At 41.0% G+C, this 57,671-nt stretch carries 42 protein-coding genes and 1 tRNA gene (2 of these 43 only partly in view); 26 read left to right on the forward strand and 17 right to left on the reverse strand.

Annotated features, from left to right (window positions below):
- The 4 genes from BFS30_RS08590 to BFS30_RS08605 form a co-directional block, all read left to right on the forward strand.
- A protein-coding gene (locus tag BFS30_RS08590) for a calcium-binding protein (protein ID WP_069378903.1) crosses the window boundary here: on the forward strand, window positions 1-151 show its 3' portion. 1,163 nt of this gene lie to the left of the window's left edge; the window shows 151 of its 1,314 coding nt (coding positions 1,164-1,314); its start codon lies off the left edge, out of view; the stop codon is at window positions 149-151.
- A gap of 432 nt (window positions 152-583) precedes the next feature.
- Window positions 584-4,012, forward strand: a complete 3,429-nt coding sequence (locus tag BFS30_RS08595) for a hypothetical protein (RefSeq protein WP_069378904.1) — start codon at window positions 584-586, stop codon at window positions 4,010-4,012.
- Between the two features lie 12 nt (window positions 4,013-4,024).
- Complete coding sequence (locus tag BFS30_RS08600) at window positions 4,025-7,453, forward strand: DUF6443 domain-containing protein (RefSeq protein ID WP_069378905.1); 3,429 nt, start codon at window positions 4,025-4,027, stop codon at window positions 7,451-7,453.
- Window positions 7,454-7,455: 2 nt separating this feature from the next.
- A complete protein-coding gene (locus BFS30_RS08605) occupies window positions 7,456-7,887 on the forward strand; it encodes a hypothetical protein (protein ID WP_069378906.1) in 432 nt (143 codons plus the stop codon).
- A 75-nt stretch (window positions 7,888-7,962) separates the two neighbouring features.
- Here BFS30_RS08605 and BFS30_RS08610 read toward each other — a convergent pair whose 3' ends face one another.
- The 9 genes from BFS30_RS08610 to BFS30_RS08650 all read right to left on the reverse strand — a co-directional run bounded on the left by BFS30_RS08610 (window position 7,963) and on the right by BFS30_RS08650 (window position 14,567).
- The gene (locus tag BFS30_RS08610; protein ID WP_069378907.1) at window positions 7,963-8,169 is read right to left on the reverse strand and encodes a hypothetical protein; all 207 of its coding nucleotides are present in this window, start codon (window positions 8,167-8,169) and stop codon (window positions 7,963-7,965) included.
- Entirely contained in the window at window positions 8,156-9,238 is a 1,083-nt protein-coding gene (locus BFS30_RS08615; protein ID WP_069378908.1) for an Ldh family oxidoreductase, read from the reverse strand. Before BFS30_RS08615 ends, BFS30_RS08610 begins: the two co-directional genes overlap by 14 nt.
- Window positions 9,238-10,830: a bacillithiol biosynthesis cysteine-adding enzyme BshC gene (gene bshC / locus BFS30_RS08620; protein ID WP_069378909.1), complete on the reverse strand. Its 1,593-nt coding sequence runs from the start codon at window positions 10,828-10,830 to the stop codon at window positions 9,238-9,240. The genes BFS30_RS08615 and bshC overlap by 1 nt, the downstream gene beginning before the upstream one ends.
- Before the next feature lie 46 nt (window positions 10,831-10,876).
- A complete protein-coding gene (rimO, locus tag BFS30_RS08625; RefSeq protein WP_069378910.1) occupies window positions 10,877-12,211 on the reverse strand; it encodes a 30S ribosomal protein S12 methylthiotransferase RimO in 1,335 nt (444 codons plus the stop codon).
- Between the two features lie 39 nt (window positions 12,212-12,250).
- Window positions 12,251-13,213, reverse strand: a complete 963-nt coding sequence (gene ftsY / locus BFS30_RS08630; RefSeq protein ID WP_069378911.1) for a signal recognition particle-docking protein FtsY — start codon at window positions 13,211-13,213, stop codon at window positions 12,251-12,253.
- Window positions 13,214-13,285: 72 nt separating this feature from the next.
- Window positions 13,286-13,447: a DUF4295 domain-containing protein gene (locus BFS30_RS08635; RefSeq protein WP_069378912.1), complete on the reverse strand. Its 162-nt coding sequence runs from the start codon at window positions 13,445-13,447 to the stop codon at window positions 13,286-13,288.
- Window positions 13,448-13,485: 38 nt separating this feature from the next.
- Window positions 13,486-13,668: a 50S ribosomal protein L33 gene (gene rpmG / locus BFS30_RS08640; RefSeq protein ID WP_008242799.1), complete on the reverse strand. Its 183-nt coding sequence runs from the start codon at window positions 13,666-13,668 to the stop codon at window positions 13,486-13,488.
- Window positions 13,669-13,708: 40 nt separating this feature from the next.
- The gene (gene rpmB / locus BFS30_RS08645; RefSeq protein WP_039866682.1) at window positions 13,709-13,942 is read right to left on the reverse strand and encodes a 50S ribosomal protein L28; all 234 of its coding nucleotides are present in this window, start codon (window positions 13,940-13,942) and stop codon (window positions 13,709-13,711) included.
- Between the two features lie 187 nt (window positions 13,943-14,129).
- Complete coding sequence (locus BFS30_RS08650; protein ID WP_069378913.1) at window positions 14,130-14,567, reverse strand: hypothetical protein; 438 nt, start codon at window positions 14,565-14,567, stop codon at window positions 14,130-14,132.
- 150 nt (window positions 14,568-14,717) lie between these two features.
- Here BFS30_RS08650 and acs point away from each other — a divergent pair, with 150 nt between their 5' ends.
- Window positions 14,718-16,610, forward strand: coding sequence for an acetate--CoA ligase (gene acs / locus BFS30_RS08655; protein ID WP_069378914.1), 1,893 nt, complete (start codon window positions 14,718-14,720; stop codon window positions 16,608-16,610).
- Window positions 16,611-16,663: 53 nt separating this feature from the next.
- Here acs and BFS30_RS08660 read toward each other — a convergent pair whose 3' ends face one another.
- A complete protein-coding gene (locus tag BFS30_RS08660; RefSeq protein ID WP_157262891.1) occupies window positions 16,664-17,353 on the reverse strand; it encodes a hypothetical protein in 690 nt (229 codons plus the stop codon).
- Between the two features lie 152 nt (window positions 17,354-17,505).
- Between BFS30_RS08660 and BFS30_RS08665 the strand changes: the two genes are divergently transcribed.
- Complete coding sequence (locus BFS30_RS08665; RefSeq protein WP_069378916.1) at window positions 17,506-17,691, forward strand: CsbD family protein; 186 nt, start codon at window positions 17,506-17,508, stop codon at window positions 17,689-17,691.
- Window positions 17,692-17,789: 98 nt separating this feature from the next.
- On the opposite strand, the gene BFS30_RS08670 is transcribed toward BFS30_RS08665, so the two are convergent.
- Window positions 17,790-20,723 (reverse strand): M16 family metallopeptidase, encoded by a 2,934-nt coding sequence (locus BFS30_RS08670; RefSeq protein WP_069382356.1) that lies wholly within the window; start codon window positions 20,721-20,723, stop codon window positions 17,790-17,792.
- An 82-nt stretch (window positions 20,724-20,805) separates the two neighbouring features.
- On the opposite strand from BFS30_RS08670, the gene surE reads away from it, so the two are divergent.
- From surE to BFS30_RS08695, 5 genes are all read left to right on the forward strand, one after another.
- The gene (gene surE / locus BFS30_RS08675; protein WP_069378917.1) at window positions 20,806-21,588 is read left to right on the forward strand and encodes a 5'/3'-nucleotidase SurE; all 783 of its coding nucleotides are present in this window, start codon (window positions 20,806-20,808) and stop codon (window positions 21,586-21,588) included.
- Window positions 21,578-21,844 carry a stationary phase survival protein SurE gene (locus BFS30_RS08680; RefSeq protein ID WP_069378918.1) on the forward strand — a complete coding sequence of 89 codons (267 nt, stop codon included), beginning with the start codon at window positions 21,578-21,580 and terminating at the stop codon, window positions 21,842-21,844. Before surE ends, BFS30_RS08680 begins: the two co-directional genes overlap by 11 nt.
- 19 nt (window positions 21,845-21,863) lie before the next feature.
- Window positions 21,864-22,997: a lipid-A-disaccharide synthase gene (gene lpxB, locus BFS30_RS08685; RefSeq protein ID WP_069378919.1), complete on the forward strand. Its 1,134-nt coding sequence runs from the start codon at window positions 21,864-21,866 to the stop codon at window positions 22,995-22,997.
- A gap of 493 nt (window positions 22,998-23,490) precedes the next feature.
- Entirely contained in the window at window positions 23,491-26,685 is a 3,195-nt protein-coding gene (locus tag BFS30_RS08690) for a SusC/RagA family TonB-linked outer membrane protein (RefSeq protein WP_069378920.1), read from the forward strand.
- A gap of 33 nt (window positions 26,686-26,718) precedes the next feature.
- On the forward strand, window positions 26,719-28,254 hold the full coding sequence (locus BFS30_RS08695; RefSeq protein WP_069378921.1) for a RagB/SusD family nutrient uptake outer membrane protein: 1,536 nt from the start codon (window positions 26,719-26,721) through the stop codon (window positions 28,252-28,254).
- 63 nt (window positions 28,255-28,317) lie between these two features.
- Here BFS30_RS08695 and BFS30_RS08700 read toward each other — a convergent pair whose 3' ends face one another.
- From BFS30_RS08700 to BFS30_RS08710, 3 genes are read right to left on the reverse strand one after another with little or no spacing between them, the layout of a single operon-like run.
- Entirely contained in the window at window positions 28,318-29,733 is a 1,416-nt protein-coding gene (locus tag BFS30_RS08700; protein WP_069378922.1) for an amidohydrolase family protein, read from the reverse strand.
- A 6-nt stretch (window positions 29,734-29,739) separates the two neighbouring features.
- Entirely contained in the window at window positions 29,740-30,426 is a 687-nt protein-coding gene (locus BFS30_RS08705; protein WP_069378923.1) for an ankyrin repeat domain-containing protein, read from the reverse strand.
- Window positions 30,427-30,484: 58 nt separating this feature from the next.
- Window positions 30,485-31,327, reverse strand: a complete 843-nt coding sequence (locus BFS30_RS08710; protein ID WP_069378924.1) for a helix-turn-helix domain-containing protein — start codon at window positions 31,325-31,327, stop codon at window positions 30,485-30,487.
- Window positions 31,328-31,649: 322 nt separating this feature from the next.
- Between BFS30_RS08710 and BFS30_RS08715 the strand changes: the two genes are divergently transcribed.
- The 14 genes from BFS30_RS08715 to BFS30_RS08780 all read left to right on the forward strand — a co-directional run bounded on the left by BFS30_RS08715 (window position 31,650) and on the right by BFS30_RS08780 (window position 54,458).
- Complete coding sequence (locus tag BFS30_RS08715) at window positions 31,650-32,471, forward strand: DUF6266 family protein (RefSeq protein ID WP_069378925.1); 822 nt, start codon at window positions 31,650-31,652, stop codon at window positions 32,469-32,471.
- Window positions 32,472-32,671: 200 nt separating this feature from the next.
- Window positions 32,672-33,586 (forward strand): FecR family protein, encoded by a 915-nt coding sequence (locus BFS30_RS08720; protein ID WP_167353135.1) that lies wholly within the window; start codon window positions 32,672-32,674, stop codon window positions 33,584-33,586.
- Between the two features lie 244 nt (window positions 33,587-33,830).
- Complete coding sequence (locus tag BFS30_RS08725) at window positions 33,831-37,268, forward strand: TonB-dependent receptor (RefSeq protein WP_157262892.1); 3,438 nt, start codon at window positions 33,831-33,833, stop codon at window positions 37,266-37,268.
- Window positions 37,269-37,270: 2 nt separating this feature from the next.
- Window positions 37,271-39,076, forward strand: coding sequence for a DUF4397 domain-containing protein (locus BFS30_RS08730; protein WP_069378928.1), 1,806 nt, complete (start codon window positions 37,271-37,273; stop codon window positions 39,074-39,076).
- A gap of 67 nt (window positions 39,077-39,143) precedes the next feature.
- The gene (locus tag BFS30_RS08735) at window positions 39,144-40,343 is read left to right on the forward strand and encodes a hypothetical protein (protein WP_069378929.1); all 1,200 of its coding nucleotides are present in this window, start codon (window positions 39,144-39,146) and stop codon (window positions 40,341-40,343) included.
- Window positions 40,344-40,351: 8 nt separating this feature from the next.
- Entirely contained in the window at window positions 40,352-41,395 is a 1,044-nt protein-coding gene (locus BFS30_RS08740) for a fasciclin domain-containing protein (protein ID WP_083251996.1), read from the forward strand.
- A gap of 21 nt (window positions 41,396-41,416) precedes the next feature.
- Window positions 41,417-42,649: a fasciclin domain-containing protein gene (locus tag BFS30_RS08745; RefSeq protein ID WP_069378931.1), complete on the forward strand. Its 1,233-nt coding sequence runs from the start codon at window positions 41,417-41,419 to the stop codon at window positions 42,647-42,649.
- A gap of 20 nt (window positions 42,650-42,669) precedes the next feature.
- Window positions 42,670-43,659: a fasciclin domain-containing protein gene (locus BFS30_RS08750; protein ID WP_069378932.1), complete on the forward strand. Its 990-nt coding sequence runs from the start codon at window positions 42,670-42,672 to the stop codon at window positions 43,657-43,659.
- A complete protein-coding gene (locus BFS30_RS08755) occupies window positions 43,659-45,905 on the forward strand; it encodes an IPT/TIG domain-containing protein (RefSeq protein ID WP_069378933.1) in 2,247 nt (748 codons plus the stop codon). Before BFS30_RS08750 ends, BFS30_RS08755 begins: the two co-directional genes overlap by 1 nt.
- A gap of 108 nt (window positions 45,906-46,013) precedes the next feature.
- The gene (locus tag BFS30_RS08760; RefSeq protein ID WP_069378934.1) at window positions 46,014-49,391 is read left to right on the forward strand and encodes a SusC/RagA family TonB-linked outer membrane protein; all 3,378 of its coding nucleotides are present in this window, start codon (window positions 46,014-46,016) and stop codon (window positions 49,389-49,391) included.
- Window positions 49,392-49,401: 10 nt separating this feature from the next.
- Entirely contained in the window at window positions 49,402-50,877 is a 1,476-nt protein-coding gene (locus tag BFS30_RS08765) for a RagB/SusD family nutrient uptake outer membrane protein (RefSeq protein ID WP_069378935.1), read from the forward strand.
- A gap of 14 nt (window positions 50,878-50,891) precedes the next feature.
- The gene (locus tag BFS30_RS08770; protein ID WP_069378936.1) at window positions 50,892-51,752 is read left to right on the forward strand and encodes a zinc-binding metallopeptidase; all 861 of its coding nucleotides are present in this window, start codon (window positions 50,892-50,894) and stop codon (window positions 51,750-51,752) included.
- 27 nt (window positions 51,753-51,779) lie between these two features.
- On the forward strand, window positions 51,780-53,084 hold the full coding sequence (locus BFS30_RS08775; RefSeq protein ID WP_069378937.1) for a DUF4302 domain-containing protein: 1,305 nt from the start codon (window positions 51,780-51,782) through the stop codon (window positions 53,082-53,084).
- Window positions 53,085-53,123: 39 nt separating this feature from the next.
- Entirely contained in the window at window positions 53,124-54,458 is a 1,335-nt protein-coding gene (locus BFS30_RS08780) for a DUF4302 domain-containing protein (RefSeq protein ID WP_069378938.1), read from the forward strand.
- A 33-nt stretch (window positions 54,459-54,491) separates the two neighbouring features.
- On the opposite strand, the gene BFS30_RS08785 is transcribed toward BFS30_RS08780, so the two are convergent.
- Window positions 54,492-55,079, reverse strand: a complete 588-nt coding sequence (locus tag BFS30_RS08785) for an RNA polymerase sigma factor (RefSeq protein WP_069378939.1) — start codon at window positions 55,077-55,079, stop codon at window positions 54,492-54,494.
- Between the two features lie 285 nt (window positions 55,080-55,364).
- Between BFS30_RS08785 and BFS30_RS08790 the strand changes: the two genes are divergently transcribed.
- A tRNA-Ala gene (locus tag BFS30_RS08790) sits at window positions 55,365-55,438 on the forward strand.
- A 144-nt stretch (window positions 55,439-55,582) separates the two neighbouring features.
- Here the strand turns inward: BFS30_RS08790 and BFS30_RS08795 are convergent.
- Both BFS30_RS08795 and BFS30_RS08800 read right to left on the reverse strand, forming a co-directional pair.
- Window positions 55,583-56,656: a hypothetical protein gene (locus tag BFS30_RS08795; protein ID WP_069378940.1), complete on the reverse strand. Its 1,074-nt coding sequence runs from the start codon at window positions 56,654-56,656 to the stop codon at window positions 55,583-55,585.
- Window positions 56,657-56,663: 7 nt separating this feature from the next.
- Window positions 56,664-57,671, reverse strand: the 3' portion of a protein-coding gene (locus BFS30_RS08800; RefSeq protein WP_069378941.1) for an HSP90 family protein. 777 nt of this gene lie beyond the right edge of the window; the window shows 1,008 of its 1,785 coding nt (coding positions 778-1,785); the start codon falls outside the window, past its right edge; it ends in the stop codon at window positions 56,664-56,666.

A 57,671-nucleotide genomic window follows, 5' to 3' on the forward strand; every position in this document is an offset into this window, starting at 1 on the left:
TAGAAAAGAAAATCCTAACAATCCCAATAACCCACCTAAGATGGTGTTCTCTGCAAAAGATATGAAGTCTACTGATGAAATGATGACCTTGGTGATGGTATTTCTGCCTTTTAAGGAAGGTGATGAGACCCTCTTTCTTGATGATAAATAGCCAGGGTAATTATTAAACTTGTATATCCAATTTGGATGAAAATGTATTTGGCTGATCTTTAATATCAATATAAAAATCTTATTTAATAAAATTTACTTTAAACCAGGTGTTTTATGAGAATGCCTGGTTTTTTTATGCCTAATTTTCTGATGTTTTGAGTAGGTGTGAACAAGCAGTTTTACAGACGATAATCTATGCTAATTTGTCTCAATAATTTGATTTTTAAAACAATAAAAATTAATATTTGACAATGTTTTATTTTATTTGATATGCTGATTTTCAATTTATTATATTAGATCATCTAAAATCTTCTAGGATGTGCTCAATTAATTGTTCAACCTTATTCAATATCAAGAAAAGCCCAGTCTTTTTGATTTTAAAGCTACACCTCCATTCTCACAGCCTCTTTCAGCTATTAATGTAATCTCAAATATGAAAAGAACCTACTTCTTCTTAATGGTCTTTATTGCTTACACCTCTTGTTGTCTGGGACAGACATCCCAAACCAATAAAGATTTAAAAAATGTGATCACCCCTTCTCCGAATGCTTCCGCGCTTGGGCAGTATGGAAATACTGAAATCGGATTATATACCGGTATTCCAAGTATCAATATTCCGCTTTATGAGGTTAAAGAAAAGGACATTAGCGTTCCAATAGGGTTAAATTATAATGCAGGTGGCATAAAAGTAACAGAATATGCTTCATCGAGTGGTTTGGGCTGGACCTTAAGTGCCGGAGGGGTGATTAACCGTTCTATGTATGGCCGTCCAGATGAACTCAGAAACTTCTCCGTTCCTGTACCGACACAACCTACCCCCCAGGAATTACTGTCCATCGCAAGAGATGATATAGATTATCAGCCGGATGTTTTTTATTTCAACTTTATGGGTAAATCCGGAAGATTCTACCTTGGACTGAATGATAAGATTACCATAGTTCCTTACCAAAAACTGAAAATTGCGCTCTTCAGGCCAATTGGATCCAGCAATATCATTGGATTTAAAGTGACTACAGAAGATGGAACAATTTATGAATTCAATGACTACGAGACCACTAAAAGCAGAGGCTACCAACTTAGCGGAGAAACTGATCCTGATGTGCCTGGACCTGGAACAGCTCCCGCTTCCATCAATAGTTGGTATTTGAGCAAAATAACATCTACTAATGGGGCAGTAGTGACATTAACCTATGAAAGTTATAGTCTGCAGTATGATATGCCGAGTTCCGACCAACGTTACGTCATCCTAAATCCACAACAAGCTTCCGTCTATCCTCCCAATATACTGGATGAAAACGTTCGTAATATTAGCAGATCTTTTACTGAAAATAAACGTTTAAAATTAATTTCATTTTCTAATGGACAAGTAGAATTCAGCTACGACAAAGACCGGAGGGATTTAATTGGAGATAAAATGTTGACTGGTGTCAGGATTAAATCTACGGCTGGACTACTTAGAAAAGAATATAAACTGAACCATAAGTATATGGCGAATGGTCTCTTGGTAGACTTGAATGCTGTTGAAAGCGGTTTAGAAGATAATTTCTTAAATGGGGCCAACTATTTAACTAAAAACAGGAGACTAATCCTGGACCAGGTTCAGGAGCTTGGTGCTACAGGTAGCATCAGTAAGACTTATGGTTTAACTTATGAAACCGGACTTCCCGCCAGAGACTCCAGGTCCAGAGATCATTGGGGATACTACAATAACTATACTTTTAATCAGCAGTATTACCTGGATTATGAATTATCAGGTCCTCCTAATATTTTCGCCAATTATATCATCAAAGGAAAAGGACCATTACTCAGTGCCTGTAAGGCTGGAACCCTCAAAAAAATAACTTATCCAACCGGTGGTAGTACGGAGTTTGATTATGAGTTAAACAGGGTAGCTGATTCCGGTATCATTCCTCCAACAGAAGTTCCTCAGAGCCATTCGATGAATATTGATTATTCAAACTACTCTACATTACTCTATAGTTCTTATATCGAAGGTGGTGTAAAGAGGTATTATAAAGATTTTAACATTACCAAAGAGGGGACTGCAAATGTCAATATCCAGATCACGGGTTATCAGTATCAGGAAATCAATCGCAATTCCATGAGCTTTGAAATTTATAATGCCTCGAATACGGTTGTAGTTTCCATGTTTGACATTGATGGTAATGGACAGAAAACTGTAAACCCGGTTAACGGAACGGTCGCCTATAACTATACTGTCGCTTTACCTTCCGGTGATTACAGATTAGTTTTTAAACCCATAGCGACCTTTATTGACAACAATACTTATTACAATACCTTTCACGAAATGCCTGCCGCAATAGTATCCGGCTGGTCAAATATTTTACCTGCCCAACCAGGACCAGGCTTTAGAGATGTTGGCGGATTAAGGGTGAAATCTGTGAAAGATTTTGATCCCATTAGCAATCAATACACTCAAAAAAATTACGAGTACCTGTTGCCTGATGGGAAAACATCGGGAGAACTGGTTTCAAATGTTACTCATACTTATGGTTATGCCGAAAGAAAACGTTTTGTGCACGATGATATTGAAGGAATAGTGGACTATGTCTATGCTGTATTAAATAGTGATACTAATTATCCCTTAAGCACCACCCAGGGAAGCTATGTAGGCTATTCAACGGTTACTGTTACCAGTGTAGATCCGGTAAGTCAGGTTACCAACGGAAAAAGTATTTTCAAATATACTTCTCCATCAAGTTATCCGGATTATTTTGGAGCTTTAACCGGACCGGTAAATGCTTTCCCTTATCCTCCTGCAGATAGCAGAGATTGGCAAAGGGGGTTGTTATTAGAACAAACAGACTTTGGCTTTGCGAATAATAGTTTTTATCCGGTAAAAAAGGTGAATAATGATTATTATCCAACAGTCTTTATGGATAATGTTGCTGGATTAACAGTTAAATATGTCCTGAGGGTATTTGCAAACGCGGGATTTGAACTAACGGAGAACCTGTATCAATATTCTGTTTATAATTTCAAATCCGGTTATCAACCATTAAAAACAACAGTTGAAAAGAACTTTTTCAATAACGATTCTACCAGTGTAATGACCAGTTATAATTATACGTCTGCTCCCGTTCATCTTTTCCCAACAGAAATTACCACGACCGGAAGTAACGAAGAGTTGTTGACTAAAATCAAATACGCTGCAGATTTTGCCAATGTTACGGCCAGTGATGCTTTATCCGCCGGCATAAAAAACCTTGGCCAGAAAAACATCTTGTCTGCTGAGATAGAGAAATCGGTGTTCAGGAAATCAGGGACAAGTACGTTGAATCTGGTTTCATCGGATTTTACAGGCTATAAACCAAGTCAAACCTTACCAGATACGGTCTATACCATTGAAAATGTTGCTCCCCTGAGTAATTTCGCTCCTGCCCTGATACAGTCGGGTGCAGTAAAGAAAGATCCCAGATATGTTCCGGTAATTTCCATGATCAGATATGATTTAAAAGGAAATCTGCTTCAGCAAAAAAAGATCAACGGAATTTCACATAGTTATCTCTGGTCTTATAATGGGTCTTTTCCTATTGCGGAAATCAAAAACGCGGATTATAGCGCCATTGAAACAGCGTTGGGAGCTCCCGCTATTCTTACTTTTACGAACTCAACACCAAGCCAGACCCAGATCGGTACTTTTCTTAACCCTTTAAAGACAGCATTGCCCAATGCAGAGATTACGCAGTACAGTTACGACCCCTTAGCAGGACTTACCAGCAGCACTGATGCGAAAGGAATGGTTACCTATTATGAGTATGATACTTTTATGCGATTGAAAACCATTAAGGATCACAACGGACATATCATTAAGAATTACCAGTATTATTATAAACCTTAAGCGCTCTCAATCATGAAAAATATATTAAAATTTCAGATACCTTATTTACATATCCTTATTGGTAGTACAGCGTTGTTATGGACAAAACCGGTCATATGTCAGACACCAAGCAATAATCAGAACTACATCATGGAAGCTACGGTCAGGGTTTCAGGAAAGACCACAGATAGTCAGCTAACTGGATTACCTGTAGGACAAGTGAACCGGACCTTCCAATATGTTGATGGTTTGGGCAGAGCGTTACAGACAGTACAATGGAATGCCAGCCCTGGGTTCAGGGATTTAGTGACCCCGATTGCATATGATGCTTTTGGTCGAGAGGATAAAAAATATTTACCTTACTCGGCTGGAGTAGCCCAAAGTAACGGAAGTTATAAACCAACCGGACTTGCAGAGCAAAACTCATTCTATACCAATCCAGGTACCACTTCAGGCTGGGTTGCTCCAGGAGTAACGACGATTCCGAACAATACCGCCTTTTCCAAAACGGTATTTGAGGCTTCTACTCTAAACCGGGTTTTGGAGCAAGGTGCTCCCGGAGCAATATGGCAACCTGCAGCTACCCGAACGGCAGCAGGAGGAAGAACAGCAGTAATAAATTATGGAACCAATATTAGTAATGAGGTAAAACTATGGACAGTGACCCCAACTGGTGGCGCAAGTACAGCAGCAGCTTACTTACCCGGAAAACTATATAAGACCGTTAGCAAAGATGAAAACTGGCTTAGTGGAAAAACAGGTACAGTTGAAGAATTCAAGGATCTTGAAGGACGGGTGGTATTGAAACGAATCTGGGAAACGGAAACGGTTTCTCTGTCTACTTACTATGTGTATGATGATTTAGGAAACTTGCGTTATGTGATCCCTCCAGCGGTTATTGTAACTTCATTTACGGAAGCAGGAACGGATGTTCCTTTTAACCAGTATATCTATGCTTATCATTATGATGGCAGAAAAAGACTGATTGAAAAGAAACTTCCGGGAAAAGGATGGGAATATCTCCTGTATAACAAAATAGATCAATTGGTAGGAACTCAGGATGCTTTGCAAAGAGCGAAGGCGCCACAGGAATGGACCGTAACAAAATACGATGCACTTGGAAGAATTGTATTGACCGGTATCTATGTTCATCCTTCTAGTACTGCAAATACACCTTACCGGGATGCATTACAGACGATACTCAATGCAGCAACTCAAACTCCTTTATGGGAAGGAAAGCTGATTACTGCTGCACCACATGGCTATACGAGTGTAAGCTGGCCACAAACCGGTATTGCCACAACACTTACGGTCAATTATTACGATGATTATAGTATATACGGTTTAACAGTTGCGCCATATAACCTTTTTGCTTCCTATAGCAACATGACCAAAACATTGCTAACCGCAAGTAAGGTAAACGTACTTGGAACGAGCCATATGCTATGGAAAGTGAATTATTATAATAATAAAGCACAAGTAGTGAGAAGTATCCAGCAACATTATAAAGGAGGAACAGCAGCGTTAACAGTTAACAATTATGATGACATCACCAAAACTTATTATTTCTCTGGTGAGGACAGCACCAGTGTCCGTAAGCATTATGTAAACGGAGTAGAACAGCTTTATGTAGCAAACCGGTTTACTTATGATCATGTGGGCAGGCCAAAGGACACTTACCAGAAAACCGGAGATAATGCGGCAACAACGAATGCGGAGATTTTGTTGAGCAGAAATAATTATAATGAAGTCGGGCAGTTAACAAGTAAAAGCTTGCATAGTACAAACTTGACCACTCCATCTTTTTTCCAGACCATTACTTATGCTTATAACTCAAGAGGCTGGTTAAAGAGCCAGAGTTCACCTTTGTTCACTCAGAACCTAAAATATGAAGAGGTGATTGCAGGGGTAACTTCTCAATATAACGGCAATATCAGTCGTCAGGAATGGGGAGCAGGAAAATACTATAACTATGTCTATGATAGGTTAAATCGGTTGAAATCCGGATTGAGCAGTGATAATAACCATGAAAAGTCAATTATTTATGATGTGATGGGAAACATTCAGGGCATGCAGCGCTATAGCGCAAATGTGTTAACTGATCAGCTGAAATACAATTACACTGGAAACAGGTTAACATCTGTTGGGGACACCAGCACGAACTCCTCAGCAGTTTTTCAACTTCCGGGAACCACTACTTACGCATATGATGCCAACGGTAATATGGTTTCCAGAGCGAATGCAACCAGTACCGCGAACAATATTGCTGCGATCACTTATAATTTTCTAAACCTTCCTGCAACCATGACTGCAGGAACCAATGCGATTACTTATACTTACGATGCGACTGGTGCGAAACTGGGAAAAGCTGTTGGCGCGACTATATTAAATGAATATATTAGTGGTATCCAATATGAGCAGGGGATACTGAAATACCTTCAGACTGCTGAAGGACGCGTAGTGAGAAATAGCCCTACGAATTACAGTTACGAATATACCCTGGAAGACCATTTAGGTAATGGTCGATTGTACTTTGATATTAATGCTGGCGTTGCAAGGAAAATTCAGGAAACGGATTATTATCCTTTTGGGCTGGACATACAGAGGAGCTTGATTGGAACAGAGAATAAATACCAATATAACGGAAAGGAAAAGCAAGATCAGGAGAAAATGTACGATTATGGGGCCAGGTTCTATGATCCGGTAATAGGCCGCTGGAATGTAATAGATCCGCTTGCTGAGCAGATGAGAAGGTATTCTCCATACACTTTCGTGTATAATAATCCATTACGTTTTGTTGATCCTGATGGGATGAAAGGTGATGATTGGGTTAAGTACGAGCTTGATGGTAAATCTTATGCAAAGTGGGATGATAATGTAACTGATCAGGCATCAGCAGAGAAGCTTTATGGAAAAGGATCTTTGTATGCAGGTAAAGAGGGAACTGCCACAACTGCATCTGGGTATAAGATTAACTTAAATTCGGATAAGAGCTGGAGCTATGATCTTCCTCAATTGGATGCCGGGCCAGAAGGACCGTCAATTGCCGAGGCTGTTAGAGGTAATATGGCAACTCTTAATGTGGCAGAAGGCGTCGCAACCGGAACGGCATTATTCGCTGCAGGAACACTTGGGGCAACAGAAAGTGCAACATCATATTTACTTGGGCAAGGTGCAAGAAAAGCTGATCTTTTAGGCAAATTAGCAGAGTATAGCTTTTCTACAGGAAGAGCCACCGCTACAACGCTTACTGAGCAATTGTCTATGGCGGAGATAACATCTAATCCTACCTTGGGAACTGTTTTGAGAAGTGTGGGGCCTATGAAGGATACGAGATGGTTTGGTTGGAGTAAATTGCAATATAGTCATGAAGCACTAGATGGATCTAAAACAACTATTCATTATGTTGGTAAATTTGTTGGTGACGTATTAAAGGCTGTTGATGACTTTAAATTTAAATAGAAATGAAAGTAAAATGTTTATATAAAACTGGGTTTGATTTACGTCCCTACGAGAACAAACAATTGTTAAATGAGCAATTTGGACGTTTTGGTGCAAGTGGCAATTCCATATATGGAGGAATAACTATAGGACAGGAATATTTAGTAATGGGGATTGTTGTTTTTGAAAACTATCAGGGCTACTTAGTTGATGAAGGATTGATTTCTGTATGTCCTTGCCAACTATTTGAAGTTACTGATGAGAAGGTAAGCGCTAATTGGCATATTCGAACGATTGAGAAAGATGAGGATATTTATCCTTATATACAAATGGTGATTGGCTACCCAGAGTTCTGTTCTGATAAGATGGCCTACGATAAGTTAATCGTGGAAAAAGAAGAGGAAGCACAGCGAATTTATTTCAGACGGAAAATCGAATTGGAGCAAGATCTGTAATATATTTCACTAGCTTAAGTGTTTGCTACCTGTTAGCATTTAAATTAGCCCGGAGCTTATCCGGGCTTTGTTGTTTTATTGAAAAGCTTGTTTAGTCTTAAAGTTCTGTATGTATGTATCAATGACGTTGAACAGGATGCTTTTGGTCTCGGCATCCATTTTCTGAATGTCGTTAATGCGATCTACGATTTCTTTATCATAAGAGGCATTTTCTCCTTCTCCGATCAGAAAGTCCGTGGTAACATAATCTAAATAACCTGCATCGCCTTTACAATCCTTCAATCCCCAACTTTGCCGCGAGTTCATTCAGGTCATTCACCACCACATCAATTAACGGAATGCCCTGAACTTTGCGTTCCTGTTCAAAAGCATACTCCGGTTCACCGGGAATGATCACTTTTTTATCCGGATCAACAGTCTTTGCCGATTTAAAACGTTCAATCCAGTTGTCTAAATGATTTTTAAAATCCTCCGCAGGACGGAAACCATCAATTCGCATTGCGCCAAAGAAATGACCGATACCTTCCCCAACCGGGTTTGCCGAAGGCTCCAGAAAGGCCACAAAAGGAGGTACCCAGGGTCCATAATTGGCACCTGAAAGCACCGCTGATAAAATGTCAACCGTAGCACTTAAACCATATCCTTTATGACTTCCATGATCTTTGTCGCTACCAAGAGGTAGGAGTGAACCCCCATCTTTTAGTTGATGCGCACTTGTAGAAGAATTTCCATCTTTATCCTGTACCCAGCCCTCAGGAATGGGCATGTTTGCTCGCTGAGCAATTTCCAGTTTCCCATTTGCAGCTGCTGCGGTGGCCATATCCACAACTAAGGGAGGATATTTTCCGGCAGGAAAAGCATAGCACATCGGGTTAGTCCCCAATAGTCTTTCATTGGCATAAGTAGGGGCCACAAGCGGACTGGCATTGGTCATGCTGATTCCGATCATATCCTGTTCTACAGCCATTAATGCATGGTATCCTGCAATCCCAAAATGATTGGAATTTTTTACTGAAACCCACCCGCTACCATAAATTTTAGCCTTCTCAATGGCCACTTTCATGGCAAAAGGCGCAACCACTAATCCCAATCCTGCATCACCATCTACCGTAGCTGTAGTTGCCGTTTCATACACTACTTTAACATTGGGTGTGGCATTGATCCGTTCCTTCTCCCATAGCCTCACATAGCCACTCAAACGGGCAACCCCATGAGAATCGATTCCCCTCAGGTCAGATTTTAATAAGACATCTGCTGCCAGCTGTGCATCAACCTCAGGACATCCCATTTTCAGGAATACGTTTTCTGTAAAATGACGTATTTTTTGTTCGGTAAAGGTGTGGAAAATCATTATGATGAAGCAAAAAGGACCGTAAACTGATGGTCTAAAGGTTTGAAATTAAGAATCAGAGAATTGATAAAGTCATCTCCATAGAGTACATACATAGGGGCGATGTTTAACACACGCTCCTGCAAGACTCCGGTAGGGAACAACTTTTCTTTTAAATTGTCAATCTGGGTTAATGAGGTATCATGCTTGCGCTTTTCTGCCCTTAGCATTTTTTTCTCCAGATTGGTAATGAGTTTTAAGGCCCTTGTTTTAGCCGCATCGGCAGATTGAGAAAGTGTTTTGTCGATCTTGTAAGCATTGAGCTTAATCTGATCAAATACTGCCCTGATGGCACGCTCTTCATCGTCCAGCGACAACTGTAAGGTCACATGTGCTTTAATCCAGTCGTTTTTAAGCGTCAACGGATCTTTAAAAAGATTGGTATGATTGATTCCCAGAATCTGCATCCTTACTTCACTGCGTTTATCAATAACCAATGCAGAGTTGCGAAGTAACAATACCGGGAAATCTATTTTATAATAATCAAAATTTGCTTTCAGTTGTAGCCAATAGGTAACTTCAGCACCTCCACCAATATAGGCCAGGTTGGGTAGGATCACCTCCTGATATACCGGTCTCATCACCACATTCGGACTAAATCTTTCCGGGAAATTAAGGATTTCCTGTTGCAGCTCGGCTTCCGTAAAACGGATGTCCGTGTTCATCACCTTATAAACCTGATCTTCCTCTACAATCCGTTCCCGAAGCTGGTCGGTCATATAAAAGAAATTGATCTCTCTCGGATTGACCTGGGTTTTATAGCCTTTTTCTTCCAATGCCGCATTGCTGGCCGAAATGTGCTGAAAACTATGTTGTCCGGTAATATCTGCTTCAATAATATCTGCAAATTGTTTCTTAAGCTCATGTTCGTCTGCATCTACGCAAACTAAACCGTACTTCCCGAATAGCCCATCTACCAGTTCACGTGTGGCATCAGAAAGTTTATCATGGCTGGTATACGCATGTTCTACCATTTCAGATAGCTTTAAGCCATTTTCACTGATCCCCAGATAACCTTTATAGGCAATGAGTACCTCTGTGATGTCTTTTGTACTTAACCTTCCTGTAGCGCCTGCTGCCTTCTTGTTCCAGGTCAGCATTCTGTCCTCAATTTTCACATGATTGATTTCTTCAAAATCATGATCTTCCGTAGCCATCCAATAAACAGGTACAAAATTATACTGCGGAAATTGCAGCTTCAATTCTTTTGCAAGATTGATAGCCGTAATGATCTTATAAATGAAATAAAGGGGGCCTGTAAATATATTGAGCTGATGACCGGTAGTAATGGTAAAGGTCCGGTCATCAGCCAGAAGGTTAATGTTTTGGGCAACTAAAGCTGATGGCTTCATGCCTGAATATTGCTTTTGCAGGATCTGGGTCAGTGTAGACCGGTTTCCTTTAAAGCTGCGGTTAGCGATGGCTTTTGCAAAGCCTTCGAAGTCCGGTGTATACTTATAAAAAGTACTTAACTGATCCTTCCCACTGATGTAATCCAGTACAGCGGAGGAGAAGGCATTTGTTTCCTGGTAAGAGATGTATTTGGCCTGCATTGCCACGAATTTAAGTTAATAAACCAGAACTCCTCACATCGCACTTTTATTTTACAATTTGTCCATATAGATCGAAGTCCTCCGCTCTGTCAATCTTCACGTTAACAAAGCTTCCATTGGCTGCGTAACCTGTCGCAGCATCAATTAAAACCTCATTATCAACCTCCGGAGAGTCAAATTCTGTACGTCCGATAAAGAAATCACCCTCTTTTCTATCCACCAGAACTTTATAGGTTTTTCCTACTTTTTCCTGATTGATATCAAATGAAATTCCCTGTTGTAATTCCATAATGGCATCCACACGTTCCTGTTTTACTTCTTCAGGTACGTCATCCACCAGGTTATGGGCATGGGTTTTTTCCTCATGAGAATAAGTGAAACATCCCAGTCTGTCGAACCTGGTCTCTTCTACCCAGCTCAGCATTTCTTCAAAATCCTGTTCTGTTTCGCCCGGATACCCACAAATTAAAGTGGTACGCATAGCGATATTAGGCACTTTATCTCTGATCTGGTTAACGATATCTATAGTTTTTTGTTTCGTAATCCCGCGACGCATAGATTTCAACATGTTATCCGTAATATGCTGTAATGGCATATCCAGATATTTACAGATGTTCTCACGCTCATTCATGGCATCCAGAATTTCCATAGGGAAACCTGAAGGGTAAGCATATTGTAACCTGATCCATTCAATTCCGGCAACATCAGAAAGGCGTCTTAACAACTCGTCCAGATTACGTTTTCCGTAAATATCCAGACCGTAATAAGTCAGATCCTGAGCAATCAGAATCAGTTCTTTTGTTCCGTTAGCAGCAAGAATTTTTGCTTCATTCACCAACTCCTGCATATCGCGGGAAACGTGTTTTCCACGCATTAAAGGAATGGCACAGAAAGAGCAGGGACGGTTACAGCCCTCTGCAATTTTGAAATATGCGAAATGAGAAGGAGTGGTCAGTAACCTTTCTCCAATCAGCTCGTGTTTGTAATTCGCACCTAAGGAATGTAGAATGTTATTTAAATCGTTGGTGCCGAAAAAAGCATCTACATTGGTAATCTCTGATTCCAACTCGGGTTTGTACCTTTCAGACAAACATCCGGTAACAATTACCTTTCCTATTTTTCCAGCTTCTTTAAGCTCACTGTATTGCAGGATGGTATCGATAGATTCCTGTTTTGCATTGTCGATAAAACCGCAGGTATTGATGACTACAATATCGTCCTTACCCATTTTATCAGATTCATGAACCACATCCATGCTATTGCCGCGAAGCTGCCCCATTAAAACTTCTGAATCATAAAGGTTTTTGGAACAACCCAAAGTAATGACATTGATTTTAGGTTTTTTAACAGGGATAATCTTAGATACGGTTTTTGTATTCATGTGTGTTTTTTATCTTGAAGCAGATCAGTTAAATGATGTTTAATTAAATAAACTGTCTACAAAAGCTTTTTTGTCAAATAGTTGCAGGTCGTTTACGCCTTCGCCAACGCCTATGTATTTTACCGGAATTTTAAACTGATCGGAAATTCCGATCACAACACCACCTTTGGCAGTGCCATCCAGTTTGGTAATGGCCAATGCATTTACATCGGTTGCCTCTGTAAATTGCTTGCATTGTTCAAAGGCATTCTGCCCGGTTGAACCGTCCAATACCAGAAGTATTTCATGTGGGGCATTCGGAATTACCTTTTCCATCACATTTTTTATCTTGCCCAATTCATTCATCAGGCCTATCTTATTGTGCAGACGTCCCGCAGTATCGATGATCACAACATCCTCACCATTTGCTACCGCTGATTGCAAAGTGTCAAATGCTACGGAAGCAGGGTCAGAACCCATAGCCTGTGCCACTACACGTACACCAACACGCTCGCCCCAGAGTTTAATCTGTTCTACAGCCGCCGCTCTGAATGTATCTGCCGCACCCAAAACTACCTTCAGGTTTTCTGCTTTAAGTTTATGTGCCAGCTTGCCAATGGTGGTCGTTTTACCTACCCCATTTACCCCAACAACCATAATGACATAAGGCTTATGCTGTCCGTATTCAAATTTACGGAAGTCATTGCTGTTGTTCTCCGATAATAGCAGTTGAATCTCATCCCGCAGCAGGTGGTTCAGCTCGGAAGTCGATAGGTACTTGTCCTTAGCTACACGGTTTTGTATACGATCTATAATTTTTAAGGTAGTACTTACCCCAACATCAGAAGTAACCAAAACTTCTTCCAGATTATCCAGTACATCATCATCTACAGTCGACTTACCGGCAACTGCCTTGGTGATCTTGCTGAAAAAGCCTTCTTTAGTTTTCTCTAATCCCTTGTCTAGAGCTTCCTGCGCTTCCGGAGCGGTTTCCTTTTTCTTGAAAAAATCGAATAAACCCATACGAATGTATAACTAAACAAAAAAAGCCCTCCCATTTAAAAGGGACGGCTTTAATATAATTAAATATTAAAATTATTTTTTAGATGCAGAAATAGCATCTTGAACGTGATCGTTGTGAACAATAACTTCTTTGAAAGAATAAGCACCAGATTTAGGTGATTTAGTCATTGTAATAACTTTTGAATATTCTTTTCCTTTTCCCGTTTTAAGGGTTGCAACTACCTTTTTTGCCATGATCTAAATAGATTGTATTTAGTTAAATACTAAATGTATTACTTAATTTCTTTATGTACAGTTACCTTTTTCAAAACTGGATTGAATTTTTTCAATTCTAATCTCTCAGTAGTGTTTTTACGGTTTTTAGTAGAGATATATCTAGACATACCAGGCATGCCACTAGTTTTATGCTCCGTACACTCTAGAATAACTTGTACTCTGTTACCTTTTTTTGCCATTTTATTAATCTTAAGGTCGATTCACATCAACCATTGTTATTTACAAATATCCTTTTTTCATGAAGCGGTTGATCGCCTCAGTAATACCAATTTTATTGATGGTTTTGATAGCTGAAGTAGAAACTTTCAGTGTTATCCAACGATCCTCATCAGGAATATAAAATTTCTGAAGTTGTAAGTTGGGATAAAACTTACGCTTAGTTTTAACGTTTGAGTGAGAAACATTAAAACCTGTCATTGCCATTTTTCCGGTTAAATCACAAACTCTAGACATGCCTTTAAATATAGTGTGTTAATTGTTCTTTCTTAATTTTTTAAGAGTGTGCAAATATCAATAAAATATTTGTAATCATCAAGTAGGTTTCTAAAATTTTTTCAATTTATTTACAGCACGTTGTGAACTGTAGCTTAGATTCCCGTTGAATATGCTCCTGGGCCGCAATATACAACATTTTCCCGGATTAAACGATCACAGCCTCTTCCAGATCGCCTAAAAGGTTCTCGAATTGAAGTACGTAACGCCTGGCGTCATTAATATAATGTACGAGTTCCGGCTGTTCTTCCTTTCCAATCTGTTGTAGCCAGAGCTGCCTGTGTTCCTGTAAATGATATAAAGTAGGGGTTACCCCGTAAGCCTTATGCAGGGTTTTTAACTGCGGATGTTGTACCTCATGAAGTTCCAGATCGGAAATCCCCGGAAGTGCAATAGACTTCATCATAGATACGATAGTCATCGGAAGCAGCACCTCGTAAATTTCCTGAAGCAAGGCCCGGAGGTGCTGATGCTGAGCTTTATGGGTGTCCAGATTCCATTTTAAAGAATCGGTACGGTAATGCTGATTGGCCAGCTCTGCCCGTCTGAGGGTTTCTGAAATCTGGTCGAATAGTTGTTTACTCATAGGTCGCTGCTTGGAGGTAATTAATAGACAATCCAACGTGGTATTTGGTTTAAAAAGAAAACGTTAATGCTGCTAAAACCTGTGATTAAAATTTTGTTAGCTTTCTAATAAAGTTATATTTGAGTTTTAGTTGATGAAATAAACCAAATCATGCAAATTAATTCTTTTGAAGAGTATCAGGAAACTTACAAATTGAGCGTTGACCAGCCCGAACAGTTCTGGGCCGGTATAGCAGACAAATTTTTGTGGAGAAAAAAATGGGACAAAGTATTGTCCTGGAACTTCTCCGAACCAACCATTAAATGGTTTGAAGGGGCAAAGTTAAATATTACCGAAAACTGCCTTGACAGACACCTTGCAGAAAATGGAGATAAACCGGCCATTATCTGGGAACCAAATGATCCTCAAAAGGATAGTATTACCCTAAGCTATAAAATATTACATGAGCAAGTGTGCCGCTTTGCAAATGTTCTGAAAAAAAACGGCGTTAAAAAAGGAGATAGGGTATGTATATATATGCCCATGGTGCCTGAACTTGCAGTTGCTGTTCTTGCCTGTGCAAGGATCGGAGCAGTCCATTCTGTAGTTTTTGGTGGTTTCTCTGCCAAATCTATTGCCGACAGGATCAATGATGCCGAATGTAAGGTAGTGATCACTGCCGATGGTGCCTTCAGAGGAAACAAACAAATTCAGTTGAAAGAAGTGATTGACGATGCCCTGATCGGTTGCCCGACCGTGGAACGTGTGATCGTGTTAACGCATACCCGTACACCGGTATCCATGCTGAAAGGCCGTGATATCTGGTGGGAGGATGAAATAAAACTGGTAGATACCAATTGCCCGGCCGAAGAAATGGATGCCGAAGACTTGTTATTTATATTATATACCTCCGGCTCTACCGGGAAACCTAAAGGAGTAGTACATACCATTGGCGGGTATATGGTCTATGCCGGATATACTTTCTCCAACGTATTTAACTACCAGAAAGACGAAGTGTTTTTCTGTACTGCTGATATCGGCTGGATCACAGGTCATTCTTATATCGTATATGGTCCGCTTTCTCAGGGAGCAACGACCCTGATGTTCGAAGGAATTCCAACCTATCCGGATGCTTCCAGAATGTGGCAGGTGGTAGAAAAACATAAAGTAAACATATTATATACTGCACCAACAGCGATCCGTTCCTTAATGAGCTTTGGACTGGAGCCGCTGAATGGCATCGACATGAGTTCTCTTCGTGTCCTTGGATCGGTAGGTGAACCGATTAATGAAGAAGCATGGCACTGGTTTGATGAAAACATCGGAAAAAGCAAATGCCCGATCGTAGACACCTGGTGGCAAACAGAAACTGGTGGAATTATGATTTCCCCGATTGCCTATGTAACCCCAACAAAGCCTAGTTTTGCTACTTTACCATTGCCAGGTATCCAACCGATCCTAGTAGATGAAAACGGAAATGAGATCGAAGGAAACAACGTAAGCGGAAACCTTTGTATTAAATTTCCATGGCCTGGAATGTTGCGCACCACTTATGGAGATCATGAGCGTTGTAAACTGACCTATTTCTCTACTTATGAAAACCTTTATTTCACTGGTGATGGTTGTCTGAGAGACGAGGATGGTTATTATAGAATTACAGGTAGGGTAGATGATGTCATCAACGTATCTGGTCACCGTATCGGTACTGCTGAAGTGGAAAATGCGATTAATATGCATGCCGGAGTGGTGGAAAGTGCGGTCGTTGGCTTCCCCCATGAAGTAAAAGGTCAGGGAATTTATGCTTTTGTGATCTTCCCGAACCACCATGAAGATGCTGACCTGACGCGTAAGGATATCCTTCAAACCGTAACCCGTGTAATTGGTGCGATTGCAAAACCTGATAAGATTCTTTTTGTAAGCGGATTGCCCAAAACACGTTCTGGTAAAATTATGAGACGGATCCTAAGGAAAATTGCCGAAGGAGATACTTCCAACCTTGGAGACATTACTACCTTGCTGGATCCGGCAGTAGTAGAAGAAATCATTGAAAAATCTCAGAAGTAAGATTTTTAATAGATTAAAGAAGCCCGCTGTTGAATAAACAGCGGGCTTCCTTTTTATTGTGTAGAAGAAACACTGAAATTTACCTTTTCAGGGCTCTTATTGAAATGACCCTGGTACCAATCCTTTAATAACTGTGTCTTAAATTTCTGTTCGCTATTCACTCCTCTGATTAGTGTTTTAGCCGCAGCGGTCCCGTCCACACCATTTCTTGCTTCATAAAGCACATAATCAATCAAAGTATGGTCTTGTGCTTTTGGACCTTTAAAAGCCAGCATTTTTCCATCTTTTCCGATGATAAAAGGAACCATTGTCGATTCTTTTAAGGCAGCAAAGAACTTTTTAGAAGCTTCATTCCGAACAAGGAAATAACTATTTTGACCAGTGTTCTTTTGATCATCAGCAGTCCATGCTGCCTGATCTGTCCCAATATAGAAGTCTGCAAATACCACATCTGAATATTTGGCAAAGCGTTTTTTTAATGCAATATAGTCTTCGTTCTTTTCTCCCGGCGGGCGATTTGATTTATTTGCCCATACATAGAAATAAACTGTCTTTCCTGCATATAAGCTGGCAAAACTATGTTTCTTCCCTTCCTGGTCTGCTAGCTGGAATGAAGAGACATTCATTTCTGTATGGTTATTGTATCCTTTCACAACAGTTTTAACGAGGCCTTTAATCACCATGGTGCAGGAACTTTGGAACAGCGAAAGTAAAATAAGGGAGGCGTAAAATATTTTTTTCATATCAGTTTGTGTTGTTTTATAAGTTGGAAATCAGGAAATCCCTTATCATACTAGATGAAAAGAACTGGCCAAAGGTTACATGAAATCAAACAAAAATTTTCCAAAGCTGTTATTATGGTATCTATTTATTGTTAACATTAAAAAAACGGATCATGGATAAGTTAGAATTAAAAGGAAAATGGAATGAGATCAAGGGTAAAGTAAAACAAGCTTATGCGGATCTTACAGATGATGATTTGAAATATGAAGAGGGGAAAGATGAGGAGTTGTATGGAAAGTTACAACAGAAAACAGGAAAGACCCGTGATGAACTGGTCACCTGGATCAAATCATTGTAACAATTGATCATAAAAAAAGCCCTTGCTGTAAATTTGCAGCAAGGGCTTTTCCTTTGATACTTTTAATAAAGGTCGGGACCAGCCCGGAAAATCAGTTCTTAATAACCAAATATCTGTTCTAATGTCAATTTGTTAACCGTTCCAAATTTCTGCATATCCTCTAATTTTACCTTTTTCTCTGAAGCAACAATGCAATAATTATAAGGCTTATTGGCTACATTATTGGTATGGAAAGCTTTGATATCTGTAAAAGTTAAGGGTTTCAGTTCATTGTATTCATCAATTCTGCCATCATGATCTATTCCCAGTTTTTTATTGGCAAAATAACTGGCAATGATGCCATCTTTACTGATCCTGTCCGTTTCAATTACATTCATTGCATTGTATTTGGAGGCTTCAAATGATTTAGCCGACTCTGGCAGATCAGTCAACAACTCGTTCATCCCTTTTACCGCATCATTCATCTTGTCGGCCTGGCTGCCAACATAAGCTACCATTGCGTATTGTTTGTCTGCTCTGTCTGGAGCCGAATACACTGCAAAAGTAGAGTAAGCCAATGCCTTAGATTCCCTGATGGTCTGGAAAACAATGGAGCCCATACCACCGCCAAAATAGCTATTGAACAGGTTCACTTTGCCTGCAAGATCGGCTTCATACTTACCGGCGTTTCTTACCCACCGGATCTCTGACTGCACCATATCGTAATCTGCAAAATAAACCTGATTGGTTGTATTATTGGTATAAACGAATTTTTTTACCGGAGGCTCAGGCGTAAAGGTTGCCGGAAGTTTATGCAGCTTCGTGATGTTCGCTGTAAATTCAGCTAAATCCTGCGGCCCATAATAAGTGATGGTATGTTCAAAGTTATTCACATTATGCAGAATAGCCAGTAAATCTGCAGAGGTAATGTTATTGACCTCATTATTCGTTAAAGTATAATTGGAAGGATTGCTGGCTCCATATTGTGCATAACTCATTAATCCGTTCAGGATCATTGCTTTATTTAGTTTGTTGTTTTCTCTGGATTTCAGTATTCTGCTTTTCAGTCCGGTCAAAGCTTCTTCATTGGGCTTACAATTGGCTAAAATGTGCTCTACCAGGGTAACAGCCTTATCGAAGTTTTCCTGTAATCCGCTGATATTGATAGTTGCTACTTCATTACTTACCGAGAAAGTATAGTTACAGGCAATGTTATAAAATTCCTTGCTGATTTCTTCCGCACTATATTTATCTGTAGCCAGGAATGCAAGGTACTGAGCAGCATAAGGCATTAGTTTATTATTCCATGCACCCATCTCAAAACGGTAAGTTAACCGGAAAATGCTGTTTTCTTTGTTTTGCACTTCAATTACGTCAGCGATTCCTGCTTTACCAAAAGAAAGGTCTTTCTGGTAGTCCAGGAACTTAGGCGCAATCTCTGTGGAAGGCATGGCCAATAAATTCTTTGCAAAAGGAGAGGTTTCGGTAGCATTGGTCTTTACCGGGGTAATGGCCGGTTTCTCTACTTTTGCAATGCTTTTGTCTTCGCCTTTATGCTTATAAGTGATGACATAATTGTCTTTAAAAAACTGATTGGCAAAGTCTGTTACCTGCTTTTTAGTCAGCTTTGCCATGGCATCTTGTCCGCCTAAAGACTTATCCCATTTAGTGGCGCGATTCAGAATAAATTCATTGGTAATCGTCTCCACGCGAAAATCATTGTTATCGAAAGATTGCAATAAACTTAATTTTTGATTGGCAACTGTAGCTTTGATCAGGCTTTCATCAAATTCTCCTTTTTTCAGAATATTGATCTGGTCCAGCAGCAGTTGTTTGGCTTGTTCTAAAGTCTGCCCTTGTTTAGGCTGAGCGTTCAATGTAAAGACGCCATAATCTTTCATTTGCTGATAACCTGCACCTGCACGAAGCACGCTTTGCTGTTTGTTCAGGTTGATGTCAATCAAACCGGCTTTCCCATTTGCAAGGATGCTGGAGATCAGATCCAGTAGTAAACTTTGATTGCTGTTCTCTGCATATCCTCTGTAAGATAGGCGAACGCTTTCTGCACTTGGACCATAGATGTCCAGTTTTTGGATTTTTGTCAGAGGTTTTTCCGGAGCAGGCTGATACAGTTCCACTGGTTTATTCTGCATGAAAGAGAAAGACTGATCTACTTTTTTAATCATTTCATCCGGATTGAAATCTCCCGCCATAGCCAGTGCCATGTTGTTCGGGACATAATATTTGTTGTAATATTTTCTGATTTCTACCAAAGAAGGATTTTTGAGGTGCTCTATTGTTCCAATGGTGGTCTGCTGGCCATAATTATGGGTAGGGAATAACAATTCTGCCGTTTTCTCTTCTACCTTCCAGGCATCCTCATCCAGTCCGCGGTTTTTCTCCTCATAAACAGCTTCCAGTTCAGTATGAAAAATACGGAAAATAGGATTGTGGAAACGTTCTGCCTGTAAAGCAAGAAACTTATCTGTCGCATTGGAAGGAAAATCTTCATTATAAACCGTTTCTTCATACCAGGTATGTGCATTGGTGGATTGGCCACCAATCGCTTTCATCATTTTATCATATTCATTAGCAATAGAATAATTCGATGCTTCACCGGAAGTCTGGTCAATCTGAGCATAGATGGCTTTACGCTTTATAGGATCGGTAGTCTTATTGTATTGCTCATAAAGACCGTCAATTTTATCTAATAAAGGTTTTTCTTTCGCAAAATCCAAAGTCCCGAATTTATCCGTTCCTTTAAAAAGAAGGTGCTCCAGGTAATGTGCCAGCCCCGTGGCAGTACGTGGATCTGTATTACTGCCAGCTCTGACACTCATGCGGTATTCAATCTTTGGTTCTTTTGCATTTGCTGATAAAATAACCGTTAATCCATTCTTTAAAGTATAAAAACGGGATTTTGTAGGGTCATTGGTGACGTATTTATACGTATAACCACCGGAGCTTGCCGTTTTCCATTGAAAACCGGATTGAGCCATTATGCTCGTTCCTGTAATCAGAAAACAGGCGAGCAGTAATAATTTCTTCTTCATGTTTAATAAGTTATAACTCAAATATAATCGGGAATGTGCATTATTCCTGAACATTCTCTCGAAATCTTGTATTTTTACAGACATGACGAAACAAAATTCTAAACCTAATATTTTAGTGGTAAACGATGATGGAATCACGGCACCTGGAATCAAAAATCTGATTGATGTGATGAAAGAGCTTGGCCATGTTGTTGTCGTAGCACCTGATGGCCCGCAGTCGGGAATGGGGCATGCCATTACCATCGGAAAACCATTGCGTTTTGATCGCGTTGATCTTTACGAGGGTGTAGAAATGTACAAATGTTCCGGTACTCCGGTAGATTGTGTGAAACTGGCTGTAAATAAGATTTTCAAAGGTAAGAAACCTGATTTATGTGTTTCAGGAATTAACCATGGACTGAATAACTCTATCAATGTGATTTACTCAGGAACGATGTCTGCAGCTGTTGAGGGAGCAATCGAAGGAATTCCTTCCATAGGATTCTCTCTGGATGATTTTTCTGAAGGTGCAGATTTCAGCCATTGCAAAAAGTTTATTAAATCTATCTCTGAAGAAGTATTGAAGCATGGTCTGCCGCAGGCAACCTTATTGAATGTCAACTTCCCGAGAGGAGCGGAGCTGAAAGGTATCAAAATATGCAGACAGGCAAATGCGAAATGGGCAGAAGAGTTTGATGAGCGTAAAGATCCTTATGAGCGGCCCTACTACTGGTTAACAGGTGTATTTCAAAACAATGATAAAGGAGAAGATACGGATGTATGGGCCCTGGAAAATGGTTTTGTATCTGTTGTTCCGGTACAGTTTGACCTCACTGCACACCATGCTATCCCAATTTTAAACTCCTGGACATTTGATGTTAAATAAGGTTAAAGATTCGGTATTTTTAGGTCTGGGGATCGGAATTTTGGTCCCCGGTATCCTTGGAAGTATTGCCTGGTTCCTCATGCACCGTTATGCTTTCCTGGCGAAAGCAGACTTATTGCTGATTGCCTGTATTGCTGCCAATGCCGGATTATTGCATTACTTCTTTAAACTGAATAAGGAAAACCTGGGAAGAGGAATTATTAGTGCTACTTTTTTATGGGCATTTGTGTTCTTTTTCTATAAAATCAATCAATAACGAATCTTAATATATACTGATGAAATACTATCTAGTAGCGGGAGAAGCTTCCGGAGATCTGCATGGCGCTAATTTAATGAAGGCCATTAAAGCGGAAGACGAGTCTGCGAGCTTTCGCTATTATGGTGGTGATAAAATGCAGGCTGAAGGTGGAGAACTCCGTAAGCATTATGCAGAAATGGCTTTCATGGGTTTCACCGAAGTGTTGCTTAACCTGCGCACCATTTTTCGAAACCTGAAAGCATGTAAAGAAGATATTCTGGTTGCTCATCCCGATGTACTGATTTTGATCGATTTTCCTGGATTTAACCTCAAAATTGCCGAGTTCGCAAAGGAACAGGGGATTAAAGTGTGTTATTATATTTCTCCCAAAGTATGGGCATGGAACCAGAAAAGGGTGCTCAGAATAAAAAGGATTGTCGACAAGCTATTTTGTATCCTGCCTTTCGAAGTCGATTTTTATAAGAGTTGGGGAATGGAGGTAGATTATGTGGGAAACCCTTTGCTGGATGAGATCGCACAATTTGTCCCGGATCTGGAATTCAGAAACAGATATAAACTGGATAAAGATATTATTGCCTTATTGCCGGGTAGCAGGAAACAGGAGATTGAACGCCTGTTACCGGATATGTTAAGTGTCACTGCTGCTTTCCCCGGGCAGCAATTCGTGGTCGCGGCAGCACCAAGTTTTGAGGAAGCTTATTACCGTCAGTTTATCCATTCCACAAATGTAACCCTTGTTTTCGGACAGACTTATCAGTTGTTACAGGTTGCGAAGGCTGCGGTTGTGGCTTCGGGTACAGCTACCCTGGAAACTGCTTTATTTCATGTTCCACAGGTAGTGGTTTACCGTGGGGGAGCAATCTCTGTGGCCATTGCCAGGATGCTGGTCAAAATAAAGTTCATCTCGCTGGTCAACCTGATCATGGACCGAAAGGTGGTTACAGAATTGATTCAGGAAGATTGTAATGCCTCACAGATTACCGCAGAGCTGAAAAACCTTCTGGAAGGAGAGGGACGCAAAAAAATGTTAGCGGATTATGCCGAACTATCTGGTAAAATGGGAAGCGCAGGCGCTTCAGAAAGAACAGCAAAACTGATCATTAATTTTCTTAAAGGCTTTAAATCCAATAAAAGCCCGAATCACATTTAGTTTGAGATATTTATTTGAAATTTAGGATTTATTCTTTATCATTGATTTAGTAAAACGTATTAGTTTCGAGCCTGATCATTTACTGCAACCATTAACTAACCTAAATTTAACCAAATATGAATGTCTTTAATTTTCTGATGAATTATCACATAGCTATTTTATAAAACGTATTAGCGTTTAATTTTCAATGATTTAGGTCCTCTGCTGTGCAAAGGAACGACAGAACTATGAGCACATGGATTCTGCTAAAACACTTTTTTTAAAGATTGATAAAACGTATTACCCCATATCGATAGCCAACCAGAGTATTCACCCTAACTAAAGCCTATGACCAGATAAGCCAACCCAGCAAAGATACTAAATTGTTAAAACGGTTTAGTGTTATCCAATATTGATTTCCGCTTCAGCATCCTCAATCAAGAACCATTGATGCTGCGGTAGATTGGCATGCTTAAATGCCCAAAAATTAGTTTACTAACCTAAATACAACAAAATGAAAATTAAACACTTAGTTCTGGCAGGGCTCCCTATGCTCTGTCTAACGGGAATCCAGGCTTACGCCACGACATCAGAGCGGAATATTCCCGGTGTTAATTCCCATGCTTCTTTTTTCTTTCAGGGGGGATCACAAAAAATAATTGTTACAGGAACAGTCCTGGATGAAAAATCACAGCCAGTACCGGGTGTGGGAATAAAAGCACTAAAAACAAATAAATCAACAGTAACAGATGCAGCGGGTAGATTCAGTATAGAAGTAGAAAGTGCTGCTGAACAGCTTTCTTTCAGTTATATCGGTTATACCACACAAACACGTGCTGCAGGATCAGGAACCACTCCTTTGAGCATTAAGCTTGTCCCTGCAGAAGGGGTAAACCTGGATGATGTAGTCGTGGTAGGTTACGGAACAAGAAAAAAATCTGATGTAACCGGAGCAGTAGGATCTGTAAAAGAAGAACAACTTAAGGAGCGCCCGGCAGCTTCTTTAAACCAAGCCTTATCGGGACGTATCTCAGGGGTACAGGTGAATTCCAACTCTGGTCGCCCGGGTGGTCAGACCAATATCAGAATCCGCGGTTTCAGTTCCATCAAAACCACCAATAACCCTTTGTATGTAATTGATGGGGTAATCCTGCCTGTTGGGTCACAAACGCAAAACAGTAATGCGATTGATTTCTTAAACCCAGGTGATATTGCTTCGGTGGAGGTGCTCAAAGATGCCTCTTCTGTAGCCATCTATGGTGCAAGGGGGGCAAACGGGGTAATCCTCGTAACCACCAAAAAAGGTTCCAGCACTGGTGGCAAGATCAGCTATGATGTTGATTTTAGCGTACCTACAATCGGGCCAAAAAGAGTGGAAATGCTCAACGCAAAGGAATTTATTGAGGTAGAAAACCTGGCTTTTGAAAATGCTAAAATCTACGATCCTGAAGGATTTGCTTCTGGAAAGTATGTAGATCCAAGAATCAAAAGAAAAACGTTGCCTTTATTGTTCGATTCTAATGGAAATCCTTTATATGATACAGACTGGTTCAAAGAGGCCACTCAGAATAAGCTTTCTCAAAATCATCAGCTGGGCTTTACCGGTGGTAATACAGAAACTACTTATGGTTTATTCTTAAACTACAGAGATGACAACGGACTATTAAAAAATTCTTATCTGAAACGTTATTCCGGAAGGTTCACCATGGACAGCCAGATTAAAAAATGGATGAAGGTAGGAGGAAGTTTAAGCTATACCAATCAATCCGAAAATCTGGTAGATATTGGTACGGGAGGATTAAACTCGGTAAGGATGATCACAGAGAGTTTTCCTTTTTTACCGGTCAAATATCCTGATGGAACCTGGGCAGATAATCAGAATTATCCCGGTGCAGAGGGAGGATCAAACCCTGTTCATATCCTGACAGATCGTAAATACATCTTACAAACACAGAATACACTGGGAAATGCATATGCGAATATTAATCTTGCTGAAGGCTTAGAATTCCGTAGTGTTTTGGGCGCAAACATTGTTACCCGCGGGCGTTCTGAATACAATGGACGTGGCTTGTATGGAATCTCTTTTGACCAGAAAGGATCCGCTACTTTAGACAATAACAGAGAAACCTATTGGTCATTTGAGAATTATCTGACTTATAACAAACGTTTTGGCGAAGACCATGCCATCACCGGATTATTGGGTTTGTCCTGGCAGGAAACAAATATCTTTGGTTTTGCGGTAGGAGGTGAAAACTTCTCTACAGATTACCTGCAGTATAACAACTTTGGAGCAGCGAGTAAGCCACTTCCAGGAAGTTCAAGAGCAGAACGCTTTGGATTTAACTCTTATTTTGGGCGTTTAAATTATAGCTTTAAAGATAAATACCTGTTTACAGCTACAGGTCGTATGGATGGTTCATCCAAATTCGGATCAAATAATAAATATTCTTTCTTCCCATCAGCTGCAGTAGCGTGGAAAGTTTCAGAAGAAGATTTTATCAAAGGAAGTCCGGTTATTTCTAACCTGAAGCTACGTGCGAGTTATGGTTTAACCGGTAACTCCGAAATTCCGAGTTATTCTTCTTTAGGCGTATTGGGAACTGGTTTTGCCGGCATCTTTAACAATACCCGTTTTGGTGGTGTAGGAACCAACCGTCTTGCTAATCCAAACCTGAAGTGGGAAAAAACAGGGCAATCCGATATCGGTGTGGAATTGGGATTATTCAATAACCGAATCAATATTGAAGCGGATGTATACTACCGTAAAACTACCGATATGCTGTTAGATGCGCCAGTACCACTTACCAGTGGATATAGCTTCATCACCAGAAATATTGGAAGTATGGAAAACAAAGGTTTGGAATTCGCCATTAATACGGTTAATATCAGCACAGAAGATTTTACCTGGAATACCGCATTTAATATTTCCATGAATAGAAATAAAGTGCTTTCCCTTGCTACTCCTGCAGATATTTTTGGCGTTGGAAATCCTGGATTCACCAATGAAACCGGAATCATCCGTGTTGGTGAAGCAGTAGGTTCATTCTGGGGATTAACCCGTTTAGGCACCTGGAGTGAAAGTGAACGGGCTGAAGCTGCAAAATACAACTACAGAGGAAAAACGATATTACCGGGAGACGTTAAATATCTGGATGTGAACGGTGACTATCAGATTAATGATGCGGATCGTATGATTATCGGTAATGGAAGTCCGAAAGCATGGGGATCATTCTCAAATACTTTTAAGTATAAAAACGTGGACCTGACGGTCGAAATTCAATATTCGGCAGGTAATGATGTACTCAATATGACCAAACACTCTGCCGAAGATCGTGTTGGTTTGGCTAATAGTTACAGCTCCGTGCTAAACGCATGGACGCCTCAAAACCAGAATACCCCTATTGCGGCAATCCGTGATACCAGAGCAGGTTATGTAACCAACGTGGATACCCGTTGGGTAGAAGATGGTTCATTCATTCGTGGAAGGAATTTGTTATTGGGATACAATTTCCCTGAAAGCGTTACCAAGAAATTAAAATTAAACAGACTGAGAATTTATACCAGTGTGCAAAATTTCTTCCTGGCGACCAAATTCTCTGGAAATGACCCGGAGGTAACTACTTATTCCAATGCATTTGCACAAGGTCAGACCTTCTTCGATTATCCTAAGCCAACAACATATATGGTCGGCTTAAATGTTGGTTTATAGTTTTGACAGTTGTCTATTTTAATTAAATATATCATGAAATTAAATATAAAATACACAGGTAAAATCCTTCTTATTGCGCTGGTCGTACTTGGAACAGGATGTAAAAAATTCCTTGAGGAAAATGATCCATCAAATTTAACTCCCGAAACTTATTATACCATTCCTGAACATGGAGAGGCTGGTATTGCTGCGGCTTATGCCCAAACCCGCTTTATCGGAAATGGAGCTGGTATTTTTGTGGCCAATTTCTCCATGCTGGAGATGGTTACCGGAACGGCAAGAACAGAAACCGGACAGAATTCGGATCTGAACAACCTCGTAGGCTTGTCTTTTAATGGAGAAAACTTATTGGTGAGAAACTGGTGGGCAGGTTTATACAATGTAATCGCGCAAACCAATCTGGTGATTGAGAAAGTTCCGGGAATCAACCCGATGGATGCAACCAGGAAAGCACAAATCCTTGGTGAAGCCAGGTTCCTTCGTGCATGGGCTTATTTTTACCTGGTGAGATTGTATGGAGATGTACCACTAATTACCGTTCCTCAGACGGCTACGTCGACCGACTTTTATCCAACAAGAGCTGCAACAGAGGCTGTTTATAAGCAAATTACCGACGACTTAGCTGCCGCAGAAGCTGCCGGACTTCCATGGCAGGATGCCAGTGGAAGAGCGAGTAAGGGAGCAGTGAAATCATTGCTGTCTAAAGTGTACCTGACTATGGCTGGTCAGCCATTAAACAAAGGCGCAGCTTATTATAAACTTGCCGCAGATAAATCACGCGAAGTCATTACTGAAGGCGGTTTCAACCTGTTTCCTTCCTATGCTGATCTGCATAGTTTGAGTCAGGAGAACAAAGGAGAGCATATTTTTCAGATTCAGTACCTGGCTTCCGTTACAGGAAATCCAATGCAGCAATTGTTACTACCTAACTTTAAAGACGTTTCTGCTTATAGTGATGAAATGGGAAGTACTGTTCCAACGACTCAATTTTATCAGTCCTATGAAGCGGGTGATTTAAGGGCCAAGGACAGAGAAGGCTTCTTCTACACTTCCTATTATACCGGTGGTGATGGCGCATTGAAACAATTAAATGCCCCCTACATTTTTAAACATTTTGATATCGTAGCAAATGGAACATCTGGTACCAAAGGGACGACACAAAGTGACCTGAACTGGCCACAAATCCGTTATGCTGACGTGCTGTTAATTTATGCGGAAGCTCAGAACCGTGCAGATGGTGCGCCAAATGCAGCGGCATATGATGCCCTGAACAAAATCAGAAAACGTGCTTTATTGCCAGAGCTTTCAGGTCTGGGACAAACACAGTTTGAAGAGGCGGTTTGGCGCGAGCGCTGGCATGAACTATGTTATGAAGGCATCACCTGGTTCGATATGGTGCGCTTAAGAAAAGTGTACAATGAAACCACCAATGGCTTCGATAATTTTGTTGGACATGCATTCCCAGCTAGTCCTTCAACCAAACTGGCAGATAAACACCTGCTTTTCCCATTACCGAGTGTAGAGATTAAAAACAATCCAAACCTCAGACCTCAGAATCCGGGGTATTAATTGTTTGAAATAAAAAAGCCTGCCGGAAAATTTTCCGGCAGGCTTTTTTATTGGCCATAAATCTTAATTATTTTTCTTTTTAACACCTTCCAGCATCTGGTCCAGGGTAGCCCGGTCCAGCACTTCTCCTTTAGCGATTACTGCGTATATTTTTTGTGTGGCACTGATGTTTTTCAGCGGATTTTCGTTCAGCAACAGCAGGTCTGCCTTTTTACCTCTGGTAATGCTTCCATAAGCAGTCTTATTCAGAAAAGCAGGAGAATTGATCACTGATGCCTGTAGTGCCTGAAGCGGGGTTAATCCATATTTTACCAATAGCTCCAGCTCCTGATGTAAACCGATTCCGGGATAGGCATACGAGTTTAAGTAACCGGCATCTGTTCCTGCCATTATTTTTACACCTGCCTTTTGTAACAGGGGAAGGGTCTTTACCGTTTTTTCAAATAGCTGATGCCTGAATTCAATTGCTTCAGCGTCGTCTTGTTCTACCCTTTTTACCCGCCCTTCATACGTCTTTTGTAAGCCTTTTCCAATATATTGCAGATAAGCATCGTTTTTATGGTTGTCTTTTTCGAAATAAGCCAGAATGTAATTCAACGATAAGGTAGGCGTAATATACATACCGTGTTTAGCCATATTTCTATAGGTAGACAATGCTGCGGTTTCATCAAAAGTATCCATCACCTTTTGATTAAAAGCCTTGCCTTTTAACGTACCGGCTGCAACTGCTGCGGAGATTTCTTTTTCCACTTTAGATCCGGCTTTAAGTGCATAGCCAAGATGTTCAACAGAGCTTAAACCCGCCGCTGCAATTTGTTCCATAGTCAGTGAGCTGGGAATGTGTGCGGAAACCTGGTAACCACGTTGACGGGCCATCCTGATGCTCTCTAAAAATAGATCAGGAGCAAGCGTATTGTCGGTGATTTTCACAAAATCAACTTTCATCTTTTTAAGGGAATCCAGTGCCAGTCCGATTTCCCTGGTGTTACCAACCTCTATATCGCCTTTCCAGACTGATTTGTAACCTTCCAGCTTCGGACCAGAGCTAAGAATCGTTGGCCCCTGAAGTTTTCCTGCTGCGATCTCCTCTCTCCATTGCAGTACGCTTGGGCTGATATCTGCTGCGGCATCCCGTACAGTAGTGATTCCATAAGCAAGGTATAACGGCAAGAGGTTTTTATTCTCATCGATGAGCTCTTCGCCTCCGCCAAAGTGCATGTGCATATCCCAAAGTCCGGGGATCACATATTTACCGGAAGCATCCAACGTTTTTAGCGCAGCATATTTAGTCAGCTGGCTTTCAGGGAAAACGGATATGATGGTTCCGCCTTTTATGGCGATTGCTTGTTTAGGAATTATCTTCCCGGTTTTTATATCAATAATTGTAGCCGATTTAATCAAAAGATCTGCCGCTTGCTTTTGTGCAAAAGAAGATTGGGTGAAGAAGAAACCGAGGATCAGAAATAATATTTTTTTCATGATTAGTTATTTTTTTGAAGACGCATTTTCTAATAGCGTGATGATTTCTTTAAAGTTTTGCCGACGTGCATGGGCTAGAGCAGTAACGCCATCCTTATCCGCAATATTGACGTCGCAACCAGCCTCGATCAGCATTTTTATGATTTGTACCTGTTTGCTGTTGCCATCGCTTAAAATCACCGCTTCGAGCAGTGCGGTCCAACCCAGGCGGTTCACATGGTTAATGGGATAAGCTTTGTCTTTCAAGAGTTCTGCAACTACCTCAACATGGCCTTTTTCACAAGCAGGAATAAGTGCGGTGCCATTATACCTGTTAAAAATTTTATAATCTGCACCTGCTTTTAAGCAAAGCCTCACGATATCCAGGTAACCCGAGGCTCCGGCATATAAGAAAGGGCTATTCAATATTTTATCCTGAGCGTTTACACTGGCGCCGGCATTAATCAATAACTTCACCATGGGCAGGTTATTTAAATAGGTAGCAGCCATAAGAGGCGTTTCTCCTTTTTCGTTTCTTACTTCCAGATTCTTCTGACTGGAAATCCATTGTTCAAGTTTGTTTGTGTTTTTTGCTGCGATGATATCGAAGACTCCGGTATTCGTAGGTTCCATGGTTTTTTCTTGTGAACATGCGGTAAAAGTGCATAAGCTGGAGATCAGCAAAGCAACTAAATAGGTAATTCGGTAATTCATATGCAAATGTATATTTCCCCAAAATACCGGAGTAGGACTGTTTAGTACATCAAGGGTACTAATTATTCATTTTTCGGAATTCCTGAGGACTGCTGCTGGTATATTTCCTGAAAAAACGGGAAAAGTAAGAGGTATCGTTAAAGCCAAGGGTATAGGCAATTTCTTTGATGTCGAGTTTCGTAAATGTCAGCATTCTTTTGGCTTCCAATAGAATTCTCTCTCTGATATAATCCCCGGCGGTAATTCCGGATTTTTTCCTGCAAACCTGATTCAGGTAGTTTGCAGTTACACTCATTTCATTGGCGTAAAATGAAACTTCACTGTGGCTGGTATAATGTGTTTCCAAAAGGCCTAGAAAATTATTGATAATGCGATGATCAGGAGCAAATTCCTGTACCTCAAAATTTTCACTATACCATCTTTTGATTAATAAGAGGACCAGTTGTAAACGGGACTGAAGGATATCAATATACAAGTCTTCGGAATCAACCACTTCCTGCTCCATCTTTTCAAGCTCCTGGACCAGGTTTTCGTACTGGGTATCGTTCAGTGGCAGAAAAGGAGAGGCTGATAAATTAAAATAAGGGAAACGCTGACTCCCAGGTAATAAGAATTTCAAAGAAAACATCAATTGATAGCCTGATGTATCTTTTGAAAGTTCCCACTGATGGGCTTGCCCCGGAGCAAGAAAGAATATCATTTTATCCTTTACCTTATGTGCTTTAAAATCTATGGTATGTATGCCGCTTCCTTTTTCAATGAGTAAGATCATATAAAAATCATGCTTATGGGCATGAGGAATAGAAGGCATATTGATCGGCTGATGACGGACGATTTTAAAATCTTCTTTTGTATAGGGAAGATTGAATATTTGTTCAATACCGACAGTTGGTAGCAGCATTTTTAGGTTTCGCAGGGGTTATTATCTAATTAAAGATAATAAATAATTGTATTTGTCTGGTACTCTCATTTTGGAAGAGCTTATAACAAGGCTCCACTTGCGGCTATATTGCTGCTTTTTTGAAGGCAGGTTGGGAGGGCCCAGGAGGGCCTGATAGTCCTGTTAACCTATATTGTTGTCAGATGAAAATTTAATGTAAATCGCAGGCAACTGGCCACTTGTTATAGGGTATTTATTAGTTTTAACAAAACTTATTAGCTATATTGATGTTGTTATTAATAAAGCTGTTAACTTTTATTGTTAAATATTTAATCTATTCAATATGGCAAAAGCATCAAATGGCCCTTTGGGGGCCTTAAACGGAAAATTACGAAACCTGGTTTTTTACATGCTCAACGGGCAACCTGTTGTTCGTACCATTGGCGATCCGGGTAAACCCAGCAGAAATCAACTGGCCAACCGTCAGGCAATGTCGGTGACGATGGGACTGGTAAGCAGCATCACTGATTTTACCAGTGTCAGTTTTGAACTGGAAGCAAAAGGAACAGTCAGAAATGCCCACAATCTGGCCACCTCTTATATCAAAAAGCAGGCTTTAAAAGGGGAATATCCCAATATTTCGGTTGATTATAGTAAGGTGATCCTGAGCAATGGCAGCCTGCCTGGTGCTGCTGATCTGAAAATAGAAAAGAAAGAAAAAGGCGTGTTGCTGAGCTGGGATACTACAGGTAGCGATGATGATATCGTAATGATTTTGCTTTGTCATCCTTTACAAAAAAGGGCCACTTCCTGTATCAATGCAGGTCGCAGAGATGCGGGATCCTATTTTATCGGCTTGCGTGAAGATTACCTGGAGGAACCAATAGAAGCTTATATCTGTTTTCGGGCAGCGGATGGTAAGGCCATCTCCAACAGTGCTTATGTTGGCAACCTGAATGGAGAGATCGAGAGTCCGGAGGAGCGCGCGCAAAATAAGAAGTATCAGCTGATTAAACAGCGCTTTGATGTGGTAGAGTCCGATTATTTACAGCAATTGAAGGATAATTGGGGACAACGGGTAGATAGCAAAGCGTTCCGGAATCTGGAAAAGGAATATGAAGTGCTAAAGAACAAACTGGAGCATCTTCCGGGGAAACCAGGTTGATCTGTTAAAATATTTTTTCATCATCGATAGTACTACCTCCTTAAATATGTGTTTAGGTTATTATACTACTGAACATTTAAGGAAAAATGGAGAAGTCTATCAACAAAACCGGGTTACTACAATTTTTGCAGGGGAACTGTTCAAATAAGGAATCGATTAGGATCAATCAATTCTTAAGGACTTCTGATGGGCAAAATTTAATGAATGAACTGTTAAACGAACGTTTGGAGTTGGCAGCCAGTGAAGAGGTTGATCAGGGAAGACTTTCCAAATGGAAAGAGGAATGGAGTTTGAAATTTCAAGCGGAATCTGAAAACCCTGCGGCAGAAAATGAAACACGCCATGCAGAGGGAAAAAAAACACGGCTAAATGTATTTTTGCGTTATGCTGCTGTCTTTACAGCCTTGATTTTGGGCATTGGAATTTACAGTATTTCAATTAGAAAGAATAAATCTGCTCAGCCCGACGCTCTGGAGTTGGTGCAAAGAAATCCGTTGGGTCGTCATTCCAGCTTTAGCCTGGCGGATGGAACGAAAGTTTATCTCGGTCCAGGCAGTGCGCTATCTTATTCTGCAGATTTCTCCGGAAACAAAAGAGAAGTGATCTTAAAAGGTGAAGCCTATTTTGAAGTAACAAAGAATAGGGAAAAGCCATTCATGATATATACTGAAAATTTAAGAACTCAGGTATTGGGTACAACCTTTAAGGTCAGCTCCTTTCAGGGAAGTCCGATTCTGGTTTCGGTAACCAGTGGTAAAGTAAGGGTAGACCGGCTTGCTGATGGTGAAGCTCAGGAATTAGCAGTTTTGAATCCTGGCGAACAAGTATCCTATAACCAGCATTCCGGAGCACAAAAATCCAGTTTCAATATTGAAAATGTAAAAAACTGGAAGCAGGGGCAACTGATTTTTGATGGTACACCACTTTTGGAACTCACCAACCAAATCAGCAGGTGGTATAATGTATCTATAAACATCAGCTCGGAATCATTAAAGCAAATTCCTATCACAGTAACTCTTGACGGAAATATGCCTGTATATCAATTCCTGGACGGATTAAGTGCTTCGTTTGGATTCAACTATAAAATAAAGGACCAGGTCATTACCATCTATTAACATAAAACCTAAAAGCTATGTAAAAATTCTACACTAAACACAAAAATCGCCCTCCATCTAAGGAGAACGATTTCAAATAGGTCAATAACCAAAAGATTTGGACGTCACATTGGTTATTTAATTAACAGATTCTTTCGGAAATCCGAGAGTAACCTTCTAATTCTATAAAAGTATGCAAAAAGGATTTATTCCTTATCCATCCGTAAGTTTTTTTTTAATTAAAAATGATAGAATCAAGTTTCTAATGAGATTTTCATTTGTTTTAGCGGTGACGACATTAATATTTGTAAGTCTCTTGTCTGCCAGCGAAGGGCATAGTCAGGGCTTAGACCAGGCGATCAGACTTTCTATTAAAAATGCAAGCGTAAAAGAAAGCATACTTGCAATTGAAAAAGAAAGTGGTATCCGCTTTTTAATGAGAGATGACCTCATTAAAGGTTATGAAAAGAAGTTGAATATCTCTTCTCCGAAAATTACCGTCAGACATGCTTTGGAAGAAGTATTATCGGGTACGCCACTTACCTATGTAGAGCTTAATGGCTTTGTATCGGTGGTGACCAGATCGGCTCAGTTCCAGATTACAGGTAAGGTAATTGATGATAAGACGAAAGAATCATTAATTGGGGTATCTGTAAGAATTAAGGGCGCACAGGCTTCTACATTTACCGATAATCAGGGGAACTTTTCTTTGAAAATTCCGGGATATGGGGTAACCCTTCAATTTCAATCTATAGGTTATCAATCGGCAGAACTGCGTGTCGATGATGCCAGATCTGTGCAAAATGTAGGTTTAAAGATTCTGAGTACTGCTCTAAAGGAAGTAACGGTACATGCAAGGAGAAAAGCCAATACAGAAGCTGCAGTGTTGGATGAAAGGAGACTGTCAGGTGTTGTTCAGGACGCTATTTCTGCTCAGCAGATAGAAAGAACAGCAAGTATCACCACTACACAGGCTTTACAGCGTGTGACAGGGGTAACCGTGACCGATGAGAAATTTGTGGCAATCAGGGGACTAGGTGAACGAAGTGTCATCGCACAGCTGAATGGCGTGCGATTGGCATCTTCGGATCCCGACCGCACCTCTATTCCATTGGACCTTGTACCGGCATCATTACTGGATAACATTACGGTATATAAAACCGTAACTCCGGATAAGCCGGCCGATGCAGCATCCGGAATTATCGAATTAAAGACCAAGTCTATTCCTGAGTCCCAGACATTTGAGGTGGTTGCACAATCAGGATACAATTCCAATGTCGGATACAGAGGGAACTACAATAGTTTCTACAACAGTGACATGGGAATCCTTGGAACAAAAATAAACGATAAAAATCTAAGGCCTGATTTCCTGGCACTTTCAGAAAAATATCCTGACGGATTGGGCTCGATCCAGAAAATGATTGCCAATACCAATTATAGTGTAGAAACCCAAAAAGAAGTTAACCGCATTAATTCCATTATGCAGAGCTTCGATCCCGCTTTAAAAACGGGATATAAAAAAGCACCCTTGAATCAATTGTACTCCATGACTTATGGCAATAATTTTAAGGTTTTTAAAAATCATAAAATCGGATTAATACTCGGGGGAAATTATTACCGGCGGATTACCGATACTTATCAGGGAGATTTAACCCAATACAGCATTTATCAGGGCGTGATTACTGGCAATAAGGACGTGTATAGTTTTCGGAATATTCCCAATTATGTGACTCCAAACGGTTTGTATATGGGTAAATATCAGACCTATAAGGAGAATACAGGTGCTGAAATTTTAAACTACGGGGTGCTTGGAGGATTGGCTTACCGCTTCAACGAGCGTCATGAAATCAGTGCTCAATATATGGGGAGTTGGGGTGGCGAAAGTACCGCGACAAATTTAGCGGGTGGATATCAATATTCAGGACTACCGGGAACGGTGTCCAGCGACATCTATTCGATTAAACAATCTTACCGGACCTTAAATATCTTCAACATCCAGGGAGAGCATAAAATTACTAAAGGAGCAAATGCACCACAGCTAAGCTACAATATCGCTTCTTCAAATTCCAGTCAGAATGAACCGGATTATCGTTTTGTAACCCTTGCCAATTATACACCAACTGGTGGTGGCTGGTACATGAGGCCCCAGATTGGGGAGACAAGTATCGGCGGTATAAAAACTTATTCCAAACATTTATATGCACTTAGCTCCGGATATGTAAATGGATTTGGTGCCTATGGGATTATCCAGGCAGAGCCTAACGGACGGAGGTGGCGTAAACTGGAGGAAAAGAATTACAATTATAAAGCTGATTTAAGCATTCCGTTTAACCTCTTCGGACAAAAACAGGAATTTAAAACAGGGGTCAATTACCTCTTCCGGGAAAGAAGCTTTACAGAGAACCATTTGTTGCTGCCGGGTTCAAATTTCACCAAATATGGGGCATTGCCGCTGTATGATGTGGAAGGCGACCTGGACCGTTTGGTGAGCAATGAGGTGATCGGCGTTCATGCTCCCTTGTCTGGACAAGGGGAGGGGATGATGCCGCTTGGAGGCTTTTTATACAACAGCCAGAAATCGCCGAACAATTATAAAGGATACTATGAAACAAATGCGGTATATACCATGCTCGATGTCCGCCTTTCGGAAAAGATCAGACTTGCAGGGGGAGTCCGTTTTGAAATGACCAGTATAGGATCGGTGGTTGATACCTCGAATGTATTTCTGGATCCTGCATTGTCTGCACCTACAGCAGAAGGATCAAAAATTCCGCTGATCCTGGTGGAGCCAAACTCTGTTCACAACGTGAACTATAAACCTTATTATTCCCTGAATCTGAACTATTCACTTCATAAAAACATGAATTTCAGGGCGGCTTTTAACACGACTTTAGCAAGGCCGGAACTGAGAGAAATTACCAATGTTTTTGAATTTGATGCCTTTCAAATGGGACTGGTTATCGGAAATCCAAAGCTGGTAAATCAGCATACGAAAAACCTGGATTTTAGATGGGAATGGTTTCCCAATTCAGGCGAAGTACTGGCTTTCTCCGTATTTGGGAAACAAATCGAGAACCAACTGGTCAGGGTATTCAATTTAAAAACAGATGGGCTGGCGGCTACTTATCCTGAGTTTCCTACAATACAATATCAGAATGATGAGAATACCGGTAAAGTCTGGGGAATAGAGATGGAGATTGTCAAAGACCTGGAGAGAATCTGGTATCCATTGAAAAATTTCTTTGTGGGTTCCAATATGATGCTGGCACGAAGTCTCATCAACAAATCTACAGCGCGTTATAATGCCGGTAAATCTTTAGACAGGCATACGCCCAAAAACAGCCCTTTATTTGAACAAGCGCCTTATTCTATCAATTCCTGGTTAAACTATACCAATAAAAAAACAGGTACCGATCTGACCACTTCTTTCAACATGGTAGGAGAAAGGCTGGTGCAGATTAACCTGACAGGAGAACCGGATTTATACACCCGTCCGGTACCGATGCTGGATTTTGTATTCAGTCAGCGGTTAGCAAAGAAGATTCTCTTTAAGGGCTATGCAAAAAATATCCTGAATCCAAATATCCAGACTGTTTATGCCAATCCGGGAACCGGGGGAAAATGGTACGGCAATGAATACCTGAACCGCAGTTTTAAAAGAGGAATGGAAGTAATGCTTGGTTTTACCTATAATCTATTTTAATCATGTTTCGAGAAGTATACAACAAAGTCAGCAATCAGCATCCTCCAAAATGGTTTTATATAGCTGTGATCAGCTTATTGCTGTCTTACTCCTGTAAGAAAGAAAAGATTAATTTTCAAAGGGATACGGCTATAGAACGCATCACTGAAAATTTATCGGGAACAAGAATTATTGATTTATTTGGCTATGATCATGTGATTGCTAATGGCGACAGCTTAACCAATTTCGTGATCCCGATTCATCCCAGTGATCCTGCTTACAAGGAAAATCACTATAAATTTCCCGGCACCAAATATTTCCCTCAGGATGGCCGTATGGGAAACAGCTGGTGGAGTGTCGAAAATGTAGATGCAAAAGTTGGGGCCATATGGCAGGTTCCTGCCGCTTTGTTTGGCAGTGACCATACCCTGAACCTGACGCTGCAGAATCTTGATTACGGAGGTAATCCCTATGAAATGGCAAACTTCTCTATCGGCCTGGAGAATAATAAGCCTATGGATTATTATGTAGTCAATAGCGCCGTAATGGGAGGAAAGGCGGACTACCTGATGACAGACCGCGATGAAACGGAGCCTAAAAAGGGCTATTTTAAGATTCGTGTAATTAACCTGTCCTTCAAACTTGGGCCGCGTGCTAATTTTAACGGACCATTTGAAGAACATTATGGGAAAATTTCACTGGCCTATGCGGATGGTCGTCCGGTGAGCAATGCCACCAGTAATATTGATCCGCTGAAAAAGGTTTCCGACTATGTGGAAATCCCATATGGGACCTATCAGTTTAAAGTGCTAAACGAAAAAGGAAGAGAAATCGCAGGAGCAACGGGCCATACGCCCAATAGAATTATTGATCCACCGAGCTCATCCATGCCCCGCAGTATTTTCGATCCTTCGTACATTGTCTACGCCCCGATACAAACTTATCAGCCTGGCGGGGTGTATACCATCGTGGTCAATCCATTTGGTTGTGAATTTTTCAAAAATGAACTGAATTATACCGATTTTAAATATCAAAATTCCTTCAAAATTATCATTGATAAAAAACCAGAGGTCAACCAATCTTTCGCCCGGGTACAGGCGGTAAATGCTTTGCCGGAACAAACGGTCAGTTTCCGCCTGAATGGCCAGACACTTACTGAAAACTTAAAGTATGCGGCAGCAAGCGCTTATCAGACAAAATCAACAGGTAAAAATCAAATTGAAGCGGTAGATCAGACTGGAAAAGTGCTGGCACAAATGGAACGAACGCTTGATCCGGGAATGAATTATACCGTATGGCTTTATCCGACACCCGAGGGGCCGGCTAAAATAGTCGTTACCAATAACGATCTGAGTGGAGTCCTTCATGCCGGGACTGCTGAAGAAGATGCTTCGTATGATTACCGGTATTTTGCCATGCCATTCAGTAAACGCTTCCTGAACCTTTGTCCCGATGTTCCTTATCTGACAATAACGGCAAAAAACGGGCAGGTTTTAGGCGATAAAAAAGACAATCCCGCGGTCTATAACCTCCGACCGGGGCAGGCACCTGAGCGCTTTCCTTATACTTGGGGAGACTGGTCAAGCAGGGAATATGAAATTCTTGCTTACCGGTCTACCCCTCAGGTAACGCCGGGAGTATGGGCGAGTGACATCAAAATCCTGACCAATGAAAACTTCATTGCCCGGAAAGAATTGTACACTTCGGGTTCCAAGACCATCCCCTTTCATGAACCGGGCATCTATAGCGTTGCCCTGATCGGAAGAACGGGGAATCAGGTTCCGGAGGCATTTAAAGCAAAAATGATCGTGGTTAAGCATAACCTCTGACAAGAAACCACGAACCTGGGAGGACCATTAACCAAGGCCCGATATCAACGAACCTAAACCACAACTGATGAAAAAAATAAGAGTAAATTATCTGATCATTTTATTGTTTTGCCTAAGTGCTTGTGGCAAGATCGAATACACTAAAATGGAATCCCCGGCTTATCTCAGGGTATTCAATAATTTTACCTACAACCTGACGGTAGAAAATAAAAATGAGCAATTTCCGATTTTCACCATGCTCATTGAGCCTAAATTTGATGGGAGCGGGACGGTCACAGGCGCGGAAGTTATCGGAGATTTTCTGGACAAAAGAGACTACTATGCTCCACCTTATCCTTCCCATATCGGGAATAGTACTTCTGTGTTTAACCCGGAGTATCCGGGAAAAGAAAATGTACTTGTAGGCCCGATACTGAATGGATTTGATTTAAGCAGCTGGGCACAGGTGCCTTCAGGAAAAAGAAGGGTGATGTTTGTTTACCGCCCCAAAAGTGAAGTCCCCTTTTTGCAATTGCCTAAGCAGTTGAGGAGCAAGGTGCTGGTTGATACCGTTTTGAACCTGGAGAAAGGAGAAGTCTTTACCCTGCACCTGCTACAGAAAGATTTTAATACCCGTGAGAATGGGATGATTCTGAGGCAGGAGCAATTTCATAAAATACCTTTATCAGATTCCCTGGTTTACGTCAATATCTATAACATGAGTTCCAAAGGATTCTGGAATGCAAACGCAGGGTTTAAAGATAAATTTGAGCGGATGGGGATGTTGAATTTCGGGATTAAAGATGTGATGAACGTCTATTATTCGCTGGTAAATTATGACCAGGGACAAGGGCAATGGTTTGACCGGGCGGTCAATGGACATAATAAAGCTTTTATGGGCACCATCCACCGGGATACCGAGTCCAGTAAGGTGCATCCTTATTTTAGTTTTCCGGTCTTCGCGGATGCAGGAAGCAATAACATCTCCACTAAAATCTGGCAGCGCTTCTTTTTCCTGCCTCCGGGAAACTCTTTGGAGAACTACCTGCACTACGAGCTTTATAATGACAATGAAGGGAGTTTTGCGATCGTCAATTGCTTTGAAAACGGGCTGGTAAGGCCATTTGCGGACTGGGGAGGCGCAGCAATGTTACCCAATCTATTGGTAAATGTGCACTCAGGAACCCATAACCCACAGACGTTTGGAACAGTAAATACCTTGGAAATCGTAAATGGAAAAGTTTTCTTAACCACAATACAGCGAAAATATGCACCCCCTGTATATTAAAACACGAAATGATGATGAAACAATATAGCTTAAAATTTATGGTTTTTCTGCTCCTGGTGTTGAACCTGGCCTGTAAACATGAAAGGGTAGTCCTTTTTGCACCCAATCTTAACTTAAGGCCCGCAGGAGAATTTATCAACAACAATTATGAGTTCAAACTATTTAATGCTGCCCTGAAAATCACTGGATTATCGGAAATACTTAACGGTCAGGGGCCATTCACCGTTTTTGCACCAAGCGATCTGGCATTTAACAATATGGGCATCAGGACGCCCGCTGATTTTCAGAAAATGAACCTGGACAGCCTGCGGGATGTGATGAAATATCATATCGTTACGCAAAGAATGAGCAGTATGGATGTGGCTAAGAAAACAGTAGACAATCCGTTCAACACGCTGTTAGGCCATCCGGTCTTATTAAGCCTTGGCAACGATACCGATTATGATTTTTATATCAATGGTTCCAGGATCACCAGAAAAGACATTGACCTCGCTAATGGGATATTAAACACAGTGGATAAGGTGATTAAATACCAGCCTGTTACGGTTAAAAAGTACCTGGAGAGCCAGGAGAGATACGGTATTTTCGTTGCCGCCTTAAAAAAATTCGGTTTGCTGGATCAGTTGGATACGGAAGGACCATGGACGGTACTTGCCCTACCGAACTCCGCATTTGAGCAGCAGAACATCAGTAAAGAAGACATTGAAAAATTAAATCCGGCTTCTTTTAAAAAGCGGCTTTTTGGCACTTACATTTTCAAGCTTCAATTTTTCCGTTCCGATCTGCTCATTTTAACGAAAAGCGGAGGTTCAGGAGAATATGATCCTTCCGGTGCTGCTGTGCGTGTTCCGATACCGGGAGATGAAGAATATAGTCATGGGATGGCAGGCTATAACCTGTTTGTCATTAAAACGGACTATGGGAATTATCCGATTGTCAGGGAAACCACAACAGGGCCCGCCGACAGGATTGATTTATTATTTAAGAATGGGATTATACATGAAGCCGGAGAGCTGGTCATCTATCCCGAAGAGGCATTAATCAGACCCTAAACACGATTTAAAACATTTAATATGAAACTACATTTACTGGTAATTTCAATGATGGTGCTGCTTTTATCTTCCTGTTCAAAAAAGGAATTTATGCCGGCACCAGAGGGGGAGAATATCCCGTATCATGAAACTAAAAAGACAATTCAGGAGAACCTCGAAAGTTCTGCCTATACCTGTTTTTATACGGCATGGAGAAAAAGCAATATGGATAAAATCCTGAAAACCTTAAATCCTAAGATCGCCGTTACTGTTTTTGTTCCGGACAATAAAGCATTTGAAGCTTTGGGATACAATATTGCGACCATTAACAGGACACCGGCCGCTGTTTTAGATAGCTTATTGCTGTTCCATACGGCTAAAAATCAGGTGTTACCGGAAACGCTGGATCCACAATCGGCAAATTACCTCTTCATGAGCTTGCTGGAAAATAAAAATTACATTGAACGGTATGGGATGATGAATGGGGAATTTCGTTATTACCTCTATCGCCATTACTTTAATATAGAAAATAATAAAGTGCTGGTTAACGGTAAAGTATCTGGCAATGCCGCAGACATCATGATCGGGACCAATGGTACACTGATTCCGATCGATAAAGTGCTGAACAGACCCGTCAAGGACATCAGGCAGACGCTCCAGGAAGATGGAAGATTCGGTTTGTACCTGAGTATTCTGGAGCATGATGACCAGTTTTATACCGAAATCTCGGGTTTTCCGGGCAATCAGCTAGACCGGTTTTTTAATAAAGAACCTTATGTCAGCTTTTCTTCTGTTTTTGCACCCACGGATGAAGCTTTTCATAAGGCAGGGATACATTCGCTGGCTGATGTTCAAAAATTAAACAGCCGGAGTGTTCCCTACATCCTGGAGGATTATTTTACAGTATCTAATTATTTGCCTGTGGATTCCATATTAAACAACCATTTCTGGCAATACAATGGGATATACGTACAAAATATGGACCTATCCTATAACAGCAGATACATTTCGCCGGAACCGAATCCGATTTGCTTCTTTTCAAATGACCTTAAAAATGAAATTCTTGGTTCTTATGTCACCTTGTATAATAGTGAGCGTTCCCGTGTGATTCATTTAAATAACCTGGATTTTATCAGGAACGGGACTACCCTTAAGGTCAGGGTTAAGGGCTCAGATGCAGAACCGGCCACTGTGATCGCCTCTGATATCCAAACTTTTAATGGAACCATTCATGTAGTAGACCGCCTGTTGCTTCCTAAAGGGTTTAAAATTTAACCTGTTTTATTCAAGATCTCATGATTAAAAGAAAAGAATTATTTGCGATTTTACTGACAGGAATCTGTTTGCAATCTTGTATAAAAGAAGCTGATTTTATCAGCCCGGTAGATTACAATACGCTTGGTTATAAAATATCAGACAATTTCAATTTATCGCTGTTTAGTGCCGCACTGAGCAGGAGCAGCAATGATAAAAAATTATTGGAGCCTGGTCCCTTCACTGTTTTAGCGCCATCGAACCTTGCTTTTCAGAACTTTGGTTATTCCACCACTACCGCAGTAAAGACGGAAAGCCTGACCAGGATGAGCAAAATTGCCACCTACCATATTCTAGAAGGTAAGTTTGAGCTGGACAAGCTTCCCTACTTATTCAATCAGCAGATCGAATCCCTGGGCGGGAAATTATTTGTCACGCATTGGATTAAAGGTACCGATACGGTAATCACGATAAATGGGGCGAAGCTGATCCTAAATAATATTCCGGGATCGAATGGATTGATTCAGGTAATCGATAAGGTGCTGGAGCCTTATCAGTTTGACGAACTCAATGATGCGATCGCCTCAGAAAATTCCATCACTTTATTTTCTCATGCGCTTCGCAAAACAGGTTTGACCAGCCTTCTTCAGAAAAATGGATCATATACTGTTTTCGCACCTTCCAATGCAGCAATGGCAGCGATCGGCTTCCGGAGTATCCAGGATGTCAATAATGCGCAAACCAAAGTGCTGGAAGATCTGATCAACTACCACATCGTCGCTGACCGGAAATTCGTGTACGACTATATTTTAACTGCAGGAAAGTCCAATTCCAGTAAGCAAACCATGCTGAACGGTTACAGTGTGAACGTTAACCTGATGAGCACTGCGCAGGATCCCCCAGGAGTTTTCAGTAAGATCAGCTTGCAGGGCCCTGGAAATACGGTTCCGGTGCTGGTTGACCGGGCAGATCTGCTCAGCGGAAATGGCGTATTGCACATTATTAACGGCGTATTTAAAATTATCAGATAATGATTCAGAAACGAACTTATTCCTCATTATACCTAATGAGTTTTACCACAGTTATTTTTATGATCGTATTATTTACCCTTTCCTGTAAAAAAGACAAAGAACTGAAAGGGGAACAAATACCTTTTAAAGTGGATAGTTATTATCCAAACAGTGGCAATGAAGGAACACTGGTTACGATTTTAGGAACCGGATTTGACACCAAAGCTGAAAATATTTCCATCACTTTTTCCGGTCAGCAAGCAGATGTTATTGCAGTTCATGAGGACAAGATCATCGTGAGGGCACCTAAGGAAGGCAAGTCGGGAATGATACAGATGAAGAGCGGGTCCAATCATTCAGATGTCGGATCGTATAAATACCAGCAGCTGAGCTTAAAGGAAATTTTCCCTACCAATGGTTCCGCAGGGTCACACATCAGAATAATGGGCGAAGGATTTAGCAGCATCAGTAGTCCTGCAGCAGTGTTAATCAACGGAAAAGAAGCCATCGTCGTGAGCGTAAGTGATACGGTGCTGGTGGTAGAAGTTCCTGAAAATGCAGGAACCGGCCCGGTTCAGGTCAAAGTAAATGGATTTGAATCTACAGGTCCTGTGTTTCATTATCAAACGATAACGGCCATTAGACCATTAACAGGAGGTAAGGGGACCCGTGTAACCATTACCGGATCAGGATTTGCGGCGGAGATTGCCGGAAATACTATAGATTTTAATGGAAAACCAGCAGCCGTTATTTCTGCGAAAGAAAATGAGATCGTGGTGATTGCGCCAGAGGGAGTGGAATCGGGGCCAGTTTCTTTAACCATCAATAAGCAAAGAACATCAGGTCCAGATTTTACCGTAGTTCCTTTACCAACGATTGAATTTGTCAGTCCGCTGAGTGGGCCGGGCGGAATAGAGATGGTGATTAAAGGATTGACTTTTAGTCCTGAAAAGGAAGAGAATAAAGTATCGATCAATGGGGTAATCGTACCGCTAACCTCCGCAACAAACAACGAGCTAAAACTAATTATTCCGGGCAATACAGGTAGTGGCGAGATCAGGGTATCTGTCAATGATCAGGAAGTGACCGGACCAAAATTCTTCGACCAGAGCCTGGGAATAAAAAGCATGACTCCCGATAATGGCCTTTCAGGAACGGAGGTTACGCTTACCGGAACAGGCTTTAGCAGTAATCCTTCGGGAAACATCGTAACATTTAATAACGTCGCAGCAACAATACTCTCAGCCACAGAAACAAAAATAACTGTTAAAGCTCCGGCGAATGTACTGACTGGAAACCTGAAAGTAAAGGTGGGTAACCTGGAGGCTACTGCTCCGAAGCCATTCAGAAGGGCCGGAGTGCTCACCCTGGTTGGTGGTCCTGGAAGTACCAATGTCGACCTTTCCACCAATGGTAGTATTGTCGTAGATGCCTCAGGAAATGTTTTTGCCATAGAAAACACCAAAAACAGGGTGCTTAAAATATCTGCTTCCGGACAGGTTTCTGTTTTTGCAGGGAGTTCAGGCGGACAGTCCGGTTTGCAAAACGGAATGGGAACAGAAGCCCGCTTCAGGTTTGAGAATTTTGGCTCCCTTACCATCGATAAAAACCAGAACTTATATGTAGCGGATTATGGAAATCAGCTGATCAGAAAAATAAGTCCTCAGGGATTAGTTTCTACTTTCATGACGGGTGTAGGGAATGTTTTTGCCATGACTACCGATGCTGCAGGAAATATCTATGCCATGAGGGGCACCCAGAATGCCATGAGGATGACGCCGCAGGGAGGTTTATCTTCTCTAAATGTTTCTTCCAGAAATTATACGCATCGTCCGGCCTTTGATCAGGAGGGTAATTTATATATGAGTCCTGATGATTTTGAGGTCTATATCAGTAAATATCCTTATCGGGCTGATGGAACGATACCTCAGCCTCCTGTAAAACATTGGGCCGGAAATCCTGCTGAAACCGGTTATGCTGACGGGATAGGAAGGCAGGTTAAGTTTACCTGGCTGAGGGGGATGCAGGTGGCAGATCAAAAGCTCTTCATTCTGGATTCTGATAATGCATTCAATATCTCGATTCGTCAGGCAAATCTGCAAACCGGAGAAGTGGTTACGGTGATGAAATCGGTAAGGGGTTATCAGGATGGAAACCTTGATGTGGCCAGGTTCATATCACTCCAGGATCTGGCCATCGATAAGGAGGGAGTCCTCTATATACTTGATAACTGGAATAACGCCATCAGAAAAGTGTATATAAAATAACAACCTACATATAAAGGATTTTCTCCATTGATTTTGACAAAAAATCAATGGGCCGGGGATCCCCTTGTCCAAAATTTTAGAATGAATACTTATAAACCATAAAACAACATGAAAATTAATTTAATCAGAGATCACCTGTTCAGGGGGATGATCCGAAGCTGTTTTTTGCTTGTCCTTCTTGGGGTTTGTCAGCAGGAAGTGCAGGCAGGTCCCCATGCACACCGGACAAAATTCGTGCAGCAAAACATAAAGGGAAAGGTGACCGACGCGCAGGGATTGCCTGTAGTTGGTGCAACAGTGAATATCAAAGGCTCGAAAGTATATGCCATCACCGATAAAGATGGTACTTACAGCATCCAGGCATCCGATAATTCCACACTTATTATACGTTCTATCGGTTTTATCACTCAGGAAATTCTGGTAGGCACCAGAACTATCATAAATACCACGCTGATTGAAGAAGTTGGTAAATTGGGCGAAGTGGTGGTTACCGGTTATCAGACGGTAAAGAAAAGACAGTTTACCGGAGCTTCCACTACCATCAAAGCTGCGGATGCCAAGCGGGAAGGGATCACTGATGTCAGCAGGATGCTCGAAGGGCAGGTGGCCGGAGTATCTGTTCAAAACGTTTCGGGAACATTCGGTGCTGCACCTAAAATCAGGATCCGGGGTGCTACTTCCATCAGCGGAGATAACAAGCCATTGTGGGTGGTAGATGGAATCATCCTGGAGGATGTGGTGAATGTGTCCAATGAGCAATTATCTACTGGAGACCCCTCCACTTTAGTCGGGTCCTCAGTTGCAGGCCTCAATCCGGATGACATTGAGAGCTTTGAAATCCTTAAAGATGCTGCGGCAACCTCATTATATGGTGCAAGGGCAATGAATGGTGTAATTGTCATTACGACAAAAAAAGGTAAGGTCGGCAGCTCAAAAGTTTCCTATACCGGAAATCTTTCTACCTACTTAAAGCCTTCCTACGACCAGTTTAACATCATGAACTCCTATGATCAGGTTTCCATGTATGCAGAGATGGAACGTAAGGGCTGGTTAAATTTCGGCGCAACATCCAGGTTCGCCAATGGCGGGATTTATGTAAAGATGGCCGATTTAATTAATCAATATGATGAATCTAATGGCCAGTTTGGACTTAAAAATGATGCTTTAAGCAGAAGGTCTTTTTTAGAAAGATACGCGAACGCAAATACGAACTGGTTTGACGTGCTTTTTAAAAATTCCATGATGCAGGAACATGCGGTGAGTGTATCTAATGGTACGGATAAGGCCCAGCTCTATATATCGACGAGTTATTTGAAAGATAATGGATGGACAGTTGGAGATGAGGTAGAGCGGTTTACCGGAAACGTGAGGGCTACCTTTACCCCTAACGACAAGCTCAGTTATGGGATCATTACGCAGGGATCAGTCCGGAATCAACGTGCACCGGGAAGTTTGGGAAGAGTGAGTGATCCTGTGTCCGGACAGTTTAACCGTGATTTCGATATCAATCCTTTTAGCTATGCAATGAATACCAGCCGCGCGTTAACGGCCTTTGACGAAAATGGGAACCGGGAATATTTCAGAAGAAACTTTGCTCCTTTCAACATTCTGAACGAGTTGGAAAACAACAGCATTAACCTTAATTTTTTGGATTTTAAGGTTCAAGGGGATTTGAAATATAACCTGCTAAAGAACCTTAAGTATGCTTTTGAAGGTGCCTATCGGTATGCGAAAACCAACCAGGAGCACAGCATTACTGAAAACTCAAATATGCCGATGGCCTATCGTGCTGATGGTGATGCCACCATTCGTGCGGCCAATAAGTTTTTATACAGAGATCCCGAAAATCCGGAAGCTGAACCGATTGTGGTATTGCCTTATGGAGGGTTCTACAATACCAATGATACTTATTTGAAAAGTTATAACCTTCGAAATTCCCTTGAATTTAATGAGCGTTTTAATGACATCCATCAGCTAAGGGTTTATGGTTTTTCTGAATTGAGGTATGCGGACAGGCAGTTTAAAAACTTTAGCGGATATGGTTATCAGTTTGATAAAGGCGGAGTTCCTTATTTAGACCCCAATTTTGTAAAGATGATCGTGGAAGGTAATTCCAACTATTACGGGATGGAGCGCAGACAAGACCGCTTTCTGGCCTATGGATTGAATGCAGGGTACACGTATAAGGATCGGTACAATGTAGCGGGAACACTCCGGTACGATGGTTCCAACCTGATGGGAAAAACAAGAACTGCACGTTGGCTTCCCACCTGGAACATTAGCGGGTCATGGAATATTGATGGGGAGTCGTTTTTTCAGAAACAAAGCTTCCTGACCCGTGCCACTTTAAGGGCCAGTTATGGTCTTACTGCGAGCAGCGGTCCGGCAACAAATTCCAGCGTTGTGTTGTTGAATGCCGCAACAAATCGTCCTTATTTAAGTGAGCGGGAATCGGCGATCAATATCATGAACCTGGAGAATTCCGAGCTGACCTGGGAAAAGCTCTACAAAACAAATATCGGATTTGATGTCAGCATGGCTAATAATGTGGTCACCCTGGGGGTGGATTATTACAACCATAAAAGCTATGACCTGATTGGTTTAATCCGCAATGGCGGTGTTGGTGGGGAAGCGGTGAAGGTGGCCAATTATGCAGACATGGATGCCCATGGAGTTGAATTTACATTGGGAACGAAAATATTGGACCACGGTGCTTTGAAATGGAATGCGCAGCTAAATTTCGGATATAATAAATCTGTCATCACCAATCTGAGAAACGAACCAAATATCTGGTCTTTAATCGGGCCTGATGGAGGTGCTAAAGAAGGCTATCCGCAAAGAGGATTGTTTTCTTTAAAATATGAAGGTTTAAATAAGGAAACAGGTGTGCCGAGATTTTTAAATGAAGACGGCAAGGTATCCGATGCGGTTTACCTGCAAAGTTTGAAAACCAGCAATCTGGTTTATGAAGGATCGATCGACCCTAAGGTCACAGGAGGTTTTTTCAATAACATCAGTTATAAAGATTTTAAGCTGTCTGTCCTGATGACTTTCAGTGCCGGAAATGTGATCCGTCTAAATCCGGCTTTCAGCAGTAGTTATTCTGAATTGAATGCCACGCCGGAAGAGTTTATAAACAGATGGATATTATATGGGGATGATGCCAGCCCTTCGGTTTTAGACAAGAGAGGCGAAAGTCAGCTGATCAATTCCTTTCCTTATAACAATTACAACTATTCTACAGAACGTGTAGCGAAGGGGGATTTTATCAGGCTGAAGCAGCTGAACCTTTCCTATAATCTCCCGGCAAAGCTGAGCTCAAAATTAAAGCTGTCTAACTGTTCCTTGAGTCTGGTGGCGAACAACCTGTGGTTAATTTATTCAGATAAGGCGCTGAATGGTCAGGATCCGGAGTTCTTTAGCTCAGGAGGGGTAGCGATGCCTATTCCTAAGCAGTTTACATTATCCTTAAAAGTCGGACTATAAAAATATTAAAATGATCAAGATTAAATTCAATAACAGCATCATACTGGGACTTGCAGGTTTATGCCTGTTCTCCGGTTGCAGTAAGTTCCTGGATGAAAGTCCGGACATGCGTACAGAACTGAATTCTCCTGAAAAGATTGGGGAATTATTGTCTACTGCTTATCCTCAGGCGAGCTATATCCCTTTTACAGAATCTATGTCAGATAACGTATCTGATAAAGGTTCTGGAAATGTAGAGCTGGCCAATAGTTCACCTTATTTCTTTAAAGATGATAAAAGTCCGGATCCCGATGCTCCAATCGGCTATTGGAATGCTTCCTATAAAGCGATCTCAGCGGCAAATCATGCTTTGGAAATGATTGAAAAACAGGCGGATTATGAAAGATATAGGGCCTATAAAGGCGAAGCATTAGTTGCCCGTGCTTATGCACATTTTATGTTGGTAACACTATTTTCAAAGCCTTATTCTCCACAGACCTCTGATATTGACCCGGGTATTCCTTATGTAACCGCTACAGAAAAGATCGTATTGGGACATTATCAACGGAAAACCGTAGCCTATGTATATGAGATGATTGAAAAAGACCTTAAAGAAGGATTGCCGCTGATCAATGATGCGATATATAAAGTCCCAAAATACCATTTTACACTTGCGGCGGCAAATGCTTTTGCCTCTCGTTTTTATCTGTTTAAAAAGGATGCGGTGAATGCGGTTAAACATGCAAATGCCGTGTTTTCAAGCGGTAGCCTGAGTGCTTATTTAAGGCCTGTAAACAGTAATGCATACCGTAGTTTTCAATATCGGGAGCTGGAAGCACAATATACCCGGGCAGAGAATCCGGCAAATATTTTGTTGATCGAAACCCCTTCCATATGGGGAAGAAGTTACCCCACATTCAGGTATGGATTTACTCCTGATCTGATGAGTAAACTCACTAATAGCTCCAATGTAACCGGAGGTACCTGGGCCTATAACATTTATGGAAATGAAACGAGTCTTAATATTCCAAAGTTCAGGGAACATTTTGTTCGCCTCACCCTAAATGCAGAAAGTGGGATTCCTTATAATATGATCCCTGTCTTTAGTGCTGAAGAAGTGCTGTTCAACAGGGCAGAAGCCAATGCGATGATGGGCAATCATGAGGCCGCAATTGCAGATCTCAACGATTATATCGCCAGCCGCTTTATCATCAGTTTTAACAATCCTGTTTATGATCCTGAAATGGCCATTACGATGGATAAACTGACGACATTTTATAATTCGGCAGACCGCGAACAGGTATTAATCAATTGTATCCTTGATTTTAAGCGGGTGAACTTCCTCTTTGAAGGACAACGTTGGTTTGACATCATCAGACATGGATTACCTGTAGAACATAAAACCTCAAAAGGAGAGCTCTTTATACTAGGTCCTCAGCATCCGCAAAGGGTTTTTCAAATCCCTGAAGAAGCACAAAGCTCTGGTCTTGAACTAAATCCACGATAAAAAACGAATTCAATATGAAACTAAAATATATATACGCACCCTTTATCATGCTCGTTCTGTGTGCGTTGAGCTGTAAAAAAGAAGCAGCTTTACCAGGCACACCCATTGTTGGTTTGGGTGGAGAAACCTGGACAAAAGGCCCTTTAGATTTTTGGATGGACAAGAATTTTGTGGAACCCTATAATATAGAGGTGAAGTACAAATGGGACCCTTATGAATTAAACTATGCTAAAAACCTGGTTCCGGTATTGGAGAGTAGGGTGGAGCCGGTCATGTCGGCAGTGAGAGACATTTATATCAAACCTTATGAGGCGGTTGCCGGTGCGGATTTTATTAAAAAATATTCACCCAAATTGTTTCAGCTGGCCGGAAGTGCGGAGTATAACAGTGATGGGACCATCGTACTCGGACAAGCGGAGGGTGGACGGAAAATCGTACTGATGGTGGTGAATCAATTCGATAAAAAGAATGTAGCTGAAGTGAAAAGAATGCTCCACACCATTCACCATGAGTTTGCCCATATCCTTCATCAGATCCGTGCTTATCCGGTAGAGTGGAAAGGACTAAATCCTGATCGGATTACGGCAACCTGGTTTAACAGTACAGACCTTGAAGCCAATACTCAGGGACTCGTAACGGCCTATGCAAAAGCAAGTCCGGACGAAGATTTTGTAGAAACGGCAGCCGTACTTCTGGTCGAGGGACAGGCCTATTTTGATGACATTGTGAACGATTTCTTTGTTCCTGAGGCTTCAAAAAAGATTCTTAGACAGAAGGAAGCCATTATTGTAGATTATTATCAGCGCGTGTACCACATTGATTTCAGGAAATTACAGGAAGCCACCAGGCAAGCCATTATTAATTTCACCAAGTAACCGCTTTACTTAAAACTAGATAAACTGATGAAAAAAATATTTTTATACCTTTTGCTGATTCCTTTGATTTTCTCCTGCAAAAAGGACGAAATCGCAGATGAACAGCGTCCTGATTACAGACTAACAGAGGCGCTGGCTAAATACAATGATCTTTTGAGTGGATCCGCCAATGGCTGGAAAGGGCATCTGTTCCCTGCAGCTGGTGGTGGATATGGATTTCTGTTTAATTTTAATGGAAAGAACCGTGTGGAGATGCTGGCTGATATAGACGACCTCAGCGGATCTAATTTTTTTGAAAGCTCTTATCGTTTAAAAGCCACTACCTTACCATCTATTTATTTTGACACTTATTCTTACCTGCATTTATTGGCCGATCCGGATCCCGGAGTGAATGGTGGTCAGCCTGGATGGGGACTGTATTCTGATTTTGAATTTTCAATTCTTGAAAGTAGTGCCGATACCATCAAATTGAAAGGGAATCTGAATGGAAGTACATTAATCCTGGTCAAGGCATCTGCGGCTGAAGCTGCAGCGTATAAAGCAGGGCATTTAAATGTGCTAAAGAAAGATGTGGCGGATTACCTGAATGCCAATTCGTTCAATTATATAGAAACAGCAAAGCACAATACCATTGCTTTTAACCTGAGCTTAAATAGCAAAAAACTGATCTTAAGTTACGACAGTGTGGGAGGATTGAAAACGAAAAGTGTTGGATTTGCTTTCTCCGGGATGAATGACCTCATTTTATCAGAAAATGTAAATATCGAAAACCTGGCATTCAACAAGATCCGGATATCGGATGATAAAGGCTCTTTATCGGTCATGAATAAAGATCAGATTATACCGGTACAAGTTTCCAATGAACCTTTATTTTCTTTTGATCAGATGCTTGGCATACAATTCAGCAATGTTGTTCTTCCATTTGAAGAAGAAGTGCCTGGTACCGGATCTGATTATAATACAATAAGGAGCAGCGTGCTCCTGAACGCCAGAAATTCTTTGTCGCCGGGCAGTACTTTTCCGGAGCTGTTAATATCATTTAATACTATTGAAAAGACCATGATACTGGATTTAATCATTGTACAGGAGAGCCAGGTGTTCCATGCCAGGTATGCCTTTTATTATACTAAAAAAGGTGATTCATATGCGTTTGAATATGTAGGTGCAATTGATGGAAATGCCACCTATCTGGAAACAGCTTTGAAACCTTTCATAGATAGAATTACCTTGGGAGCTTTCAAATTTGATTATGTAAACGGGCAGGCGAATTTAATGGGTTCAGGGACGAATTCTGTAAAGCCCGACTTTAAGTTTATAGGTTATTTACGCTAATAAAAACAAAAAAATATAACCATAAAAAATAAAATACTGATGAAAAATATATGGATAATCATCTTTTTAGGGAGCTTGTTATTTAGTTCCTGTAAGAAAGACAGCAAGGATGCCTATGAAGTAGAAAAAGTATTTCCAAATTCAGAGGAAGTATTCAACGACTTTAAAAAGGCAATAGTAAACGGACAGTCGGTATGGAAGGGGACTTTAAAACCAAAGTCTGGTAAAGTATATAGCCTTTACATCAACCTGACCGCTAAAGGAGTGGTGAGCATGATGGCCGATCTGAGTCCGGAAAGCGGGTCTGTTCCCAAAACAGCAAAGTTTTTCCTACGATCGGAAAAAACAAACGCAGTGATCAGTTTTTCTGAAGGCACTTACCTGGATTCCATTTATGTGAAAAAAGGAAGGGATGTGATTGCTGCAGATACCAGCTATTCCTTTAGTTATAAAAAGGGGGATACGATTATGCTGGTTGGAAACAGGTATGGTGATGAACTGAAGCTAAGCACTGCAAATGTTCAGGAACGTAATGACTTTAATGCAGGTGAGCTTGGAAAATCTTTGCAATCGGTAAGTCAGTTCTTTTATAATAAGCCTTTCTATTCTGTGATCACGGCAAGTGGCTATGCGGTTCAGTTTGCGGTTAACCAGGTTAACCGGTCTGTGATTGCGAGTTATGTAGATAAAAACCAGGTACAGTCGACTTCAGCAGACTTTGCCTATGGCATCAATAAAATTCAGTTCAAAAAGCCAATCCGGTTGGGTAATAAATGGGTGTACGAATTGTTTTTTGATCCCCTGAAAAAGGTATTTTACCTGGAGGATGGAGCAGAACGGATTTCCTTCACGGGTTCTAATATGCCGGTTATTCCTTTGCATCTTTTTATGGGGAATGGGTTTCCTTCAGAATTGTCAATACCCTCTCCATTTTATATCACGCAGCTTCCCGGCTGGTCTGAATCTTATTATTATGCCTGGGCAATTGCAACATCTGAATTAAACTATAGTCCGTATCAGGGATTTTTGCTGGTGACTGATTTTGATTTTTCAGACAAAAACAAGGTGATGAACTTTAATATCTATTTCGATATCAGCGGTACGCTTTATAAAGGGACATTCCCATTCTCGTACACAAAGACAACGGATGGAACCTATAAATTCAAGATGCTGCCTCTGGATCTGCAGAATCCAGCTCATGCGAACGCGGATGTAATCAAAACCTATGTAGAAATTCTGGTAAGAATCGTGGAGAATCACCGCTTTAAGCTCGATTACTATGATACGCCAAATGGTCTGTTAGGGCAGTTTATCAGTCAGGACGACCCGGACATGTATTTTACGGGTGTAATTGGAAGTATGGTGAATCCATAACACTGATTATTTAAATGGTGAAACGCTTTCGTTTCACCATTTAAAATACATAATGAATAGAATTTTAGAGATATCGCCAAAATGCTTGCGGAAATACTGTACGGAAGAACTCATCTGATTACGCACGGTATGAACGGAGAGATTGAGCTTTTCTGCAATTTCCGCATAAGACAAGTTTTCATTCCTGCTTAAATGAAAAATTTTTCTTCTTTGCTCCGGTAAATTATTCAGGACATCATTATAGCTTTTCTCCAGCTCTTTAAATACGAGGTTGCTATCCGCAGAAGGATGTGAATTTTCTAAATTATCTTCAAATAGTTCTAAGGGTTGGGTAATGATCCGGACCTTTCTCCAATGATTATAAACGGCATTTTTTACAGATCTGAAAAGGTAAGGCAATAACTCATTCTCTATAACCAGATCTCCCTTTTTCTGCCATAGACGTAGCATAACATCCATAGCTAATTCTTTAGCAATATCTTCATCTTGAATTAAACCATATCCGAAACTATAAAGGAGTTTAAAGTAGCGGTCAAACAAGAGATTGAATGCTTTTTCGTCATTCAACCTGCACCTGTTTAAAAGCTCCTGGTCGGATAGATGATTTAATGGTTTATTCATACGCTTTTAATTATAATGCAGATTTTTTTAAGTAAAAGGGGCTGTACCAAACATACAAAAATATTAGTACTTTTCAAGCTTTGTACATTAATTATATGCGGTTAAAACTGTGTTTAAAAGGGTGTTACGAGAATATTACAAATGAAAAATGTCTGTCTTGTAATTTGATTTAACAAGAAGTATAACTGATCTTTTGAGAAGATAAAATCTAAAGAAAAAAGCCTATTTCAATATTTATTTGCATTCCACAAACAAATTGCTATTTTTGCCACCCACTAGCCACAAGGGGGATTAGCTCAGCTGGCTAGAGCGCTTGCCTGGCAGGCAAGAGGTCAGCGGTTCGACTCCGCTATTCTCCACCCTTTAAAAAAGCCTTTCAGTGAAAACTGAAAGGCTTTTTTAAATTAGTACCTAATCGGAATTTTAATAGTTTTTCGGATAGACGTTATTATATGGTATGACCATAATTGTGTTTATCCTCGATAAGTTGGATGAAAAAGCGCTTAACTAAGCGCTTTTTCTAATTGAATGGAAAAGTTATTGTTCTGATTACGCTGATCAAACTCACTGGCATACTGTTGGGCCTGATTGTAATAAAAGTCGTATAAGTCTTTTACGATATACCTGTTTGAGGAACTGTATAGGGGATGATCATGCGGTAATTCTATGACTATCTCTTTTTCCTGGTCTTCCTGTTTTAAGGCTTCTGCCATATTCATAGAAAAGAAGAACCTGCGACTTGTCTTTGTAGAATCTGCCCATGGAAGATATTTTTCTATATAATGCCAGCCTTTATCTTTATCTGTATAGAATAAATAAACGATCAAAGAACCGATCGAAGTGATCAATGAGCTGTCGTCTTCACATTCCTGTAGTCCTTCTTCTGCCTGTTGAAACAGCTCTGCAGCTTTTTCCGGCTCATTATTTTTAATGGCCATATAACATAGCTGACAGAAAGTGATGACCGGAACGTGGGCACAGGTAAACTGTTTCTGAATGAGCGGAAGCGCTTTGGTGTACGCATTTCCAAAATTTCCTTCATTGATCAGGTAAGTTACTTCTGTATCCATTTCGCAAGCCCTGCAGTCACTTAGTTCATCTCTGGAGTGTGCATTTACCAGGTCCAGAAAGACGGTGCTTTTTGCCGCATCCTGTTGATATAAGGCCTCATTCAATTGCTTGGAGTAGTAGGAGCGGATGCCCAGTCCTTTTTCTTCCAGCCTGCGTTTATAATCTTCCAGGACTTGTTCTATCTGTGCCAGGGATACATCCGGATTTGAATACAACTCATTGATGATCCATTTGTATTTCCACAGTAACTCTTCCACATCGTAGTTTTCCGGATCGGCATCGTAAGCGTTTAACATCCAGCTAAAAAGACTGACAAATTCTGATCTGTCTGACAATCCCCATTCCTTATCCATTAAATCCGACCGCAATTCGTATCCCAGCTCCACATCTTCGTTCGCATCGGCAATTTGAATGGCCTGGATCAATAACTTCCCTGCATCTTTGGGATGGATGTTCTCCTGATTTGCACGGTTTAATAATTTTTGTACTTCTAATGTATACCTCATGGTGTAATTAAATGTTGATAAAATTCTCCATTCCCATAATAATCAGGCTATGGAGTGCCTCGTTAAATAAATTCATTTCTGTATCACTTACGGGATACTTTCCGAGCAATAAGGATTGCACATATAAAATATGAATGATCGAAGGAAAAACATAGGGGTCTTTCAGGCCGAGCATACTTTTAACCAGCTTATTGTCTACGTTAAAACACAGTACAGGGAGTACGGCTTTCTTCTTAGGTGCAAAAGCACCAAGGGTTGCGGTAAGCGGATTTTTTGAAGAAACAACAGTCTGCTTGTTACCGATCTCCTCCTGTGGAGCAACGTAAATAGCGGGCGTATCTTCCGGACTAAACCTTTTCAGGCTACAGGTGCAATTTAGCTTTTTCAAAACTTCAGTAGCACGGATTTCGAAATCAGCCAGCTGCGGGTCTGAAGAAACATCAATGGCATGAAAGCTGTTTAATAAGCTTCCCGGAGAGATCTGCTCGATCTTAAGCGTCTGGTCGAGTCGCTGGATCTTTTTTAACAGCTCTTCTTCAAAAGTATAGGCGGCATTAATGATCAGGGTTCCCTGGGCACCTGCTATGCGGCGGACCTGTTTAAAATCGTCAATGTTTGGCGTATAGAAAATAGTGCTTTCCAGTTCTCTTATATTTCTGAAAGTCCGGACTCCCTTATTGGTTTCAAATGGAAGATCATCAATAAAAACCTGCAATAACTCATTGTCTTCGGCAGCAATTGCTTTCAGGTGAAGGTAATGAGTGCTGATCAGTTTTTGATAAATGGAACGGTCAATCAGTCCGATAGATTTCAGGTAAGCCTTGATGGTTTCTCCGATTTCTTTTTTAGCTCCTTTTAAAGCGTCATTATAAACCAGGGCTTCTCTGGAAGCGATGGCATCAAGTCCATCTGCATTCAGGATACAACGAATGAAAAATGCCCATTTAGGGAGCAACCGGCAATCATCATCGCTCAGAAACATACGTTTCAAAAATAGCTTATGCGTTTGTTTTCC

It is taken from the genome of Pedobacter steynii (assembly GCF_001721645.1).
Lineage (GTDB): Bacteria > Bacteroidota > Bacteroidia > Sphingobacteriales > Sphingobacteriaceae > Pedobacter > Pedobacter steynii_A.

What these genes read in the sequence shown, in the direction of transcription:
- BFS30_RS08595 (WP_069378904.1), top strand. Translation starts at nt 584, where the DNA reads ATGAAAAGAACCTACTTCTTCTTAATGGTCTTTATTGCTTACACCTCT.
- BFS30_RS08600 (WP_069378905.1), top strand. Translation starts at nt 4,025, where the DNA reads ATGAAAAATATATTAAAATTTCAGATACCTTATTTACATATCCTTATT.
- BFS30_RS08605 (WP_069378906.1), top strand. Translation starts at nt 7,456, where the DNA reads ATGAAAGTAAAATGTTTATATAAAACTGGGTTTGATTTACGTCCCTAC.
- BFS30_RS08615 (WP_069378908.1), bottom strand. Translation starts at nt 9,238, where the DNA reads ATGATTTTCCACACCTTTACCGAACAAAAAATACGTCATTTTACAGAA.
- bshC (WP_069378909.1), bottom strand. Translation starts at nt 10,830, where the DNA reads ATGCAGGCCAAATACATCTCTTACCAGGAAACAAATGCCTTCTCCTCC.
- rimO (WP_069378910.1), bottom strand. Translation starts at nt 12,211, where the DNA reads ATGAATACAAAAACCGTATCTAAGATTATCCCTGTTAAAAAACCTAAA.
- ftsY (WP_069378911.1), bottom strand. Translation starts at nt 13,213, where the DNA reads ATGGGTTTATTCGATTTTTTCAAGAAAAAGGAAACCGCTCCGGAAGCG.
- BFS30_RS08635 (WP_069378912.1), bottom strand. Translation starts at nt 13,447, where the DNA reads ATGGCAAAAAAGGTAGTTGCAACCCTTAAAACGGGAAAAGGAAAAGAA.
- rpmG (WP_008242799.1), bottom strand. Translation starts at nt 13,668, where the DNA reads ATGGCAAAAAAAGGTAACAGAGTACAAGTTATTCTAGAGTGTACGGAG.
- rpmB (WP_039866682.1), bottom strand. Translation starts at nt 13,942, where the DNA reads ATGTCTAGAGTTTGTGATTTAACCGGAAAAATGGCAATGACAGGTTTT.
- BFS30_RS08650 (WP_069378913.1), bottom strand. Translation starts at nt 14,567, where the DNA reads ATGAGTAAACAACTATTCGACCAGATTTCAGAAACCCTCAGACGGGCA.
- acs (WP_069378914.1), top strand. Translation starts at nt 14,718, where the DNA reads ATGCAAATTAATTCTTTTGAAGAGTATCAGGAAACTTACAAATTGAGC.
- BFS30_RS08660 (WP_157262891.1), bottom strand. Translation starts at nt 17,353, where the DNA reads ATGAAAAAAATATTTTACGCCTCCCTTATTTTACTTTCGCTGTTCCAA.
- BFS30_RS08665 (WP_069378916.1), top strand. Translation starts at nt 17,506, where the DNA reads ATGGATAAGTTAGAATTAAAAGGAAAATGGAATGAGATCAAGGGTAAA.
- BFS30_RS08670 (WP_069382356.1), bottom strand. Translation starts at nt 20,723, where the DNA reads ATGAAGAAGAAATTATTACTGCTCGCCTGTTTTCTGATTACAGGAACG.
- surE (WP_069378917.1), top strand. Translation starts at nt 20,806, where the DNA reads ATGACGAAACAAAATTCTAAACCTAATATTTTAGTGGTAAACGATGAT.
- BFS30_RS08680 (WP_069378918.1), top strand. Translation starts at nt 21,578, where the DNA reads ATGTTAAATAAGGTTAAAGATTCGGTATTTTTAGGTCTGGGGATCGGA.
- lpxB (WP_069378919.1), top strand. Translation starts at nt 21,864, where the DNA reads ATGAAATACTATCTAGTAGCGGGAGAAGCTTCCGGAGATCTGCATGGC.
- BFS30_RS08690 (WP_069378920.1), top strand. Translation starts at nt 23,491, where the DNA reads ATGAAAATTAAACACTTAGTTCTGGCAGGGCTCCCTATGCTCTGTCTA.
- BFS30_RS08695 (WP_069378921.1), top strand. Translation starts at nt 26,719, where the DNA reads ATGAAATTAAATATAAAATACACAGGTAAAATCCTTCTTATTGCGCTG.
- BFS30_RS08700 (WP_069378922.1), bottom strand. Translation starts at nt 29,733, where the DNA reads ATGAAAAAAATATTATTTCTGATCCTCGGTTTCTTCTTCACCCAATCT.
- BFS30_RS08705 (WP_069378923.1), bottom strand. Translation starts at nt 30,426, where the DNA reads ATGAATTACCGAATTACCTATTTAGTTGCTTTGCTGATCTCCAGCTTA.
- BFS30_RS08710 (WP_069378924.1), bottom strand. Translation starts at nt 31,327, where the DNA reads ATGCTGCTACCAACTGTCGGTATTGAACAAATATTCAATCTTCCCTAT.
- BFS30_RS08715 (WP_069378925.1), top strand. Translation starts at nt 31,650, where the DNA reads ATGGCAAAAGCATCAAATGGCCCTTTGGGGGCCTTAAACGGAAAATTA.
- BFS30_RS08720 (WP_167353135.1), top strand. Translation starts at nt 32,672, where the DNA reads ATGAATGAACTGTTAAACGAACGTTTGGAGTTGGCAGCCAGTGAAGAG.
- BFS30_RS08725 (WP_157262892.1), top strand. Translation starts at nt 33,831, where the DNA reads ATGAGATTTTCATTTGTTTTAGCGGTGACGACATTAATATTTGTAAGT.
- BFS30_RS08730 (WP_069378928.1), top strand. Translation starts at nt 37,271, where the DNA reads ATGTTTCGAGAAGTATACAACAAAGTCAGCAATCAGCATCCTCCAAAA.
- BFS30_RS08735 (WP_069378929.1), top strand. Translation starts at nt 39,144, where the DNA reads ATGAAAAAAATAAGAGTAAATTATCTGATCATTTTATTGTTTTGCCTA.
- BFS30_RS08740 (WP_083251996.1), top strand. Translation starts at nt 40,352, where the DNA reads ATGATGATGAAACAATATAGCTTAAAATTTATGGTTTTTCTGCTCCTG.
- BFS30_RS08745 (WP_069378931.1), top strand. Translation starts at nt 41,417, where the DNA reads ATGAAACTACATTTACTGGTAATTTCAATGATGGTGCTGCTTTTATCT.
- BFS30_RS08750 (WP_069378932.1), top strand. Translation starts at nt 42,670, where the DNA reads ATGATTAAAAGAAAAGAATTATTTGCGATTTTACTGACAGGAATCTGT.
- BFS30_RS08755 (WP_069378933.1), top strand. Translation starts at nt 43,659, where the DNA reads ATGATTCAGAAACGAACTTATTCCTCATTATACCTAATGAGTTTTACC.
- BFS30_RS08760 (WP_069378934.1), top strand. Translation starts at nt 46,014, where the DNA reads ATGAAAATTAATTTAATCAGAGATCACCTGTTCAGGGGGATGATCCGA.
- BFS30_RS08765 (WP_069378935.1), top strand. Translation starts at nt 49,402, where the DNA reads ATGATCAAGATTAAATTCAATAACAGCATCATACTGGGACTTGCAGGT.
- BFS30_RS08770 (WP_069378936.1), top strand. Translation starts at nt 50,892, where the DNA reads ATGAAACTAAAATATATATACGCACCCTTTATCATGCTCGTTCTGTGT.
- BFS30_RS08775 (WP_069378937.1), top strand. Translation starts at nt 51,780, where the DNA reads ATGAAAAAAATATTTTTATACCTTTTGCTGATTCCTTTGATTTTCTCC.
- BFS30_RS08780 (WP_069378938.1), top strand. Translation starts at nt 53,124, where the DNA reads ATGAAAAATATATGGATAATCATCTTTTTAGGGAGCTTGTTATTTAGT.
- BFS30_RS08785 (WP_069378939.1), bottom strand. Translation starts at nt 55,079, where the DNA reads ATGAATAAACCATTAAATCATCTATCCGACCAGGAGCTTTTAAACAGG.
- BFS30_RS08795 (WP_069378940.1), bottom strand. Translation starts at nt 56,656, where the DNA reads ATGAGGTATACATTAGAAGTACAAAAATTATTAAACCGTGCAAATCAG.